Raw genomic sequence first — 57,671 nt, 5'->3', positions numbered from 1 at the left:
TTTCCATGCATGCACATAGCCAGATTCGACTAACATTCAATCAGGATCGCCCGCAATCGCATGAGGACGATGGTGCTGGCCTGGCCGTACAGGAAGCCAAGCCGGCGCTGCAGGCGCCACCGATGTACAAGGTGGTTTTGTTCAACGATGACTACACGCCGATGGATTTCGTCGTCGAAGTGCTCGAGGTGTTTTTTAACCTGAACCGCGAGCTGGCGACCAAGGTCATGCTGGCCGTCCACACCGAGGGACGGGCAGTGTGCGGATTGTTTACCCGTGACATCGCCGAGACCAAGGCCATGCAGGTCAACCAATACGCAAGGGAAAGCCAGCATCCGCTACTCTGTGAAATCGAGAAGGACGGTTAATCGCCGACCACTTGGGTATGAGGTGAAGCTATGTTAAACCGCGAGCTCGAAGTCACCCTCAATCTGGCCTTCAAGGAGGCCCGTTCCAAGCGTCATGAGTTCATGACGGTTGAGCACCTTCTGCTGGCATTGCTGGACAACGAGGCCGCCGCGACTGTTTTGCGCGCGTGCGGTGCGAATATCGACAAACTCAAACACGATCTGCAGGAGTTCATCGACTCCACCACGCCACTGATCCCCGTCCATGACGAGGACCGTGAAACCCAGCCAACCCTGGGCTTCCAGCGTGTGCTGCAGCGTGCCGTCTTCCATGTACAGAGCTCGGGCAAGCGTGAAGTGACCGGCGCCAACGTACTGGTGGCCATTTTCAGCGAGCAGGAAAGCCAGGCTGTATTCCTTCTCAAGCAACAAAGCGTGGCTCGCATCGATGTAGTCAACTACATCGCACACGGCATTTCCAAAGTGCCGGGCCACGGCGAACACCCCGAAGGCGAGCAGGAAATGCAGGACGAAGACGGCGGCGAAACCTCGTCGTCGAGTAATCCCCTGGATGCCTACGCCAGCAACCTCAACGAACTCGCTCGTCAGGGCCGTATCGATCCGCTGGTCGGGCGCGAAAGCGAAGTCGAGCGTGTGGCGCAGATCCTCGCGCGTCGGCGCAAGAACAACCCGCTGTTGGTGGGTGAGGCCGGTGTCGGCAAGACGGCTATCGCCGAAGGCCTGGCCAAGCGCATCGTCGATGGCCAGGTGCCTGATCTGCTGTCCCAGAGCGTGGTCTACTCCCTCGACCTTGGTGCCTTGCTGGCCGGCACCAAGTACCGCGGCGACTTCGAGAAGCGCTTTAAGGCGCTCCTGGGTGAACTGCGCAAGCGTCCGCAGGCGATTCTGTTCATCGATGAAATCCACACCATCATCGGTGCCGGCGCGGCATCCGGCGGTGTGATGGATGCCTCCAACCTGCTCAAGCCGCTGTTGTCCTCTGGCGACATCCGCTGCATCGGTTCCACGACCTTCCAGGAGTTTCGTGGCATCTTCGAGAAGGACCGTGCCTTGGCGCGGCGCTTCCAGAAGGTCGATGTCAGCGAGCCGTCGGTCGAAGACACCGTGGGCATCCTGCGCGGGCTGAAGGGGCGTTTCGAGTCCCACCACAGCATCGAGTACAGCGACGAGGCCCTGCGTGCAGCGGCCGAGTTGGCAGCGCGCTACATCAATGACCGGCACATGCCGGACAAAGCCATCGATGTGATCGACGAGGCGGGCGCCTACCAGCGTCTGCAACCGGTCGAGGCACGGGTCAAGCGCATCGAAGTGCAGCAGGTCGAAGACATTGTGGCGAAAATCGCCCGTATTCCGCCGAAGCACGTCACCAGCTCCGACAAGGAACTGCTGCGCAACCTGGAGCGTGACCTTAAGCTGACCGTGTTCGGTCAGGACGCGGCGATCGACTCACTGGCCACTGCAATCAAGCTCTCGCGTGCCGGTCTGAAAGCGCCGGACAAACCTGTCGGCTCCTTCCTGTTCTCCGGTCCGACCGGCGTGGGCAAGACCGAGGTGGCGCGGCAACTGGCCAAGGCGCTGGGTGTCGAGCTGGTTCGCTTCGACATGTCGGAGTACATGGAACGGCATACCGTATCGCGCCTGATTGGTGCGCCTCCGGGTTATGTCGGTTTCGACCAGGGTGGATTGCTGACCGAAGCCATCACCAAGCAGCCGCACTGCGTGCTGTTGCTCGATGAGATCGAAAAAGCGCATCCGGAAGTCTTCAACCTGCTGTTGCAGGTCATGGACCACGGCACCTTGACGGACAACAACGGGCGCAAGGCGGACTTCCGCAACGTGATCGTGATCATGACCACTAACGCCGGTGCTGAGACTGCGGCGCGTGCTTCTATCGGTTTCACGCATCAGGATCACTCGTCCGATGCGATGGAAGTGATCAAGAAGAGCTTCACGCCGGAGTTCCGCAACCGCCTGGACACCATCATCCAGTTTGGTCGCCTGACTCACGAGACGATCAAGAGCGTGGTGGACAAGTTCCTCACCGAGCTGCAGGCGCAACTGGAGGACAAGCGTGTCCTGCTGGAAGTGTCCGATGCAGCGCGCAGCTGGCTGGCGGTTGGCGGCTACGATGCGCAGATGGGGGCTCGTCCAATGGCCCGGCTTATCCAGGACAAGATCAAGCGGCCGCTGGCCGAGGAAATCCTGTTCGGGGAACTGGCCGACCATGGCGGTGTGGTGCACATCGACATCCGCGACGGCGAACTGGTCTTCGATTTCGAGACCACGGCCGAAATGGCCTGATGGCTTGCTCGCGGGGGTTCGCCCCCGCAGCAGGCTCACTGCTTTCTTCGATACGAAAAAAAGCCCGGCGATTGCCGGGCTTTTTTCGTATCGACTTTAGCGGGCGCGGTAAGTGATGCGGCCTTTGCTGAGGTCGTAAGGCGTCAGCTCGACGCGGACCTTGTCACCAGTAAGGATACGAATGTAGTTCTTGCGCATCTTTCCGGAGATGTGCGCGGTTACGACGTGCCCGTTTTCCAACTCCACGCGGAACATGGTGTTGGGCAGGGTGTCGACGACAGTGCCTTCCATTTCGAAGCTGTCTTCTTTCGACATGCAGTAAAGCCCTCGGTGTTCAGTTATGGCCCGGCACAGAAGTACCCAGCTACAAAAAGTGGCGTGCATTGTGCCCGAAAAATGGAGGTCAAGCCAAGGTTTTCAGTTCAGGGTGACCCAGCGCTGGTTGATCAGCAGTTCAATGGGGCGGTATTGGGTCTTGTAGTTCATTTTTTTGCAGTTCTTGATCCAGTAGCCAAGGTAAACGGCATCGAGACCAAGGCGCAGGGTTTCGCCGATCTGCCACAGGATGGCATAACGGCCGAGGCTGCGGCGTTCTTCTGTAGGTTCGTAGAAGGTGTAGACCGCCGAAAGTCCGTTGGGCAGCAGGTCGGTCACCGCGATAGCGACCAGTTTGCCGTCCAGGCGGAACTCGTAGAAACGGGAGAATGGCAGGTCCCGGACCAGAAAGGTCGAAAACTGGTCGCGACTTGGAGGGTACATGTCACCGTCAGCATGGCGCTGCTCGATGTAGCGTCGGTAGAGGTCGAAGTACTCCTCGTTGAACGAAGGGCGGGCGGGGCTCACCACCAGGTCGGCGTTGCGCTTGATGATGCGTTTCTGCTGGCGATTGGGGGTAAAGCGCGCAGCCGGGATGCGTGCAGGCACGCAGGCATTGCAATTCTGGCAATGGGGTCGGTACAGGTGGTCGCCGCTGCGGCGAAAGCCCATTTCCGACAGGTCCGCGTAGACGTTGGCGTCCATCGGCTGGCTCGGATCGAGAAACAGCGTGGTGGCTTGCTCGTCAGGCAGGTAGCTGCAGGCATGGGGTTGAGTGGCATAGAACTTCAACCGCGCCAACTCAGTCATGATCAACCCCTCGGCAGGTGTTTTTTCTAAGTGTAAGCCAGCTCTGAAAACTCGCCTAGCAAACGGCTCGCTGGCAGATCCAGGTGGCGCGATTGGGCTGGTCCAGGTACTGGCGCAGGTAATCGGCGAAGGTCGCACGGGCGATAGCGCGTGCGCCAAGGCTGTGCAGGTGCTCGGTCGGCATCTGACAGTCAATGAGGACGAATCCCGCCTCACGCAGGTGTTCGACCAGCGTCACGAAGCCGACCTTGGACGCGTTGTCGGCCCGGCTGAACATGGATTCGCCGAAAAACAGCCGGCCCATCGCCAGGCCATAGAGCCCGCCGACCAGTTCGCCGTCCTGGCGCACCTCCACGGAGTGCGCGAGGCCCTGGCGATGCAGCTCGACATAGGCCGCCTGCATGTTGTCGGTGATCCAGGTGCCGTCGGCGTAGCTGCGCGGCGCGGCGCAGGCCTGGATCACTGCGCTGAAGTCCTGATCGAAACTGACCTCATAGCGCGCCTGGCGCATGAACTTGCGCAGCGAGCGGGACACGTGCAACTCGTCGGGAAACAGCACAGTGCGCGGGTCCGGCGACCACCACAGGATCGGCTGGCCATCCTGATACCAGGGAAAGCAGCCGTGGCGATAGGCTTGCACCAGGCGCTCGGGGCGCAGGTCGCCGCCGGCGGCGAGCAGGCCGTTGGGTTCTCGCAGGGCTTTTTCCAGAGGAGGGAAGTCCAGGGTGTTGCGGTTGAGCCAGGTCAGCATCGTTATTCGGTCGCGCCGCCGAGGGAAGGGGAGGGCGCCCAGCATGACCCGAAAAAGCCCCGCGGGACAAGCCCGCCGGCGCCTTCTCGAACAAGCACGGTAGAGGCTTTTGTCCCGTGTAACTGATGGCGAATTGCTTCTTGCGCAACTTAACCAGGGGGCAGTTGTCCCAACTACGCAAAAACCCCGCATAAGCCTTTGTCACAAAAGAAAATGCGTGCTCAAATTGTTGCATGGGAAATTGACCCGCCTGACCGTTCGATCCGCCGAGCCGCGATAGCGATAGGTCGGCAGTAATGTTAAAAGTAGTGATTTGTTGACCGCGCCCGTTGGTCAATCACGGTTGGACGCGCAAAAAGCGCAGGAATAGACCAGTTTTGAAGAAACCCACAGCAACACCCAATCCCGAGCCGCTCTGGCGCCAGCAGTTGCATTACAGGCTCAAGGAAGGTGCCCTGATTGCCATGGGCGCCTTGTGCCTCTACCTGTGGATGGCTTTGCTGACCTACGACCAGGCCGACCCGGGCTTCAGCCATACCAGCAACGTCGACCAGGTGCAGAACGCCGCAGGCCGTGCAGGCGCCTTCTTTGCCGACGTCCTGTTCATGGTGCTGGGTTATTTCGCCTACATCTTCCCGCTGCTGCTGGCGATCAAGACCTGGCAGATCTTCCGCGAGCGCCACCAGCCCTGGCAGTGGAGCGGCTGGCTGTTCTCCTGGCGGCTGATCGGCCTGGTGTTCCTGGTACTGTCCGGCGCCGCGCTGGCGCACATTCATTTCCATTCCGCACCCAGCCTGCCGGCCTCGGCGGGCGGCGCGCTGGGCGAAAGCCTCGGTGACCTGGCCAAGAATGCGCTGAACGTGCAGGGCAGTACCCTGATGTTCATCGCCCTGTTCCTGTTTGGCCTGACAGTGTTCACCGACCTGTCGTGGTTCAAGGTGATGGACATCACCGGCAAGATCACCCTCGATCTCTTCGAATTGATTCAGGGCGCCGCCAACCGCTGGTGGAGCGCACGCAATGAACGCAAGCAACTGGTTGCGCAACTGCGCGAGGTCGACGAGCAGGTCAATGACGTGGTTGCCCCCACCGTCCCCGATCGTCGCGAGCAGGTAAAGGCCCGCGAACGCATCATCGAGCGCGATCAGGCCCTTACCAAGCATGTGGCCGAGCGCGAGCAGAAAGCCCCGCCAGTCATCATGCCTGCGGCAGCTCCGGCGCCGGAACCGAGCAAGCGCGTGCAGAAAGAGAAGCAGGCGCCGCTGTTCGTCGACAGCGCTGTGGAAGGCACGCTGCCGCCGATCTCCATCCTCGATCCCGCCGAGAAGAAGCAGGTCAACCGCTCGCCCGAATCCCTGGCGGCTGTCGGTCATCTGCTGGAAATCAAGCTGAAGGAATTCGGTGTCGAAGTCTCGGTGGATTCGATCCATCCGGGGCCGGTGATCACCCGTTACGAAATCCAGCCGGCGGCCGGGGTCAAGGTCAGCCGTATCGCCAACCTGGCCAAGGACCTTGCGCGCTCGCTGGCGGTAACCAGTGTGCGGGTGGTCGAGGTGATTCCCGGCAAGACCACCGTCGGTATCGAAATCCCCAACGAGGACCGGCAGATCGTGCGCTTCTCCGAAGTGCTGTCGTCGCCGCAGTACGACGAGGCCAAGTCGCCGGTCACCATGGCCCTGGGTCACGACATCGGCGGCAAGCCAGTGATCACGGACCTTGCGAAGATGCCGCACCTGCTGGTGGCCGGTACCACCGGTTCCGGTAAGTCGGTCGGTGTGAACGCGATGATCCTGTCGATCCTGTTCAAGTCGGGCCCGGAAGACGCCAAGCTGATCATGATCGACCCGAAGATGCTCGAACTGTCGATCTACGAAGGCATTCCGCACCTGCTGTGTCCGGTGGTCACCGACATGAAGGACGCCGCCAACGCCCTGCGCTGGAGCGTTGCCGAGATGGAGCGGCGCTACAAGCTGATGGCGGCCATGGGCGTGCGTAACCTCGCAGGCTTCAACCGCAAGGTGAAGGACGCCGAGGAAGCCGGCGAGCCGATCTACGACCCGATGTTCCGCCGCGAGAGCATGGACGACGTGCCACCGCTGCTGAAAACGCTGCCGACCATCGTGGTGGTGGTGGACGAATTCGCCGACATGATGATGATCGTCGGCAAGAAGGTCGAAGAGCTGATCGCCCGGATCGCGCAGAAGGCGCGTGCCGCCGGTATCCACCTGATTCTTGCGACCCAGCGGCCGTCGGTGGACGTGATCACCGGTCTGATCAAGGCCAACATCCCGACCCGCATGGCGTTCCAGGTCTCCAGCAAGATCGACTCGCGGACCATCATCGACCAGGGTGGCGCCGAGCAACTGCTCGGTCACGGTGACATGCTCTACATGCCGCCCGGCACCAGCCTGCCGATCCGCGTGCACGGCGCCTTCGTCTCCGACGACGAGGTGCATCGCGTGGTTGAAGCCTGGAAACTGCGTGGCGCACCGGACTACAACGAAGACATTCTCAGCGGCGTCGAAGAGGCCGGCAGCGGCTTTGATGGCGGCGGTGGCGGTGATGGCGGCGACGACGCCGAGACCGATGCGCTCTACGACGAAGCCGTGCAGTTCGTTCTGGAGAGCCGCCGCGCGTCGATTTCCGCGGTTCAGCGCAAGCTGAAGATCGGCTACAACCGCGCCGCGCGGATGATCGAAGCGATGGAAATGGCCGGTGTGGTCACCGCCATGAACACCAACGGCTCACGTGAAGTCCTGGCACCGGGACCTTCGCGGGACTGATACCCCATTCAGCCGGCGGGCAGCGATGCCCGCCGGTTCATTCATTCTGCAACGAGGATTGCCATGCGCCTGATTCGCATGATGTTGGTTTCCGCTTTGAGCCTGTCCAGCGTTTCGGCCTTTGCCGCCGAAGCAGACGTGGCGCGCCTGAGCCAGTTGTTGAACAACTCGAAGACCATCGAAGCCCGTTTCTCCCAGCTCACCCTCGATGCCGGCGGCACCCAGTTGCAGGAAACCGCCGGGCAGATGGTGGTCCAGCGCCCGGGCCTGTTCTACTGGCACACCGACGCACCGCAGGAGCAGGTGGTGGTGTCCGATGGCCAGAACGTTACCCTGTGGGACCCGGACCTGGAGCAGGCCACCGTCAAGAAACTGGACGTGCGCCTGACCCAGACCCCGGCCCTGTTGCTCTCCGGTGATATTTCCAAGATCAGCCAGAGCTTCGATATCACCTCGAAGGAGCAGGGCGAGGTCATGGATTTCACCCTCAAGCCGAAAACCAAGGACAGTCTGTTCGATTCCCTGCGCCTGTCTTTCCGCCGTGGCCTGGTGAATGACATGCAACTGGTCGACACCACTGGCTCGCGCACCAACATCCTGTTCAACGGCGTCAAGGCCAACGAGCCGGTGCCGGCCAGCAAGTTCAAGTTCGACATCCCCGCTGGCGCGGATGTGATCAAAGAGTAAGAGGTCGTACAGCCGTCCATGGACCTGTTTCGCAGTGAACCGGTATCCCAGCCCTTGGCCGCGCGCATGCGCGCGCTCAACCTGGATGAATACGTCGGCCAGCAGCACCTGCTGGCGCGCGGCAAGCCGCTGCGAGAGGCACTGGAGCAGGGTGCGCTGCATTCGATGATTTTCTGGGGCCCGCCCGGCGTCGGCAAGACGACCCTGGCGCGGCTGCTGGCGCAGTTCTGCGACGCGCATTTCGAAACGGTGTCGGCGGTCCTCGCCGGGGTCAAGGAAATCCGCCATGCGGTGGAAATCGCCAAGCAGCAGGCGGCCCAGTATGGGCGCCGGACCATCCTCTTCGTCGATGAAGTGCACCGCTTCAACAAGTCCCAGCAGGATGCATTCCTGCCCTATGTTGAAGATGGAACGCTGATTTTCATCGGTGCGACCACCGAAAACCCCTCTTTCGAGTTGAACAACGCGCTGCTGTCGCGGGCACGGGTGTATGTGCTCAAAAGCCTTGATGAGGAGGCCTTGCGCCGCCTGGCGCAGCGTGCGCTGACCGAGGAGCGCGGATTGGGCAAGCGCAATCTGAGCCTCGGCGATGAGGCGTTCAAGATGCTGCTGGCCGCCGCCGATGGTGATGGCCGGCGCCTGCTCAACTTCCTCGAAAACGCCTCGGATCTGGCCGAAGACGGCGGCGAGATAGGCGTCGACCTGCTGCAGAGCCTGCTGGGTGACAGCCGTCGGCGTTTCGACAAGGGCGGCGAAGCGTTCTACGACCAGATCTCGGCTTTGCACAAATCCATCCGCGGCTCCAACCCGGACGCTGCGTTGTACTGGTTTGCGCGGATGCTCGACGGCGGTTGCGATCCGCTGTACCTGGCCCGGCGCGTGGTGCGCATGGCCAGCGAAGACATCGGCAACGCTGACCCGCGTGCCCTGAGCCTGTGCCTGTCGGCCTGGGACGTGCAGGAGCGGCTCGGCAGTCCGGAAGGCGAGCTGGCGGTGGCCCAGGCCATCACCTACCTCGCCTGCGCGCCGAAGAGCAACGCCGTGTACATGGGCTTCAAGACCGCGCTGCGCGAAGCCGCCGAGCATGGTTCGCTGGAAGTGCCGCTGCACTTGCGCAACGCGCCGACCAAGCTGATGAAACAACTGGGTTATGGCGAGGAATACCGCTACGCCCATGACGAGCCGGACGCTTATGCCGCTGGCGAAGACTATTTCCCCGATGAACTCGAACCTCGCCAGTATTACCAGCCGGTCCCGCGGGGCCTGGAACTGAAGATTGGCGAGAAGCTCAAGCACCTGGCCGAGCTGGACCGGACCAGTCCACGGCAGCGGAGAAAACCGTGATTGCACTGATTGCCTCCGTGAGCATCGCCGGCGTGGCCGGCACGTTGCTGCGCTTTGCCACCGGCAACTGGGTCAATGCCCACTGGCCACGGCACTTCTATCTCGCTACGCTGGCGGTCAATCTGGTGGGCTGCCTGATCATCGGCGTACTCTATGGCCTGTTTCTGACCCGGCCCGGCGTGCCGATCGAGGTCCGCGCGGGCCTTATCGTCGGTTTTGTCGGCGGCCTGACCACCTTTTCATCTTTTTCACTGGACACACTGCGCCTGCTCGAAAGCGGGCAGGCGCCGTTGGCTTTCGGCTATGCCGCGGCCAGCGTGCTGGGCGGCCTGCTCGCGACATGGGCCGGCCTGGCATTGACCCGAATCTGAACCACACCTACATAACGAGAGAACGATATGCTCGATTCCAAACTGTTACGCGGCCAACTTCAGGAAGTGGCGGACCGCCTGGCCTCCCGTGGCTTCAGCCTGGATGTCGCGCGCATCGAGTCCCTGGAAGAGCGCCGCAAGACGGTGCAGACCCGGACCGAACAGCTGCAGGCCGAGCGTAACGCCCGTTCCAAGTCCATCGGTCAGGCCAAGGCCAAGGGCGAAGACATCGCGCCGTTGATGGCGGACGTTGAACGCATGGCGGGCGAACTGGCCGCTGGCAAGGTCGAGCTGGACGCGATCCAGTCCGAGCTGGACCAGATCCTCCTGACCCTGCCCAACCTGCCGGACGCCAGCGTCCCGGTGGGCGCGGATGAAGACGGCAACGTCGAAGTGCGCCGCTGGGGTACCCCGCGCGCGTTCGATTTCCCGATCCAGGACCACGTCGCCCTCGGCGAGCGCGACGGCTACTTGGACTTCGAGACCGCCGCCAAGCTCTCCGGTGCGCGCTTTGCCCTGCTGCGCGGCCCGATTGCCCGCCTGCACCGCGCCCTCGCGCAGTTCATGATCAACCTGCACATCAACGAGCACGGTTACGAAGAGGCCTACACCCCGTACCTGGTCCAGGCGCCGGCGCTGCAAGGCACCGGCCAGTTGCCGAAGTTCGAGGAAGACCTGTTCAAGATCAGCCGCGAAGGCGAGGCCGATTTCTACCTGATTCCGACCGCCGAAGTGTCGCTGACCAACATCGTCGCCGGCGAAATCGTCGACGCCAAGCAACTGCCGATCAAGTTCGTCGCCCACACCCCGTGCTTCCGCAGCGAAGCCGGCGCGTCGGGCCGTGATACCCGCGGCATGATTCGCCAGCACCAGTTCGACAAGGTCGAGATGGTCCAGATCGTCGAGCCGAGCACGTCGATGGAAGCCCTGGAAGGCCTGACCCGCAACGCCGAGCGCGTGCTGCAGGCGCTGGAGCTGCCGTATCGCGTGCTGGCGCTGTGCACCGGCGACATGGGCTTCAGTGCAGTGAAGACCTACGACCTGGAAGTCTGGGTGCCGAGCCAGGACAAGTACCGCGAGATTTCCTCGTGCTCCAACTGCGGTGATTTCCAGGCGCGCCGCATGCAGGCCCGCTGGCGCAACCCGGAAACCGGCAAGCCGGAGCTGGTCCACACCCTCAACGGCTCGGGCCTGGCGGTCGGCCGTACCCTGGTCGCGGTGCTGGAGAACTACCAGCAGGCCGACGGCACCATCCGTGTGCCGGACGTCCTCAAGCCGTACATGGGTGGCCTCGAGGTCATCGGCTAAATGGAGTTTTTGCCGCTGTTCCACAATTTGCGTGGCAGTCAGGTGCTGGTGGTGGGCGGCGGCGAGATTGCCTTGCGCAAATCTCGCCTGCTGGCCGATGCCGGCGCCAGGCTGCGCGTGGTCGCGCCCGAGATCGAAGGGCAACTGGCCGAGCTTGCTCGGCACAGTGGAGGCCAGACCCTGGACCGCGGCTATCAGGAAAGCGATCTGGATGACTGCCAACTGATCATCGCCGCCACCGACGACCCGGCGCTCAACGCCCAGGTTTCTGCGGACGCGCGGCGGCGTTGCGTACCGGTCAACGTGGTGGACGCGCCGGCGCTGTGCTCGGTGATCTTCCCGGCCATCGTCGACCGGTCGCCACTGGTGGTCGCAGTGTCCAGTGGCGGCGACGCCCCGGTGCTGGCGCGGTTGATCCGCGCCCGTCTGGAGACCTGGATTCCTGCCGCCTATGGTGAGCTTGCCGGTCTGGCCGCGCGTTTTCGCGAGCGGGTCAAGGGGCTCTATCCGGACGTCAATCAGCGTCGCGGCTTCTGGGAAGAAGTGTTCCAGGGCCCGATCGCCGAGCGGCAACTGGCCGGGCAGGGCGCCGAAGCCGAACGCCTGTTGCAGGCCAAGGTGGATGGCGCTACCCAGCAGAATGCTGGCGAGGTCTATCTGGTTGGTGCCGGTCCCGGTGATCCGGACCTGCTGACCTTCCGCGCGCTACGCCTGATGCAGCAAGCCGATGTGGTGCTGTACGACCGTTTGGTCGCTCCGGCGATCATCGAGATGTGCCGGCGTGATGCCGAGCGTATCTATGTTGGCAAGCGCCGCGCCGATCACTCCGTACCGCAGGATCAGATCAACCAGCAACTGGTGGACCTGGCCCGACAGGGCAAGCGGGTGCTGCGCTTGAAAGGCGGCGATCCGTTCATCTTCGGTCGCGGAGGTGAGGAAATCGAGGAGTTGGCGGAGCAGGGCATTCCGTTCCAGGTGGTGCCTGGGATCACGGCGGCCAGTGGTTGCTCGGCGTATGCCGGGATTCCGCTGACCCATCGCGACTATGCCCAATCGGTGCGTTTCGTGACCGGTCACCTCAAGGACGGCACCAGCAATTTGCCTTGGGATGATCTGGTCGCACCGGCCCAGACCCTGGTGTTCTATATGGGGCTGGTGGGGTTGCCGACCATCTGTTCCGAGCTGATCCGCCACGGCCGCGCCGCCGATACCCCGGCGGCGTTGGTTCAGCAGGGCACTACCAAGAACCAGCGGGTCTTCACCGGCACCCTGGCCGACCTGCCGCAACTGGTGGCGGAGCATGAGGTTCATGCGCCGACGCTGGTGATCGTGGGAGAGGTGGTGCAGTTGCGGGAGAAGCTGAAGTGGTTTGAAGGGGCTCAGTAAGACCTTTCAGTTACTGTGGGAGCCGGCTTGCCGGCGATGAGGCCGACACAGGCGATGATGTCGTCTGGTCTGGCGCAATCGCAGGCAAGCCGGCTCCCACAGTTCAATCGCGATGTTTTCAGATACCGGTTCTCTCCCAGATCCCCCGCCCAACCAACCTTTCCCGATCATGCGCCCGCCCGAAGTCCTGCAACGGCCCCTTGGGCACGATGCCGTTCGGGTTAATCGTCTTGTGGCTCATGTAGTAGTGGCGCTGGATATGCTCCATGTCCACCGTCTCGGCCACGCCCGGCCATTGATACAGCTCTCGCAGCCAGTTGCTCAGGTTCGGATAATCCTCGATGCGCCGCAGGTTGCACTTGAAGTGGCCGTGGTACACCGCGTCGAAGCGGACGATGGTGGTGAACAGGCGGACATCGGCCTCGGTCAGGTATTCCCCGGCCAGATAGCGCTGCCCGTCCAATAGCTGCTCCAGCGCATCCAGTTCCGCGAACAATGCATCGAACGCTTCTTCGTAGGCCGCTTGCGAGGTGGCGAAGCCTGCGCGGTAGACGCCGTTGTTCACTGCCGGATAAATGCGCTCGTTGAGGGCGTCGATCTTCGCCCGCAGCGGTTCGGGATAGAGGTCCCGGCGATTGCCGGTCAGTTCATCGAAATCGCTGTTGAAGATGCGGATGATCTGCGACGACTCGTTGTTGACGATGCGCTGCTCCTGCTTGTCCCACAGCACCGGTACGGTCACGCGGCCGGTGTAGTTCGGGTCGTCGCGGGTGTAGCGCTGGTGCAGGAAGTCGAGGCCGTCGAGTTTGTCGCCGGTGGAGCCCTGGCTCTTGTCGAAGGTCCAGCCCTGTTCGCCCATCAGCCAACTGACCACGGACACGTCAATCAGGCTTTCCAGGCCCTTGAGCTTGCGCAGGATCAGGGTGCGATGGGCCCACGGGCAGGCCAGCGACACATAGAGGTGATAACGCCCGGCCTCAGGGGCGGGCAGGGCGTTGCGGCGTTGGGCGTTTTCGCGCTCGAAGGCGCCGTCCTTGCTGCTTTTGTACCACTGGTCGTGCCAGCGTCCGTCGATCAACAGGCCCATGAGGGGGCTCCTTGGTAATTCGTATAGAAGTTGGAGCCCAGTCTACGGACTTCAGTTCGAACAAATAGCGCAAAGATCCCGGGTTTTTGATCGATGGATTCGATGGGTCGTTATCAGGCCAGGCGCGTTGCCCAGTATTCACGGGCTTTGGCGAAGGCGTCGTCCTGGCTGTGGCCCAAGCCACGCAGGGCCAGGGCCATGGTCGCGACCACCGCCATCTCGCCATAACTGTCGCTGGCCTCACCACACCAGACCCTCAACAGATAATCCGGCTCCAGGCTGGCCGGTTTCACATGGCGCTGCTCCGACATCTGCGGCCATTCCTCGTCCCAGTCCGTGCCGTCGGCGGTGCCGTAGAGATGGCTGGTGGCATCCGGGTTGATCTCGATCTCGCCGCCATCACCCTTGACCACGATGGCGCGGTCACCCAGCAAGCGGCTGGCTTCGCGGTGCACCGCCTGGTAACCGGGGTGGAAGATGCTTTGCAGGCCGCAGCGCGCGCCCAGCGGATTGAGCACCCGGGCCAGGGAGTGGATCGGTGAGCGCAGGCCGAGGGTGTTGCGCAGGTCGATCATGCGTTGCAGGCCCGGCGCCCAGTCCTGCAACGGGAAGAAGGCGAGGTTGTGCTGATCAAGGGCCGTTTCGACTTCGCGCCAGTTGCGGCACAACGGAATACCGACCAGATCCAGCACCTGCTCGGTATACAGGCGCCCGGCGGTATGTGCGCCGCCGCCGTGCATCAGAATGCGCACGTCATTGATCGCCAGGCAGCGCGCTGCCAGCAGGTACCAGGGCAGGTGACGCTTCTTGCCGGCGTAGCTTGGCCAGTCGATATCGACGGCAATGGCCGGGGCGTTCAGGCGCTGGCGCAGGGCTTCGGTGAAACCGGCCAGTTCTTCCGGGCTTTCTTCCTTGTGCCGCAGCAGCATCAGGAAGGCGCCGAGCTGGGTGTCCTCGACCTTGCCGTCGAGCAGCAGGCCCATGGCCTCGCGGGCTTCCTCGCGGGTCAGGCCGCGGGCGCCGCGCTTGCCCTTGCCGAGGATGCGCACGAACTGGGCGAAGGGATGTTCTTCCGGGGTTTCGGTAACGAGCGGGAGTGGCGAATTCATATGCAATTGGTCGGCTTGGGCAGGCCCGCCAGCTTGGCGGCGAGTTTGGCGGGAGTGCCGTTGAACAGGCGGTTGAGGTGCAGGCTGTTGCCTTTTTCTACGCCGAGCTTGAGGGCGGTGTACTTGATCAGCGGGCGGGTCGCCGGCGACAGCTCGAACTCCTGGTAGAACTGGCGCAGCAGCGTCAGCACTTCCCAGTGATCGGCGCTCAGCTCCAGCGACTCGCGGGCGGCCAGGGCCTGGGCGACGTCCTCGGACCAGTCGCTCAGCTCGACCAGATAGCCGTCCTTGTCCAGGGCGATATCGCGGCCGTTGACGGTAAGGGTGCTCATAGCCAGCTATTGACCTTGTCGTAGTTCAAAGACAGCGCCACAAAACCCGGGTAGTCGATGGCGGTGGCCGGGCTCTCGGTGATGGCGCGGGCCTGCAGGTCTTCTTCGAGGACGTAGAGGCGCGGGCCGAGAGTGCGCAACCCCGCAAGCGGCGCACTACCGGGTTGCAGCGCGTAGACCGCGTCGCCGCACAGCAGCAGGCCATCGTGCGGGCCGAGCAGGCGCAGGCAACTGTAGAGACGGTTGTCGCTGAAGGGCGAATGGGAAATGACGTGCAGGGTGCTCATCAGAGGGTTACCACCTGGTCAAAACGGTCGATCAGCGCGGCGAGGGCCATGTCATCCAGCACTTCCACCGGCAGGCTCAGGCCTTCGGCGGACAGGCCGCGCTCGCGCAGGCTGCTGGCGGCGGCGAACAGTTCCTCGACGCCGAACATCGGCAGCGCCTGGAGATTGGCCGCCAGGTTCTTCTGTTGCAGCACTGCGGGCTGTTGAGCGGCGGCGAGCTGGAACACACCGTCATCGAGAAACAGCATGCCCAGCGGCAGGTCGAAGGCACCGCCAGCCAGGGCGATATCCAGCGCTTCGCGGGCTGATGGGCCGCTCCACGGCGCCTGGCGGCTGATGATCAGCAGGGACTTGGCCATTTCAATCACCTCCGAAGCAGACCAGGCGGTCGGCGGTTTGCGCGGCTTCATGCAACTGGCCCAGACCAGACAATTCCCAGGGTGCGGGCAGGTTCACCGCCGGGCGCTGGTAGCGCTTGGCTTCTTCTTCATTGAGCACGCCGCGGCGCAGGGCGGCGGCGATGCAGACCACGGCGTCGAGCTGATGGTCGCTGACAAAGGCGCGCCACTGCGCGGGAATATCGGCTTCGTCCTGGGGCGTGACGACGTTGGCCGAGGCGCTGTGCACGCCGTCCTGGTAGAAGAACAACCGGACAATCTCGTGCCCGCCGGCCAGGACCGCCTGGGCGAAGAGCAGGGCCCGGCGCGAGGAGGGCGCGTGGCCTGGGGAAAAAACTGCGATGGCGAACTTCATGGCAGGCTCTGTGGGAAAAAACTGCGGGAATGATAAAACAAAAAGCCCGCAGCAGGCTGCGGGCTTTGGTGGTGCAGACGCGGGCGTCAGTCTTCGCGGCGGGCTTCCGGCAGGAACCAGTTCAGCACCAGGGCGCAGATGCCACCGGTGGCGACGCCGGATTCCAGCACGTTGCGCAGCGCCGACGGCATGTGCGCGAGGAACTCCGGCACCTGCGCCACGCCCAGGCCCAGCGCCAGGGACACGGCGATGATCAGCAGGGCACGACGGTCGAGGCTGGTGCTGGCGAGGATATTGATACCCGACGCTGCGACCGCGCCGAACATCACCATGGCAGCGCCGCCGAGCACTGGCTCCGGCACGGCCTGGATCACTCCGGCGACGGCCGGGAACAGGCCCAGCACCACCAGCATCAGGGCGATCCACACACCGATATGGCGGCTGGCGATGCCGGTGAGCTGAATCACGCCGTTGTTCTGCGCGAAGATCGAACTCGGGAAGGTGTTGAACATGCCTGCCAGCAGCGAGTTGGCGCCGTTGACCAGCACGCCGCCCTTGATCCGCTGCATCCACAGCGGGCCTTCCACCGGCTGGCGCGAGACCTTGCTGGTGGCGGTGACGTCACCGATGGCTTCCAGCGAGGTGACCAGGTAGATCACCAGCATCGGGATAAACAGTGCCCAGGAGAAACCGAGGCCGAAATGCAGCGGGACCGGCACCTGGAACAGCGCCGCCTCGTGCATGCCGGTGAAGTCCAGACGGCCCAGGTAGCCGGCCAGCGCATAGCCCACGGCCAGGGCGATGACGATGGCGCAACTGCGCATCCACACCAGCGGAATACGGTTGAGCACAACGATGATCGCCAGCACCACGCCGGACAGCAGCAGGTTCTCGCCGTTGGCGAAGGTGCCGTTGCCCATCGCGGCGAAACCGCCGCCCATGCTGATCAGGCCGACCTTGATCAGGGTCAGGCCGATCATCAGCACGACGATGCCGGTCACCAGCGGGGTGATCAGGCGTTTGACGAACGGCAGGATGCGCGAGATGCCCATTTCCACGAACGAACCGGCGATGACCACGCCGAAGATCGCCGCCATCACCGCTTCCACCGGCGTGCCTTGCTTGACCATCAACGCACCGCCAGCGATCAGCGGGCCGACGAAGTTGAAGCTGGTGCCCTGGACGATCAGCAGCCCGGCACCGAACGGCCCGAAGCGACGGCACTGGACGAAGGTGGCGATGCCGGAGATCACCAGCGACATGGACACGATCAGGTTGGTATCGCGGGCCGACACGCCCAGCGCCTGACAGATCAGCAGCCCCGGGGTGACGATCGGCACGATGATCGCCAGCAGGTGCTGCAACGCGGCCAGCAGGCCGATCAACAGGCGTGGCCGGTCTTCCAGGCCAAGCACCAGTTCATTGGCCTGCGCCGGTGCGCCGGGACCTTGTTCGATTGAGCTCATGGACGTTCTGCCCCAGGAAAAAAAGGAGCGCATTCTACGGGCGCAGCGCGGTTTGGGGTAGTGCTGTCGGGACTGCACGGCACCACAACCAAGCACCCCGCACCAGCATGCAGCAACGCGGGTGCCTTCGTGACCGCCCATTTCCCTTCAAACCCTTGTCCCGCAAGCCCTTGCGCCAGTTGGCCCGACCCTTGCTCCAGCCGAATCCAAACTTGGATACAAGATGGAGTACCCCCATGCAATCCCTTCCTCTGCGGACCCTCGGCTGGACTCTCGGTGACTGGCAGGACGCCTACCAAAGCGGCGACCTGACCCCGGACTATCTCTTCGAACTGCTGCAACAGTTCCCCGACAGCGACCCGGCGTGGATCACCCGGGTTTCGCCGGAGCAGTTGAGTGCGCGTCTCGCCGGCCTGGCTGCGCAGCGGGCGGCGGTAGACGGTGATCTGGCGAAGTTGCCGCTGTATGGCGTGCCGTTTGCGGTCAAGGACAACATCGATGCCGCCGGCTGGCCGACCACCGCCGCGTGCCCCGAGTTCGCCTATGTCGCCGCCGAGGACGCGACGGTGGTCGCCCGCCTGCAGGCGGCCGGCGCGGTGTTGCTGGGCAAGACCAACCTGGACCAGTTCGCCACCGGCCTGGTAGGCACTCGCTCGCCCTACGGTGCGGTGCCCAACAGCTTCGATCCGGCCTACGTCAGCGGCGGCTCCAGCTCCGGCTCGGCGTCAGTGGTGGCACGCGGGCTGGTGGCGTTCTCGCTGGGCACCGACACTGCGGGCTCGGGCCGGGTGCCGGCCGGGTTCAACAATATCGTCGGCCTTAAGCCAACCAAGGGCCTGCTGTCCAATAAAGGGCTGGTGCCGGCCTGCCGCACCCTGGACTGCATCTCGATCTTCGCCCTGACCGTGGCCGACGCCGAGCGGGTACTCACCCTCGCTGGCGGCTATGACGCAGGTGACGCCTACTCCCGGCGCAACCCCGCCACTGCGCCGGTGGCGATCGGCGCCACGCCACGTTTGGCAGTGCCGGACAGCCTGGAGTTCTTTGGCGACTGCGGCAACGAGGCGGTCTACCAGCAGTCGCTGGCGCGCCTGCGTGAACTCGGCGCGGAGCTGGTAACCGTTGATTTCGCGCCGTTCCGCGAACTGGCCAGCCAGCTTTATCAAGGCCCTTGGGTCGCGGAGCGCACGGTAGCGGTGTCGGCGATGCTGGCGGCGGCGCCGGAGGCGATCAACCCGGTGGTGCGCGGCATTGTCGAGAACGGCTTGGGCTTCAGCGCCTGCGATACCTTCCGCGCCGAATACGCGCGGGCCGAGCTAAGCCGCGCCATCGAACTGGCCCTGGAAGGCTTCGATGCATTGGTGGTGCCGACCTCGCCGACCCTGCGCACGCTGGACGAGATGCAGGCCGAGCCGGTGCTGTTCAACAGCCAGTTCGGCACCTACACCAACTTCACCAACCTCGCTGATCTCAGCGCCCTGGCGCTGCCCGCCGGCCTGCGCGACGACGGCTTGCCGGCCGGCATCACCCTGATCGCCCCGGCCTGGCACGATCACGCCCTGGCCTCACTGGGCAAGCGCTGGCAACAGGCGCAGGCGTTGCCGCTCGGCGCCACCGGTCGTGCGTTGCCGCCCGCTGCGCCGGTGATGCAGGCGCCGGGTTGCGTGCGCCTGGCGGTGGTGGGCGCGCACCTCACCGGCATGCCGCTGAACTTCCAGTTGCTGACCCGCGACGCCGTGCTGGTGGAACAGACCCTGACCAGCGCCGACTACCGCCTCTACGCGTTGCCCGGCACCGTGCCGCCCAAGCCGGGCCTGGCGCGCAGCGCCGATGGCAGCGGCAGTTCGATCATCGTCGAGGTGTGGGATATCCCGCTGGCGCGCTTCGGCGAGTTCGTCGCGGAGATTCCACTACCCTTGGGCATCGGCAATGTGCAGCTGAACGACGGTCGCTGGGTGAAAGGATTCATCTGCGAAGCCTGGGCGCTGGAAAGCGCCGAGGACATCACTGCCTTTGCCGGATGGCGCGCTTTTGTCGCCAGCCGCAAACCCGCTTAAGGAGAGAGCGCAAATGTTCCATACCGTTCTGATCGCCAACCGTGGCGAAATCGCCGTCCGTGCCATTCGCACCTTGAAGACCCTCGGGGTGCGCAGTGTCGCGGTGTATTCCGAGGCCGACCGCAACGCCCAGCATGTCCGCGATGCCGACCTCGCCATCGCCCTGGGCGGCGAGAAAGCCGCCGACAGCTACCTGCGTGCCGAGCGCATTTTGCAGGCCGCTCGGGAAAGCGGTGCCCAGGCCATTTATCCCGGTTACGGCTTCCTTTCGGAAAGCGCCGAGTTTGCCGAAGCCTGCGAGGCCGAGGGCATCGCCTTTATCGGCCCCACCGCGTTGCAGATTCGCGAATTCGGCCTCAAGCACCGCGCCCGCGAGCTGGCAGCGGTGGCCCGCGTGCCGATGGCGCCGGGCACTGGACTGCTCGACAGCCTTGACGACGCCTTGCAGGCCGCGCAGCGCATCGGTTACCCGGTGATGCTGAAAACCACCGCCGGCGGTGGTGGCATTGGCCTGACCCGTTGCGCCGACGCCGCCGCGCTGGCCAGCGCGTACGACAGCGTCAAGCGCATGGGCGAGCAGTTCTTCAGTGATGCCGGGGTGTTTCTGGAGTGCTTTGTCGATCAGGCGCGGCATGTCGAGGTGCAGATTTTCGGTGACGGCCAGGGCCGTGTGGTCGCCCTCGGCGAGCGCGACTGCTCGTTGCAGCGGCGCAACCAGAAGGTGGTGGAAGAAACCCCGGCGCCGAACCTGCCGCAGGCGACCCGCGAGCGCCTGCATGCCGCCGCGGTGAAGCTCGGCGAGTCGGTGGCCTACCGCAGCGCCGGTACGGTCGAGTTCATCTATGACGCTGCCCGCGACGACTTTTACTTTCTGGAGGTCAACACGCGCTTGCAGGTCGAGCATCCGGTGACCGAGATGGTCACTGGCCTGGACCTGATCGAATGCATGCTCCGGGTCGCTGCCGGCGAGGCGCTGGACTGGTCGGCGCTGCAGCGGCCACCGCAAGGCGCGGCGATCGAAGTGCGTCTGTATGCTGAAGATCCGTTGAAGAACTTCCAGCCGAGCCCCGGCGTGTTGACCGACGTGCACTTTCCCGAGGGCGTGCGGGTCGATACCTGGGTCAGCACCGGCAGCGAAGTCTCGGCCTTCTATGACCCGATGATCGCCAAGCTGATCGTCCACGCCGATACCCGCGAGCAGGCGATCGCCGCCATGACCGCAGCGCTGGCCGCCACCCGCCTGCACGGCATCGCCACCAACCTCGACTATTTGCGCCAGGTGGTTGCCGCGCCGCGCTTCCACAGCGGCGAGGTCTGGACCCGCTTGCTCGACAGCTTCGACTACCAGCCCCAGGCCATCGAAGTGCTGGAACCGGGCACTTATTCCAGCGTGCAGGACTTTCCCGGCCGCCTCGGCTACTGGGACATCGGCGTGCCGCCGTCCGGGCCGATGGATGATTTTGCCTTTCGTCTGGCCAACCGCATCGTCGGCAACCACGAGAGTGCCGCTGGCCTGGAGTTCACCTTGCAGGGGCCGACCCTGCGCTTCCACAACGATTGCCTGATCGCCCTGACCGGCGCCGATTGCCCGGCGACCCTCGACGGCGAGACCGTCGCCTACTGGGCGCCAGTCGCGGTCAAGGCCGGGCAGGTGCTCACCCTGGGCCGCGCCGCCAGTGGCTGCCGCACGTACCTGGCGGTGCGCAACGGGCTCGATGTGCCGGTCTATCTCGGCAGTCGCTCGACCTTCGCCCTCGGCCAGTTCGGCGGTCATGCCGGGCGCACTCTGCGCCCCGGCGATATCCTCGCGGTGTCCCGTCCCGAGCTGGCCGCCTGCACCACGCCGGCGCCGGTGAGCCCGCCGCAGACGCTGGATGCCAGTCTGATTCCAGGCTATGGCCGCACCTGGCAGATCGGCGTGCTCTACGGCCCTCATGGCGCGCCGGACTTTTTCACCGAAGAGGCCATCGACGCCTTCTTCGCCGCCGACTGGGAAGTGCACTACAACTCCAATCGCCTTGGCGTACGCCTTTCTGGGCCCAAGCCGGAGTGGGCCCGGGCCGACGGTGGCGAGGCGGGGCTGCACCCGTCCAACGTGCACGATTGCGAATACGCCATCGGCGCCATCAACTTCACCGGCGACTCCCCGGTGATTCTGACCAAGGACGGCCCGAGCCTGGGTGGCTTCGTCTGCCCGGTGACCATCGCCAAAGCCGAGCTGTGGAAAGTCGGTCAGGTCAAACCCGGCGACACCGTGCGTTTCCACCCCATCAGCTTCAAGCAGGCGCAGAGCCTGGAGCAGGCGCAACTGGGCAGCATCGAAGCGCTGGCGGCGATTGCCGCGGTAACGCTGCCGGCGCCCAGCCTGAAGCCGGCCACCACGGTGTCCGCCACGGTGCTCGCCGAACTGCCCGCCAGTGGCAAGCGCCCGCACGTCACCTATCGCCAGGCGGGTGACGCCTATGTGCTGGTGGAATACGGCGACAACGTGCTCGACCTGGCGCTGCGCCTGCGCATTCATCTGTTGATGGAAGCGCTCAAGGCCCGGCCATTGCGCGGCCTCGAAGAGCTGGCGCCGGGCGTGCGCTCGCTGCAACTGCGTTACAACAGCCGGCTGCTGCATCAGTCGGCGCTGATCGAACACTTGCTGGAACTGGAGGCCGGGCTGGCGGATGTCGATGAGGTGAAGATCCCCACGCGGATCATCCACCTGCCGATGGCCTTCGAGGACAGCGCCACCCTCGGCGCCGTGCAGCGCTACAGCGAGACCGTGCGCAGTGAAGCGCCGTGGCTGCCGAACAATGTCGATTTCATCCAGCGCGCCAACGGCCTGGCGACCCGCGAGCAGGTGCGCGATATCCTCTTCGACGCCAGCTACCTGATCCTCGGCCTCGGCGATGTCTACCTGGACGCGCCGTGTGCAGTGCCGCTGGATCCGCGTCATCGCCTGCTCAGTTCCAAATACAACCCGGCGCGGACCTTCACCGCCGAGGGCACCGTGGGTATCGGCGGGATGTACATGTGCATCTACGGCATGGATTCCCCCGGCGGTTATCAACTGGTGGGGCGGACCCTGCCGATCTGGAATCGCTTCTCGCGCAATGCCCAGTTCAAGGACGGCCAGCCGTGGCTGCTGCACTTCTTCGACCAGGTGCGTTTCTATCCGGTCAGCGAGGCGGAACTGGAGACCTTCCGCGATGCCTTCCGCGAAGGGCGGGCGCAGATCCGCATCGAGGACGCCGTGTTCGATTTTGCCGAGTACCAGCGTTTCCTGGCGGCCAACGAAACGGATATCGCCACCTTCCAGGCCCGGCAGAAACAGGCGTTCAATAGCGAAATCGCCCGTTGGCGCGAGCAGGATGAAGACGAGGTTGCCGCAGCGGTGCGGCCACAGCCCGACGCCGATGACTATGGCGATGCCCATGTGGTCAGCGCCGACATGTGCGGCAGCGTCTGGAAGATCCTTGTGCAGCCGGGTCAGGCCGTGGAAGCGGGGGCGCCGTTGATGGTCGTGGAAGCGATGAAAATGGAGCTGTCGGTGTTCGCGCCGGTCAGCGGTACGGTTCGCGCCGTCCGCTGCCAGCCCGGCAAGGCGGTACTGCCCGGCGACGCCTTGCTGTTGCTGGATCCCGTGGCTTGAGGACCTCTGATCATGTTGCCCACCCCTGAAAAAAAGGCCGCCAGGGAGCGGCCGGAAAACCTCGCCGAAGGCATCTATCAGCAGCTCAAGGAGGACATCTTCGAATTCCGCCTGCTGCCGGGTGACCGCTTCAGCGAGGGCGATGTCGCCAAGCGCCTGGCGGTCAGCCGCACGCCGGTGCGTCAGGCGCTCTACCACCTGGAGCGCGAGGGTTATCTGGAGGTGCATTTTCGCAGCGGCTGGCAGGTGCGGCCGTTCGACTTCGCGCGGTTCGAGGAACTGTATGACCTGCGCATCGTTCTGGAACTGGCTTCGGTCCGTCACCTGTGCGGGCTGGAGGTCGAGCTGGCCGGGCACCTGGAACATCTGGTGAGCATCTGGCTGATCGAGGAGGGCCAGCGCTTGCAGGACGGCCGCGCGGTGTCACGCCTGGACGAGGAATTCCACTGCGCGCTGGTGGCCGCCACCGGCAACCGCGAAATGGCCCGGGTGCACCGCGAGGTGACCGAACAGATCCGCATCATCCGCCGCCTGGACTTCACCCAGTCGCCCCGGGTGTCCGCCACCTACGAGGAGCATGCCGACATCCTCGATGCCATCCTCCAGCGCCGCAGCGAACAGGCCTGCCAGTTGCTGCGCGCGCATATCGAAGTGAGCAAGGCGGAAGTGCGCAAGATCACCTTGCACATGCTGCACAGTGCAAGGCAGCGGTTGGCGATGAAAGTGGTGGACGGCGGTTAGGCCGGCTCAGTCCGGGCGCATCCCCTGGAAAATCAACTGCGTGGTCAGTCGCACCTGCCGGGCATGGGCCTCACGGTCCGGCTCGGCGGCGCTGACCAGCCGCAGCAGTTGCAGGTGGGAATAATCGTTGAGCAGGAACGCGGTCAGCTCCACATCCAGCCCGGCGTGCAGCTTGCCGCGGGCTTGCAGGTCGCGCAGGACACTGGCGATCTGCGCTTGCAAGGCCGCGTTCATTTCCCGGTACGCCTGGGGCAGGCCTTCGCGTTCGTTGCTCAGGATCAGCGGCAGCAACTCGCGCCAGAGCGGCGCGGGCAGGACTTCCAGCGAGTAGCTGACCAGCAGTGACTCCAGATGGCAGAGGGTGTCCACCGGATCGTCGAACTCGCGCATCTTGTCGCGCAGGTCGAGCACGGCACGGTTGTCGGCCTCCTTGAGCATTTCCAGGATGATTTCCTGCTTGCTGTTGAAGTACTTGAACACCGTTGGCGCCGACACCCCGGCGTGCCGGGCGATCTGCTCGATGGTGGTGTTCTGGAAACCCTGGCGCTGGAACAGCTCGATCGCCGCGTCGGCGATCGCCTGGCGGCGCATTTCCTTTTGAAGTTCTCGCAGTCCGCTCACGCTGACTCCTTTGCGATGGATCGGTTGCGCAGAGGATAGCGCTCAGTGTTTGCTTGGTAAAATATTTTATTGACTAAAACTTTTGTCAGAGTTAATTCTTTTATGGCATCTGCCTCGACGCAGAGTCATTTCCAGGATCGACCCGATGAGCCACCACGACTTCACGCCCCTTGCCCGGTTGTATGCCGAGGCGCACGAATCCCTGATTGCCGGGGCCGCCCGGCCTGACCTGATGCAAGGCTTTCCCGCAGCGCCTGAGCAGCGGGTGACCTGGGCCAACTGGATGCGTCCGCCGTTCAGCCGTTGGGGCTTTCGCAATCTGGCGCGGTTGCGGCCGAGCATTGATGTACGGGCTGGCAGCGCCGGCGCCAGCACGCTCGACGAGGCGCCGCGGGCGCTGGAAGACTGGACGTTCGAAAGCGTGTGCGGGCTGTCGGTCAGCGTCGCCGAGCATCTGCAGGCGAGCAACACCGACGCCTTGCTGGTGCTGAGCCGTGGCCAGGTGGCATTCGAGCGTTACTTCAACGGCCAGCAGGTCCACGACCGGCACGTCATGTTCTCGGTGACCAAGTCGCTGATCGGCACTCTCGGCGAGCAGCTGATCGCTTCCGGCACGCTGGACCCGAATGCCCTGGCCCGCCATTACGTGCCGGAGTTCGAAGGCAGCGCGTTCGGCGAGGCCACCGTGCGGCAACTGTTCGACATGGCCGTGGGCATCGCCTACAGCGAGGTCTACGACGATCCCGCCTCGGAAAGTTCGCAATACGGCTACGCCTGCGGTTTCCAGCCGGCGCCAGAGGAGTACCGCCAGTACGAATCGCTGTACCAGTACCTGCCTTCGCTGCGCCAGCGCGGCGAGCACGGCGGTTTCTTCCATTACGTCACCGCCACCACCGAAGCGCTGGCCTGGGTCATGGAGCGGGCTTGCGGCACCGCGTGTCCGGCCTTGCTGGAGGCGGTGTGGGGTGAACTGGGCTGCGAGCGCGACGGTTACTTCATGGCCGACCCCTGGGGGCGCGGCGTCGCGGGTGCCGGTTTCAGCGCGACTGCGCGGGACATGGCGCGCTTCGGTCAGTTGCTGCTCGATGGCGGTCGCCACGCAGGCCGGCAACTGATCGCCGCCGGGGCCATCGACGCGATTCGCGCTGGTGCCAACCCGGCGATCTACGCGGCCAACACTGAATTCTCCCACTGGACTCCCGGCGCGTCGTACCGCAGCCAGTGGTACGTGTTCAACGACCACAGCCAGGCGCTGATGGCGGGCGGCATTCACGGCCAGTACCTGTTCGTCGATTTCCCGTCGCAGACGGTGATCGTCAAACAGTCCTCGCTGGCTGAAGCGGTCACCGACCTGGACGCCGACAGCGTGCGCATGCTGCGCGCCATCGCCGCGGGCCTGAATTCCTAATTAGAAAAGTGTTCCCGAGCGCTGGTCCCGCCAGCGTTCTCGCCTGATCCGTCAGGTGTTGGCGGCGTTCTGCGCCGCCGCGACTGCCCTGTAATACAACAACAAATGCACAGGAGCTTTATATGTATCGCACTCCGCGTTTTACCGGCGTGTTGCTGGCGTTCGGCCTTGCGTCGGCCAGCCAGGTGTCACTGGCCGGTTATGTGTTCGAAGAAGGCAACCTCAAGGGGGAGCTGTCCCTGACGGCTGGCGGCGCCAGCCTCAGCGCCCGCAACGTCAACTTCGGCCTGGGCCGCACCGACCTGCGCAACGGTCGCAACGACGGCCAGCGCACCGATTGGCAGGAGTTCTATCTCAAGCCCGGAATCACCCTGGACTACCGGCTCAACCCGGATTTCAGCCTGCTGGCGGGTGGGTCGATGGTGGCGGCGACCACCTTCGGCGACGGCGACCCGGGGGGCAATACCCGTAGTTCCGATGGCCGTGCCACGGTGGAGGAGGCTTACGCGGGTTTCCGCGCGGGTGAGTGGAAGTTCACTGCCGGGCGGCAGAACTACCTGGTTGGTAACGGCTTTATCGTCATGGACGGCAACCTCGACCTGTTCGGCGACGCTGCCTACTGGCTCGGCCCGCGTACCGCCTTCCGCGACTCGGCGTTGCTGGCCTGGGACAAGGGCCCGTTGCAGGTCCAGGCCTTCAGCCTGCGCACCGACGATCACCTCGGCAACTACCGCATGAACGGCGCCAACCTCGACTACGACCTCGACGGCCAGGTGACCCTCGGCGCGATGGCCATGCAGGTCGATGCCCTGGCCAGCAATCGCACGGCCCGCGCTGCTCGCGACGGCATGCAGGTCTATAACCTGCGGGCTCTGCGCGGCAAGGTTCCGGGGTTGCCGGCGCTGACCCTGAACGCCGAATACGCAGTGCAGCGCGGCAGCGGTGACGGGGTCGATTACGACGCCAACGCCTGGTACGCCCAGGCCGACTATGCCTTCGAGCAACTGCCGTTCAGCCCGGTGCTGGGCTATCGCTACGCGCATTTTTCCGGCGACGACGATGCCGGCGATAACACGCAGAAAAGTTGGGATGCCCTGAGCAAAGGCTTTATCGATTGGAGCACCTGGCTGGTCGGCGATATCACCGGCAACTACCTGCTGTTCAACAGCAACGAGAACGTCCATCAGTTCTCGCTCAAGAGCAAAGTCAGCGATACCGTCACCCTCGGCGCCATCCACTACCAGTTCTGGCTCGATGAAAAGAACTACCAGGGCGCACCGGTGGACAGCCGTCGGTTCGCCGACGAATCGGTGATCTACCTGGACTGGACACCGACGCCGCGCCTCTATACATCACTGTCCTACAACTGGGTCAAGGCCAAGTCCGCGGCGCGCCAGGTGTTTGGCGATGACCAGCGCTTCAGTGCCGTCGAACTGTATTTCACCTACCGCTACTGATCCGTGCCGCCCAGGAGAATCCCCATGAACACGCTTTCCCTCCGTGCCCTGCTTGCCGGTTTCACCCTGTTTGCCAGCGGCCTGTGTGCGGCCCAGCCGACGGTGCGCATCTACAACTGGATCGAGTACCTGCCACCGGAAATCCTCCAGGATTTCGAAAAGGACACCGGCATCCGCCCGATCTACGACGTGTTCGACAGCGTCGAAACCCTGGAATCGAAACTGCTCACCGGCAACTCCGGCTACGACGTGGTATTCCCCGGCACGTCGAACATCGGCAAGCTGATCCAGGCGGGCGCCGTGCAACCGCTGGACCGCAACAAGCTGCCCAACTGGAAACACCTCGATCCGGCCTTCATGACCAGCATTGAAACGGTCGGCGACAGCGGCAACCGCTACAGCGTACCGTACCTGTGGGGCACCACGCTGATCGGCTACAACGTCGACAAGGTGCAGAAGGTTCTCGGGCCCGACGCGAAGATGGACAGTTGGGATGTGATCTTCAAACCGGAAAACCTCTCGCGATTGGCCTCGTGCGGCGTGGGCTTCCTCGATGCCGCCGGCGAGATTCTGCCCATCGCCCTGCATTACCAGGGGCTGGACCCCAACAGCAAGAAACCCGACGACTACAAACAGGCGCTGGCGTTGATGCTGCAGGCGCGGCCGAACATCAGCTACTTCAACTCTTCGCGCTACGGCATGGACCTGGCCAACGGCGACATCTGCGCGGCGGTGGGCTGGTCCGGCGGGATCGCCCTGGCGCGGCAACTGGCGAACGCCGCCGGCAAGGGCGTGAAGGTGGAAATGGCCTTGCCGAAAGAGGGCGCGCCAATGTGGGCGGACGTCATGGCGGTGCCGCTCAACGCACCGAACGTCGACCAGGCCCATGCCTTCATCGACTACATCCTGCGGCCTGAGGTGATTGCGCGGATCAGCAACCGGATCGGCTACCCCAACCCCAACAAGGACGCCACTGCGCTGGTGGACGAGGCAATCCGCAACGACCCGAACATGTACATCCCGGACGCGGCACGCCAGACCCTCTTCGCGCTGGAACCACTGCCGGCGTCGATCGAACGGATCCGCACACGCACCTGGACCACCGTCAAGAGCAACCGCTGAAGCGGGCCGGGAGCGTTGATATGAGCGATACATCAGAGTTCGCCGCTCCCGCGCTGGACTGGATCATGAGCCTGTGGGTGCGCATCGCCCCGGGCGAAGACCTGGGCCAGTGCGTGGAGGGGCAGCGCAGCAATTACCCGATTCTCGGCGGGCATTTCGAGGGGCCGGATCTGCGCGGCAAGGTGCTGCCCGGTGGCGCCGACCAGTTCCTCCTGCGCCCGGATGGCGTGGGTGAACTGGACGCCCGCTACAGCCTTTTGAGTGATCGCGGCGAGCGCATCAATATCCACAATCGCGGGTTGTTGCTACTGGACGAGGAGGGGCGACGGCTGGAGGCCGAGGGGATCTGGCCGGTGGCGGCGGAGCACTATCGCTGCACCTGCTCGCCGCAGTTCCAGGTCGCCGAGGGACGACTGGCCTGGTTGCGGGAGGAGGTGTTCATAGGCCGGGTGACGTACCCGAGTGAGGAGGTGGTGCGGATCGAGTGTTATCGCTTGCGGTGAATCGTTGCGGCGACGTGCTTCGGGGGCCTTGTGGGAGCGGACGCATACGCGCCCACAAGGTGTCAGCCTCAGGAGCCCGCGTTCTGCACCGGTACCGCCGACCCGGCGTTGTCTCCCGAGCGGCGCAATACATGCAGCACTGCCAGCGCGGCGACCACCAGGCCCGGCGATGCGGCCAGCAACACCCCGGCAGTGCCGGCGCCGGCCGCAAGGATCTGCCCGGCCGCCAGCGGACCGCTGACCGAGCCGAGACGACCGATGGCGACCGCCGCGCCCACACCGGTGGCGCGCACGGTGGTCGGGTAGAGCGGTGGGGCCAGGGCGTAAAGCACCAGTTGCGCCGCCAGCACGAACAGTCCGGCGGCAAAGCCGGCAATGGCCATGGCCGTTACACCCACCGCCAGGCCCAGGCCAGCCAGTGCCGCCAGCAGTCCGGCGTAGATGCACAGCGTGACCCGTACCGGGTTGCCGCGGTCCAGCAGCACGCCGCCCAGCAGCGAGCCAATCGCCCCGCCAATGTTGAACAGCATCTGTACCAGCCCGGCCTCGGGCTTGCTGAAGCCCTGGCCGATCAGCAGCGACGGCAGCCAGTTGAGCAGCATGTACATCACGGTCAGGGTGAAGAAGTAACTCAGCCACAGCATCAGCGTGGCACTGCCGCGACCGTCGCCGAACAGCGCGGATGAGGTGGAGGGCCGTTGCACCGGGCCGACGGAACGCTGGAACGCGCTCGATTCCGGCAGCAACGCCAGCATCAGCGGCACGGCGGCCAGGGGCGCCAGGCCGCCAATGATGAAGGTCATCTGCCAGTGGTCGTGGGCGAACATTGCCACCACTGCGGCCAGTGCGCCGCCCAGGGGGACACCGGAATACATGATGCTGATGGCGGTGCTGCGGCGTTTTTCACCCACCGCCTCGGCGCACAGCGCGATGAGGTTGGGCAGGGCGGCGCCGAGGCCCAGACCGGTCATCAGGCGCGCCAGCAGCAGTTGGCTGTAGTCGCCGACATAGGCCGTCCACAGGGAAAACACGCCGAACAGAATGACCGCGGCCACCAGTACTTTCTTGCGTCCGATACGGTCGGCCAGCCAGCCGCCGAAGAAGGCGCCTGGCAACAGGCCGATGATGCTCGCGCTGAACACCCAGCCGAGCATCTTCGGATCGAGTTCGAAACTCTGGCGCAGACCAGCGGCTGCGGTGCCGGCCGATTGCAGGTCGAAACCTTCGATCAGCGCGACGATGAAACACAAAGCGATTGTCAGCGTCGGACGACGCGATGAAGTGTCCATGGCATGGCCTCATTTCTTGTTGTTGTTTTGCTGCGCCGGTGATGTCCAACGCGAAAATAAGATTAACAAATATAACTAAATTTACAGCGGTTTTTTTTGCTGAGCTTTGGGCATCTGAAAGCGTTGTGCTAGACGCGCCGGGTAGGGGAAAGCAGCAGGCTCTGTACTAGATAGTTAATAAAATTAATGTTCGATTATCGATCATTGACCGTTGACGAGGCCTCAAGGGCTTTCCATTCTCCGCTGCGAGACGGCGCCTGACACGTTGTCTCGATGCCAAAAAAACAACAACAAGAGTGGACAACCCAACATGCATGAATGCGTTCGTGACACCCGCGCTACGCCCGGCTTCCGTGCCTCCGGCTGCCTCGCTCTGGCCGTCGCACTGGCCAGCGGCCAAACCATGGCCGCCGGCTTTTTCGAAGACAGCCACGCCACCCTCGGCCTGAAAAACTACTACCTGGATCGCGACTACAAGGACGGCGGCGCGAAGAGCGCGGCCCGCGAATGGGCGCAGGGGTTCAACCTGAATATCGAGTCGGGCTTTACCGAAGGGCCGCTGGGCTTTGGCCTGGATGCCCGTGGCCTGTTGGGGGTGAAACTGGATTCGGCGCCATCGCGCAGTGGCACCGAACTGCTGCCGGTGTCGAAAAGCGACGGCGTGGCCGCCGATGACTATTCGCGGCTGGCGCTGACCGCCAAGCTGCGTTTGAGCCAGAGCACGGTGAAGAGCGGCGACGTGATGATCTTCCTGCCGTTCGCCTTTGCCAGCCCTTCGCGCCTGCTGCCGCAGACCTTTCGTGGTACCACCCTGGTGTCGAAGGAAATCGACGGCCTGACGCTCAACGCCGGTTACCTCGATCGGATCAACAAGCGTGATTCCACCAGCTATGAGCGCATGGCGATCGCCTCGCCCAACGGCCGCTTCAAGGGCGCGCAAACCTCATCGCACATGGCCTATGCCGGTGCCGACTACCAGCTCAACAAGGCCTTGGGCGTGCGCTTGTATCATGCCGAGCTTGAAGACCTGTACCAACAGGACACCCTGGCCGCGCTTTACGAACAGGCCATTGGCGACGGCACGTTCAGCGCCGACCTGCGCAGTTTCTTCAGCCGTGAAGACGGCCAGGCGCGGGCCGGCGCGGTGGACAACCGCAACCTCTCGGCGCTGCTCAGTTATCGTCTGGGCGGGCACAAGCTGGGGATTGGCTACATGCATTCCACGGGCGACACGGCCACGCCTTATGTCTCGGGCACCGAGTTGATGGGCATGAGTGAACTGACCATGAGTTCGGATTTTCTCAACGCCAAGGAACGCACCTGGCAGGCGATCTACGACTACGACTTTGTCGCGGTCGGCGTGCCGGGGCTGAAAGGGCGGCTGCGCTATGTGCGCGGGGACAATATCGAACTGACGTCGCTCAATGCTGATGATCGCAAAGAGCGCGAGTTCCAGATGGAGCTGGGTTATGTGATCCAGAGCGGGCCGTTGAAGAACGTCGGGTTGCTGGCGCGCAAGTCGATCTACCGCAACGACTTCCCCACGGGTGCGGCGTTCCGCGATGAGAACCAGAGCCGCTTCCTGGTCACCTATACGTTGCCGATCTGGTAAGTGCTCGATGATCCGGGCTGGCCAGGATCTCTGTAGGAGCGGCTTTAGCCGCGATTGGCCGCAAAGCGGCCACAAAACCTGAGTCCCCGGTGAATCAGGCTGACCGAGGACTCAGGCTCTGCGACGGCTCTGCCGTCGATCGCGGCTGAAGCCGCTCCTACACAGTCCTCGCTCGCCAGTGGATTCTTGCTACTGATAAACCTTCTTCAACAGCCGCAACAGCTCCGCGCGCTCGGCATCGTCGAGCGCCGCAGTGGCGTCGTGGTCGCTGTCGGAGGCGATCTGCTTGAGGTCCTTGAGCAGGGTTTCACCGCTCTTGCTGAGGAAGATGCCGTAGGAGCGCTTGTCCGGCTTGCAACGGATACGCACCGCCAGCGCGCGTTCTTCCAGCTTGTTCAGCAGCGGCACCACCTGCGGCGGTTCGATGGCCAGGGCGCGGGCCAGGTCGGCCTGCATCAGCCCGGGATTCTGCTCGATGATCGCCAGCGCGGAAAACTGCGCCGGGCGCAAATCATGCACCGCCAGGCGGCTGATCAGGTTCTGGAACAGCTTCAACTGGGCTCGGCGCAGGGCATAACCGATCAGGTCTTCGAGGGACGCATCCAGCGCCGCAGCGGGGGCATCGGACTCGGGGAGGGTATCGGTTTTGCGGGCGGACCTTGCCATCGGGAAGCAGACTCCTTGAACCATGGATAAGAAAATTACCTAGTCTGCCTGTATGAGCCAGATCTGGCTAGCCAGGATTCATCGAAGACTGAACCCAAGGCGCCAGCAAGAAAGATAATTTTCATAATAGTTAATTGACATAACTAATTTGCTCGATTAGCTTGCTGAACATCGCCCACGAACAACAAGAGTGCAAACACATGAGCAACTACGAAGGCCGCTGGACCACCGTCAAGGTCGAACTGGAATCCGGTATCGCCTGGGTCACCCTGAACCGTCCGGAAAAACGCAACGCCATGAGTCCGACCCTCAACCGCGAGATGGTCGACGTGCTGGAAACCCTGGAGCAGGATCCTGAAGCCGGCGTGCTGGTGCTGACCGGTGCCGGCGAAGCCTGGACTGCGGGCATGGACCTCAAGGAATACTTCCGCGAAGTGGACGCCGGCCCGGAAATCCTCCAGGAAAAAATCCGCCGCGAAGCCTCGCAATGGCAATGGAAACTGCTGCGCATGTACACCAAGCCGACCATCGCCATGGTCAACGGCTGGTGCTTCGGTGGCGGCTTCAGCCCGCTGGTGGCCTGTGACCTGGCGATCTGCGCCGACGAAGCCACCTTCGGCCTGTCGGAAATCAACTGGGGCATCCCGCCGGGCAACCTGGTGAGCAAGGCCATGGCCGACACCGTGGGCCATCGCCAGTCGCTGTACTACATCATGACCGGCAAGACCTTCGGCGGGCCGAAAGCCGCCGAGATGGGCCTGGTCAACGAAAGCGTGCCGCTGGCGCAACTGCGCGAAACCACCCGCGAACTGGCGCTGAACCTGCTGGAGAAAAACCCGGTGGTCCTGCGTGCCGCCAAGCATGGCTTCAAGCGCTGCCGCGAACTGACCTGGGAGCAGAACGAAGATTACCTGTACGCCAAGCTCGACCAGTCCCGTCTGCTGGACACCGAAGGCGGCCGCGAGCAGGGCATGAAGCAGTTCCTCGACGACAAGAGCATCAAGCCGGGCCTGCAAGCCTACAAGCGTTGATGCCGATGGGCGGCGTTTGTGCGACGCCGCCCGTTTCTGCCAGCCTTCGATGATTCCCGATAACGACAAGAAAGAGGAATGAGCATGTTGCAGGTGCCTTTACTGATAGGCGGGCGGTCGTGCCCCGCCAGTGATGGACGGACGTTCGAGCGACGCAATCCGGTGACCGGCGAGCTGGTGTCGCAGGTTGCTGCCGCCACCCTCGAGGACGCCGACGCCGCGGTCGCCGCTGCCCACGCTGCATTCCCGGCCTGGTCGCAACTGGCGCCCAACGAACGGCGCAGCCGTCTGCTGGCCGCCGCTGACGCCTTGCAGGCGCGGACCGGCGAATTCATCGCTGCCGCCGGCGAGACCGGCGCCATGGCCAACTGGTACGGTTTCAACGTCAAGCTGGCCGCCGGCATGCTGCGCGAAGCCGCGTCCATGACCACCCAGATCACCGGCGAGGTGATTCCCTCCGATGTGCCTGGCAGCTTCGCCATGGCGGTGCGTGCGCCGTGCGGCGTGGTGCTGGGTATCGCGCCGTGGAACGCTCCGGTGATTCTCGCCACCCGCGCCATCGCCATGCCGCTGGCCTGCGGCAATACCGTGGTGCTCAAGGCGTCGGAACTCAGCCCCGCAGTACACCGGCTGATTGGCCAGGTGCTGCAGGATGCCGGCCTTGGCGATGGCGTGGTCAACGTCATCAGCAACGCCCCGGCTGACGCGCCGGCGATTGTCGAGCGGCTGATCGCCAACCCTGCCGTGCGCCGGATCAACTTCACCGGTTCGACCCATGTCGGGCGCATCGTTGGCGAACTGGCGGCGCGGCACCTGAAACCGGCGCTGCTGGAACTGGGCGGCAAGGCCCCGTTTCTGGTGCTGGACGACGCCGACCTGGACGCCGCCGTCGAAGCGGCCGCCTTCGGTGCCTACTTCAACCAGGGCCAGATCTGCATGTCCACCGAGCGCCTGGTGCTGGACGAAGCCATCGCCGATGCCTTTGTCGACAAGCTCGCGGCCAAGGTCGCCAGGCTGCGTGCCGGTGATCCGCAAGACCCGGCTTCGGTGCTCGGTTCGCTGGTGGACAGCGGTGCCGGTGAACGCATCAAGGCGCTGATCGATGACGCCGTGCAGAAGGGCGCGCGGCTGGTCTGCGGCGGCCAACTGGACGGCAGCATCCTGCAGCCGACCCTGCTGGACAAAGTGGACGCCAGCATGCGCCTGTACCGCGAAGAATCCTTCGGCCCGGTGGCTGTGGTGGTGCGCGGCAAGGGCGACGAGGCGCTGCTTGCGCTGGCCAATGATTCGGAGTTCGGTCTGTCTTCGGCGATTTTCAGCCGCGACACCGGCCGCGCCCTGGCCTTGGCCCAGCGCGTTGAGTCGGGCATCTGCCATATCAACGGTCCGACGGTGCACGACGAGGCGCAGATGCCCTTCGGCGGCGTGAAATCCAGCGGTTACGGCAGCTTCGGCAGCCGCACGGCCATCGACCAGTTCACCCAGTTGCGCTGGATCACCTTGCAGCATGGCCCGCGGCACTACCCGATCTGACCCGTCGAGCAACACCCGCCGCCTGGCGCATCCGGGCGGCGGCACGACAGACAACAAGAACAAGGAGCAACCTGCGTGAATTCCGAAGCCAGCCCACGGACGAACGCCCGTGCCGAAATGCCGCGCTACCGGCAGGTGTCCATCGGTCATCCCGAAGTGGCGGTGAGCGAGGTGGACGGCGTCCTGCGCATGCGTGCCATCGAACCCCTCGCGCCGCTGCCCGCGCGCCTGCTGGACCGTCTGTTGCACTGGGCCGAGGTGCGCCCGCAACAGACCTTTATCGCCGCCCGCCAGGGCGACGGCGCCTGGCGTGAAATCAGCTACGCCGAAATGCTCGGGCAGGTGCGGGCAATTGCCGCTGGCCTGCTGGACTTCGGCCTGTCCGCCGAGCGGCCGCTGGCGATCCTCTCGGGCAACGATATCGAACACCTGCAGATTGCCCTCGGCGCCATGTACGCCGGCATTCCGTACTGCCCGGTGTCGCCGGCCTACGCCTTGCTTTCCCAGGATTTCGCCAAGCTGCGGCATGTCTGCGACGTGCTGACGCCGGGCCTGGTGTTCGTCACCGACAGCCAACCGTTCCAGCGCGCCATCGACGCAGTGCTGGACGAGTCCGTCGCAGTGATCAGCGTGCGCGGCACGGTGCCGGGCCGGCGCACGGTGGATTTCGCCAACCTGTTGCAAGGCGGTGACCTGACCAAAGCCGATGCCGCCTTCGCCGCCACCGGTCCCGATACCATCGCCAAATTCCTCTTCACCTCCGGCTCGACCAAACTGCCGAAGGCGGTGATCACCACCCAGCGCATGCTTTGCGCCAACCAGCAGATGCTGTTGCAGACCTTTCCGGTGTTTGCCGAAGAGCCGCCGGTGCTGGTGGACTGGCTGCCGTGGAACCACACCTTCGGTGGCAGCCACAACCTCGGCATCGTTCTCTATAACGGCGGCAGCTTCTACCTCGACGGCGGCAAGCCGACGCCCCAGGGCTTCGCCGAAACCCTGCGCAATCTGCGCGAAATTTCCCCCACGGCCTACCTCACCGTGCCCAAGGGCTGGGAAGAACTGGTCAAGGCGCTGGAGCAGGATCGTGAGTTGCGCGACTGTTTCTTCGCCCGCATGAAGCTGTTCTTCTTCGCCGCCGCGGGCCTGTCGCAAAGTGTCTGGGACCGCCTCGACCGGGTCGCCGAAGCACATTGCGGCGAACGCATCCGCATGATGGCCGGCCTCGGCATGACCGAAGCCTCACCGTCCTGCACCTTCACCACCGGACCGCTGTCCATGGCCGGCTACATCGGCCTGCCGGCGCCGGGTTGCGAAGTGAAACTGGTACCGCTGGGCGACAAGCTGGAAGGGCGCTTCCGCGGCCCGCACATCATGCCCGGCTACTGGCGCGCGGCGCAGCAGACCGCCGAGGTGTTCGACGAAGAAGGTTTCTATTGCTCGGGCGACGCCCTGAAGCTTGCCGATCCACGCCAGAGCCAGCTTGGTCTGATGTTCGACGGGCGCATCGCCGAAGACTTCAAGCTGTCTTCCGGGGTCTTCGTCAGCGTCGGCCCGTTGCGCAACCGCGCGGTGCTGGAAGGCTCGCCTTATGTGCAAGACATCGTGGTCGCCGCGCCGGACCGTGAGTGCCTGGGCATTCTGGTGTTCGCGCGGTTGCCGGAGTGTCGGCAACTGGCCGGGCTGGGGGAGGGTGCGAGCGACGCCGAGGTGCTCGGCAGCGCGGTGGTGCGCACCTGGTTTGGCGGCTGGCTGGAGCGTTTGAACCGCGACGCGCAAGGCAATGCCAGCCGCATCGAATGGCTGGCGCTGATGGACGAAGCGCCGTCGATCGACCTCGGTGAAATCACCGACAAGGGCTCGATCAACCAGCGCGCCGTGTTGCAGCGCCGGGCGGTGCAGGTCGAAGCGCTGTACCGCGGCGAGGACGCGAGCATGCTCCGCGCCCAGGTGCGGCCATGAAGGGCGGCGGGCTGTGCAGCCGCTTCGACGACGCGGCAATTGTCGAGATCGTGCGCACGCCGTGGACCGATCTTGGTGGCGCGCTGGCGCAGGTGTCGCCCATCGACCTGGGTATCAAGGCCGGGCGTGAAGTGCTGGCCCGCGCCGGGGTCGATCCGGCCACGGTGGACAGCGTGCTCGGCGGCAGCATGGCCCAGGCCAGCTTCGACGCCTACATGCTGCCGCGGCATATCGGTCTCTACAGCGGCGTGCCGCAAAGCGTACCGGCGCTGGCCGTGCAACGTATCTGCGGCACCGGGCTGGAGCTGCTGCGCCAGGCCGGCGAGCAACTACACAGCGGCGTGGAGCAGGTGCTGTGTGTGGGCGCCGAATCGATGTCGCGCAATCCGATTGCCGCCTACGAGCACCGCGGCGGTTTCCGTCTCGGCGCGCCCGTGGGCTTCAAGGATTTTCTCTGGGAAGCGCTGTACGACCCGGCGGCAGGCGTGGACATGATCGGCACCGCCGAGAACCTCGCCCGCGAGTACGGCCTGAGCCGCGACGCAGTGGATGCATGGGCGCTGCGCAGCCACCGGCGCGCGCTGGAAGCCCAGACGGCGGGCTGGTTCGACGAGGAAATCGTCAGCGTCCGTAGCGAAACGTTCGAAGCCGAAGAGTGCCTGCCGCGCAGCATCGAGCTGCCGCGCGGTGTCAGTGTGGTGGATCGCGACAGCCATCCACGGCCCACCGACAGCGCCGCCCTGGCTCGCCTTCGCGCAGTACACAGCGGTGGCGTGCAGACCGCCGGCAACAGTTGCGCGGTGGTGGACGGCGCGGCGGCGGCGCTGGTCTGTCGTTATTCCGCCTGTTCCACTCCACCGCTGGCCCGGCTGCTGATGGTCACGGCGGTGGGCGTTGCGCCAGGCACCATGGGCATCGGCCCGGCGCCGGCGATTCGTCTGCTGCTGGAGCGCAGTGGTTTGCGCCTGGAGCAGATCGACCGCTTCGAAATCAACGAGGCCCAGGCCGCCCAGGTGCTGGCCGTGGTTCAGGCGTTGGAGCTGGATCCGCAGCGGCTGAACGTGCACGGCGGCTCCATCGCCCTCGGCCACCCGCTGGCGGCCACCGGCCTGCGCCTGGTGCAGACCCTGGCCCGGCAACTGCGCCGCGACAACCTGCGCTATGGCATCGCCGCCGCCTGTATCGGCGGCGGACAGGGCATGGCGCTGCTGATCGAAAACCCGCACTTCCAAGGATGAGGTCACGCATGGCCTACAAGGCGCCGTTGGGCGATATGCAATTCGTGCTGCAACACTGGCTGCGGGTTGAGCAAGACTGGCAGTTGCTGCCGGCCTACGCCGAGGTCGATCTGGATCTGGCGATGCAGGTGCTGGAAGAAGCCGCGCGTTTCACTGGCGAGGTGCTGGCGCCGTTGAACGGGCCGGGTGATCGCCAGGGCTGCCGCTTCAGCGACGGTGAAGTACATACGCCCGAGGGCTTTGCCGCAGCGTATCGCGCCTATGTCGACGGCGGCTGGCCGGCGCTGGCCTGCGATCCGCAGTTGGACGGGCAAGGCCTGCCGCAGGTGCTCGATGCGGCCCTGCAGGAAATGCTCTACGCCAGCAACCACGCCTGGGCCATGTACACCGGCATCGCCCATGGTGCCTACCTGTGTCTCAAGACCCATGCCTCGGCGTCGCTTCAGCAGCGCTACCTGCCGGGCATCATCAGCGGCGAAACGCTGCCGACCATGTGCCTGACCGAGCCCCAGGCCGGCAGCGATATCGGCCTGCTGCGCAGCCGCGCCGAACCCTTGGCCGATGGCAGCTACAGCGTCAGCGGCAACAAGCTGTTCATCTCCGGCGGCGAGCACGACCTGACCCGCGACATCCTGCATCTGGTGCTGGCGCGTTTGCCGGATGCACCGCAAGGCAGCCGTGGGCTGTCATTACTGCTGGTGCCGAAATGGCTCGATGACGGTCAGCGCAACGCTGTCTATTGCGATGGCCTGGAACACAAACTGGGCATCCGCGGTAGCGCCACCTGTGCGCTGCGTTTCGAACAGGCCAAGGGCTGGCTGGTAGGCGAGGCCCACGGCGGACTGGCGGCGATGTTCGTGATGATGAATTCGGCGCGGCTGCATGTCGGCCTGCAAGGGCTCGGGCATACCGAAGCGGCCTGGCAGAGCGCCCGCGACTACGCCTTGGAGCGCCGGCAGATGCGTGCGCCGCGTCGTCCCGAACAGGTGCCGGCCGCCGCGGCCGACCCGATCCACCTGCACCCGGCGATGCGCCGCATCCTGCTGGAACTGCGGGTGCGCAGCGAAGGCATGCGCGCCCTCGGCTACTGGGCCGCGCACTGGCTGGATATCGCCAGCGAATCCGCCGACCCGGCGCAGCGCGCCAAGGCCGGACAACTGGCGGCGCTGCTTACCCCGATCGTCAAAGCCAGCTTTACCGAACAGGGCTTCAGCCTCGCGAGCAAGGCGCTGCAGGTGTTTGGCGGTTATGGCTACACCGGAGAATTCCCGATTGAGCAGACCTTGCGCGACAGCCGCATTGCGATGATCTACGAGGGCAGCAACGAGATTCAGGCCAACGACCTGCTGCTGCGCAAAGTGCTGGGGGATGGGGGGGAAGCGTTTGGCGTGCTGCTGGGTGAGTTGCGGGCCGAGGTTGCGGCGGGGCGGGGAACCCGCGCGGCGTTTGCTGATGCGTTGGGGGAAGTCTGCGAGCGGCTAGAAAACCTTTTGCCCGAAGTGCGCGCGTTCAGCGCAGAAGACAGTGAGTATCCGTACCGTGCCGCCGGTGAATTTCTCCAGCTCTGCGCCACCAGCCTGTTGGCGTTCGCCTGGGCGCGCAGTGCTCGCTGCGTGGCGGGGTTGGCGGAGGATGATCCGTTGCGCCGGGAAAAACTGGAGAGCGCGGGGTTCTGTTTTGATTATCTGTTGCCGGATTTTGATCGGCAGCTCGCTGGGGTGAGGGCGGCGCGGTTGCCGTTGCCGTTTGTTGGAGGGGTGTGAGTGTTCAGCGTCCTTGAGATCGAGCACCGCCTCTGCGGTGCATCGCGAGCGAGCTCGCTCCTACAACACGCCTTGACCACACTGTAGGAGCGAGCTTGCTCGCGATGCGCCGCACAAGCGGTGCTCGATTTTGAAAACGCTGAAAAAACGCGCGCCTGGCACAACCAACTATCCAAAACCCGCATGGCAACCTTGCAGAAATCGGTGAGCTCCCAGCTTCAGGCCCGGTGCTATAGTCTGCCACCCGGCTTGGCCAAGCTGCCCGAACCCGCATTCCAGAGGAGCGCCTGTGAGCACCTTTACCTATACGGTCAGCCCCGATGTCTTTGACGATCACCCCGACTACCGCCGCGGCGTGGTGGTCTTCCGCAACCTCGACAACACCCGCCCCGACGCCGAGCTGACCGCGCTGCTGCGCGCCACCGAGCAAGCACTGCGCGAGCGGGTCACCGGCAATCCCGCCGACTACCCGCAGATCGCCGCCTGGCGCGACGCGTATCGCCGTTTCGGCGCAAAGCCCTCGGAGCATCGCAGCGCCATCGAAGCCCTCACTCGCCGGGTGCTCAAGCCCGACAACCTGCCGGACATCAACCCGCTGGTGGATATCGGCAACCTGCTGTCCCTGCGCTATCTGCTCCCCGCCGGCGTACACCCGATCGGCCCGCAATCGAAGGCGATCGAACTGCGCAAGACCCTGACAGACGACCGCTTTCTGCTGGACGCCGCCGCCGATCCGGAAACCATCGCTGCCGGTGAAATCGTCCTGGCCGCCGGCACGCGTGTGCTGACCCGGCGCTGGACCTGGCGCCAGGCCGCCGATACCCGCACCCTGGCCGACACCCGCTGCGTCTTCTTCGATATCGACGGCTTGCCGCCAACCACTCCCGACGACGTGCGCTCGGCCATGGCCGACCTGGTCGAACTGGTGGCGCGCTACTGCGGTGGCGAGTGCGTCGGCCACGCCGTACTGCACGCCGGCCAGCCGACCCTGACCCTAGGCCTCGACTGAGGCCCTTGGCATGAATCCCGCCTTCAACAACCTGAGCGTGACCCAGTTGCGCGTGCTGGCGACCCTGCTGGACGTGCGCAATCTGAGCCACGCGGCAACCCGCCTGGGCGCCAGCCAATCGGCGCTGAGCCGGCATCTGGCGCACTTTCGCGAAGCCTTTGGCGATCCGCTGCTGGTGCGCCAGGGGCGTCAGTACATCCTCAGTGAGCGCGGGGTGGAACTGCTGGAGCCGTTGAAGCAGGTGCTCGAACAGTTGCAGGCGCTGGGTACGCCCTCGCGGTTCTCGCCGGCCACCTGCGAACGGCGTTTCGCCATGGCCGGCTCCGATCACGTCGCCGAACATATCCTCCCGCAACTGCTCGCCGACCTGGCGCGGGTGGCGCCGAACGTCAGCATCGATTTCCGCCCGTGGGAGGCCAACCGTTTCGACTGGCTGGCCAGCGGCAAGGTCGATCTGGCCACCAGCATGATCGAAGACACACCCGCCGAGTTTCATGGCCGGGTGATCGGCGAGGACGTCGCCGTGTGCTGCATGCGCAGCGATCATCCGCTGGCAGCGCAGGCACAATTGACCCAGGAGCAGTTCCTGAACTGGCCGCATTTGAAGATCAGCACCGGTGGCGACAAGGACAGCTTCGTCGATGCCTACCTGCGCAAGCACAACCTGCACCGCGACCTGAAACTCACCGTGCCGTATTACTCGGCTGCGCTGGCGGTGCTCCAGCGCAGCGACATGCTGCTGATGCTGCCCGAGCATATCGCCCGCAAATGGGCCGAGCGGGCCGACGTTTGCTGGCGCCCGCTGGCATTCGTCCGCCATCCGTTCCGTTATTGGGTGGTCTGGCACAGCCGCACCCACAGCTCGGCGGAACAGCAATGGTTCCGTACCTTCGTTTATGAACATTGCCGTGGCTCGCAGTTTCTCAGCCCCGGTGAGCAACTTCCGGTGTATCCGCAGTGAACAATCCGGCATCCGCATAGTTGCCATTCACTCTGGCGGGATGTTCATTTCCGGCATTGCTGTTAACGTGAACGCCATCGAAGTATCCACATAACTTCGAACACAAAAACACAACATCAACTTTCAGTTTCACCTGCCGAACTATCGTCGGGCGCCGGGTCGTGCCGTGTCCGAAAAACAATATGGATAATAAAACGATGAGCAGAGTTACTCCTACGGATCACGCGTTATCGCGGGGTTTGTCCAATCGTCATATTCAAATGATCGGACTCGGCGGTGCCATTGGCACTGGATTGTTTCTTGGCAGTGCCGGCGTAATGAAACTGGCGGGCCCTGGTTTGTTGCTGGGGTATGCCGTAGCCGGGCTGATCGCCTTTCTGATCATGCGCCAACTGGGGGAAATGCTCGTGGACGAGCCGGTGTCCGGTTCGTTGAGCCATTTCTCCAACAAATACTGTTCGCCCTTCATCGGCTACCTCGCCGGCTGGAACTACACCGCCGGCTATATCCTGGTGGGCATGGCGGAACTGACCGCCGTCGGCAAGTACGTGCAGTTCTGGTGGCCGGATGTGCCGACCTGGGCCTGCGCCGCGTTCTTCTTCGTGCTGATCAACGGTCTCAACCTGCTGGCGGTGAAGGTCTACGGCGAGGCGGAATTCTGGTTCGCGGTGATCAAGGTAACGGCGGTGCTGATGATGATCGCCCTGGGCGGCTGGCTGCTGTTCGGCCCGACACCGCCGCCGACCGCCGCAGTCAGCAACCTGTGGAGCCATGGCGGTTTCCTGCCCAACGGTATCAGCGGGCTGATCCTCGCCTTGCCGCTGATCATGTTCGCCTTTGGCGGGCTGGAGTTCATCGGCTTTACCGCTGGCGAAGCACGCGACCCGTCGAAGACCATTCCCAGCGCGATCAACAAGGTGCTGCACCGCATCGGCCTGTTTTACATCGCCGCCCTGGCGGTGCTGCTGGCGCTGACGCCGTGGGACGACCTCGTGGCTTCGCTGTCCGCCGGCGGTGATCCGTACAGCGCCAGCCCGTTCGTGAAGATCCTCGACCTGCTGGGCATCGGCGCGGCGGCCCACGTCCTCAACCTGGTGGTGCTGACCGCCGCGTTGTCGGTCTACAACGCCGTGGTCTATTGCACCGTACGCCAGTTGCACGCCATGGCCGGGCAGGGCCATGCGCCACGGCAACTGCTCAAGCTCAATCGCAACAATGTGCCGGTCAACGCGCTGATCGTGACGGCGGCGATTACAGCCCTGGCGGTGCTGCTCAACTGGCTGTCGCCCAACGGCACGCTGGAAGCCCTGATGGCACTGGTGGTTGCCACCACCATCATGAACTGGATGCTCACCAGTTATACCCACCTGAAGTTCCGCCGCGCCAAACAGGCAGCGGGACAACAGACTCACTATCGTTCGCCATTGTTCCCCTTCGGCAACTATCTGTGCATCGCGTTTATTGTGTCGATCATGCTGATCATGGCGTTCATTCCGGCAATGCGTATATCGGTCTGGTTGATTCCTTTGTGGTTGATCGTTGTTTACGCCAGTTTCCGTAAATACCAATCCATCAAACCCGCCGCGCTCAACTTCGAATAATCCGTAACAGGTAACTCATGATGAAAACCGAACTTCCCGCTGTTCAACAGCTCACGGGCGGCGATGCCCTGGTCGAGAGTTTGAAAGTGCAGGGCGTCGATACTGTCTTCGCACTGCCCGGCGCTCAGATCTATGGCCTGACCGACGCCTTGGCACGTAATGCCGACAGCATCCGCACCCTGGGCGCACGGCATGAACAGACCAGCGCCTACATGGCGTTCGGCTACGCCCGCTCCAGCGGTCGCCCCGGTGTGTTCAGCGTGGTGCCGGGCCCCGGCATCCTCAATGCCAGCGCTGCCATGCTCACCGCCCACGGCTGCAACGCGCCGGTGCTGGCGCTGACCGGCGACGTGATGAGCGGCTTCAAGGACCGCGGCCGTGGTCAATTGCACGAACTGCCGAAGCAACTGGAAATCCTCCAGGGCATTGGCAAATGGGCGGCGCATATCGAACAGCCGGCCGATGCGCCGTGGCAGGTGGCCCAGGCGTTTCAGGTCATGCAGTCCGGGCGCCCCGGCGTGGTGTCGCTGCAAGCTTCCTGGGACTTCTTCACCCGCAGCGCGGCGGTGCGCATGCAGGCGCCGCTGGCGCTGCAACCGACGCCTCCGGTGGACAGCGATGCCGTGGAGCGCGCGGCAAAACTGCTGAGCGCGGCCAAGGCGCCGATGATCTTTGTCGGTTCCGGGGCGCTGGAAGCCAGCGCCGAAGTCGGCCAACTGGCAGAGGTGCTCGGTGCGCCGGTGGTGAGCTTTCGCGGGGGGCGCGGCGTTGTGCCGGATGATCACCCGCTGGGCTTCACCGTTGCCGCCGGAGCCCGGCTCTGGCCGCAGACCGATGTCGCCGTGGTGATCGGCTCGCGCTTCGAGTTGCTGGACATTCGCTGGCGCCATCGTCCGGCCGGCCTGAAGCTGATCCGCATCGATATCGACCCGGCCGAGGTGCGGCGCATGCCGGCCGAGGTCAACCTGCTGGCCGATGCCGGGGAGGGTGCCAGCGCCCTGGCGGAGGCTGTGCTTCGCGCCGGCCCGCCGAAGCGCCGCGACGCCGGGATTGCCGAAGCTAAGGCAGCGGCGGAACAGGCGATCCAGTGCGTGCAACCGCAACTCGACTACCTGCGGGTGATTCGCGACGTGCTGCCGCGTGACGGCTTCTTCGTCGAGGAAATCTCCCAGGTCGGCTTCACCTCGATCTTCGGTTTCCCGGTGTACAAGCCCCGCACCCTGGTCACCTCGGGGCACCAGGGCACCCTCGGTTTCGGCTTCCCCACTGCGCTCGGGGTCAAGGCCGCGCACCCGGACAAAGCGGTGGTGTCGATCTGCGGCGACGGCGGCTTCATGTTCGCCGCCCAGGAACTGGCCACGGCGGTGCAGTACCGGCTCAACCTGGTGACCATCGTGTTCAACAACAGCGCCTTCGGCAACGTCTACCGCGACCAGCAAGAGAGCTTCGCCGGCCGCCTGCTCGGCTCGGAACTGGTGAACCCGGACTTTGTGCGCTTTGCCGAATCCTTCGGCGTGCAGGCGTTTCGGGTCGGCTCGCCGGCACAACTGCGCCCGGTGCTGGAGCAGGCTTTCGCCGCTGACCGCCCGGTGCTGATCGAGGTCAGCGTGCCGCGTGGCGGTGACAGCAGCCCGTGGCCCTTCCTTCACCCCACTTTCGCTCACTGAGGAGCCCCTGATGTTCGAACATGTCGAAACCTACCCCGGTGACCCGATCCTGTCGTTGATGGACGACTACCAGCGCGATCCGCGGGCCGGAAAGGTCAACCTGAGCATCGGCTTCTACTACGACGAGCACGGCCAGGTGCCGGTTCTGCCGTCGGTACGTCGGGCCAAGGCGTTGCTCGATGCAAGGGCGGAAAGCGCCAACCTGTACCTGCCCATGGACGGCCATCCGGGGTTTCGCGAGGCAGTGCAGGGCTACCTGTTCGGCGAGCTTGATGGTGCCGACAGCGAGCGCATCGTCACCCTGCAAAGTGTCGGCGGTTCGGGGGCATTACGGGTCGGCGCGGACTTCCTCAAGCGCTATTACCCGCAGTCGCAGGTCTGGGTCAGCGACCCGACCTGGGACAACCACCTGGCGATTTTCCAGGGCGCCGGTTTCGCGGTAAACCGCTACCCGTACCTGGACGCCAGCGGCAAGGCGATCGACTTCGCCGCGATGCTGGACCTGTTCGGCGAACTGCCGGCTCACAGCATCGTGTTGTTGCACGCCTGCTGTCACAACCCCACCGGCGTCGACCTCACGCCAGAGCAGTGGGAGCGCTTGTACGCGCTGTTCCGCGAGCGGTCGCTGATCCCGTTTCTCGACGCCGCCTATCTGGGGTTGGGGGAAGGGCTGGATGCGGACACCTACGCGATCCGCGCGCTGGCCCGCAGTGGCATCACCGGGCTGGTGAGCAATTCGTTTTCCAAGGTGTTCTCGCTGTATGGCGAGCGGGTCGGTTCGCTGTCGGTGGTGTGCCAGGACGGTGATATCGCCCGGCGCGTGGCCGGGCAGTTGAAGGGCACGGTGCGCACCAACTACTCCAACCCGCCGCGGCATGGCGCGGAACTGGTGGCGACCATCTTCGGTGATACCGAACTGACGGCGCTGTGGCGGCAGGAACTGGAAGCCATGCGTGCGCGGATGGTGGGCATGCGTCAGGCGCTGTTCGATGAAGTACGACGTATCGATGTGCGGCGGGAGGTGGATTATCTGCTGTGTCAGAAGGGCATGTTCAGTTACACCGGGCTGAGCGCCGATGCCGTCGATCGCATTCGCGAACAGCATGGGGTGTACCTGATTCGCAGTGGGCGGATGTGTGTCGCGGGCCTCAACGAATCCAACCTGGCGCTGGTGGCCAGGGCGCTTTCGGACCATTGAGAGGACTATTGTTGTTCAGTGGCCTCTGAAGCCATAGGCGCGAGCTTGTCGGGTCGCCCCGACAAGCCACACACAGCGGGCTGTGTTGCGGGAGCCTTCGGCGTGATCGACGACGCGAAGACTTGCTCAGCGAGCAGGCTGCATGGCTCTCGCGAGACACTGGTGGAAGGGGCCGGCCGCGTCGCCACATGGAGAGGATAAGCCCGCAACATGACTAGCCAGGCCAACCCCTTCACCCCGTGAAGAACTTTTTATGCCTGTTTTCATACCCGCCGCGCGGCGGGTTGACGTCGGCGGTACATGGCCCAGTAGCTGCCGATGGCAGTCATCAGGCCAACCAGCAGCAGCGACGGCGCAATGGCCAGGCTGTTTTCCATTAACTGGCTTGCGGTGTGGCCCGGTTGATAGCCCACATGCAGGGCGTAACCGTACATCGGCGAAACCAGGCTCGCGTACTGCTCCATTTCCGCTATATCAGCGATGTCTTGCACCTCGCCGCTGGGACCGATCGATGCCGGGCCGAACTGCAGGACCACGTTGACCGGCTCGCGGATACCGTGCAGCAGGCGCTGGAGGATCGCGCCATCCGCTACAGCCAGGACGCCGTAGGGATATTCCTGCAGGCGGTAGTAGAGAATTGCCGAGTCGGGGGTGTTGTCGTTGCCCGGCTCCAGGCGCAGCCGGTGGTTGAAGTAGTCGCCGGGATCCACCAGCAGCCCGGACTCTCCACGCAGGGTACTGCAGTAAGCACGATTCTCCCGGACCAGTGTCAGAGAACGCAGTTCGGGATTTGCCACCACCTCGCTGTACAGTGTGGGCAGGGCTTTGCTGCAAGGTAACTCAGCGAGGTTGAGCACCTTGTTGCTGGCCCCGTGGAGGGATTCGATCAGCCCGTCAACGCGGCTCAAGGCTTCGCGTTGGACAAAACCGACGGACTCGTCGAGCTTCTTGTCCACCTGCCAGGCCATCACCAGCAAGCCGCAGGCGACAGGTGCCAGACCGATCAACAGCGTGGTGAGCAGTTCGAGCAGCGCCCGACCGGAATCAAAAGTACGAGGGGGCATGTTTCACCTATGTTGGAGGAGCAAGGCCCGGCATGGGAAAGGCGCCGGGCCGAAGCCGATCAGCATAAGTGAGCGCTATAGACGACTCCTGTACGAGAGTCAGACATGGCGTGTGTGAATGCTCGCTTCGTCGCGGCCTAACGGCCGGCTTTTGCTGCCAGTGCGGCCACTACCAGGCGGCCCACCGCGGCGCCGGAGGCCGGGTTCTGCCCGGTGATGAGCCGACCTTCCTTCTGATCGACAATGGCGAAGGCTTGCCAAGGCTCCTCGGCCTTGCAGTAGAGACCGCCACGGGCGCTCAGCTCGGTTTCGGTCAGGTATGGCACGACCTTGTCCAGCTCGGCCAGTTGTTCCTCTATGTTGGAGAAACCGGTCACTTCGCGGTCCTTGACCAGCAAGCTGTTGTCGCTGAGCTTGATGTTCAGCAAGCCCACTGCGCCGTGACAGACCGAGGAGACGACACCGCCATTCTCGAAAATCTGCCGGGCGATTTCTTGCAGGTCGTGGTTGTCGGGAAAGTCCCAGATCACACCATGGCCACCGGCGTAATAGATGGCTTGATAGTCCCGGGCCTTCACCTGACCCGGTGCCAGGGTGGTGCCGAGGCGGTTCATGAAGGCTTTGTCGTCGTACCATTGCCAGTCGATGTCCTGGGCCATACTCAGGCTGTGCGGGTCGACCGGCACGTAGCCGCCCGCAGGGCTGACGTAGTCGACGTGATAGCCGGCCTTTTGCAGCACATCGGCGAAATGCACCGCTTCGCCCAGCCACAGGCCGGTGGCGCGTTTCAGGTTGGGGTATTTGGCTGTATTGGTCAGCACCACCAGAACTTGCTTGCTCATTGCGGCGATCCTTTTGAAGAGGTTGCACAGGCGGCAATTCGTGGACAGCAAAACGTATACAGCATAGCCGTCCGGCAAAAGCCCGCCATCCGCTATGGCGATGTGCTAGCGTTTAACCTTGATGCCTTGAATCAGGAGAGCCGGACATGGCAGATGCCCAGGAGCAATCACAGCTTTTCATGCAGGCGGCCATCGACGAGGCGCGCAAGGGGCTGGAAGAAGGTGGCATTCCCATCGGTTCGGTGATTGTCCACAAGGGCCGGATCATCGGCCGTGGTCACAACCGCCGGGTGCAGCAGGGGAGTGTGGTGTTGCACGGCGAGATGGACGCTTTCGAGAACGCCGGCCGGCAGAACGCCAGCGTTTATGCCGAGGCCACGCTGTATACCACGCTGTCGCCCTGTTCGATGTGCAGCGGCGCAATCCTGCTCTACGGCATCCGTGAAGTGGTGGTTGGCGAGAACCAGACGTTCCTCGGCGAAGAAGCCTTGCTGAGGGAGCGTGGAGTGCAGGTCACAGTGCTACAGGACGAGCACTGCATCGGGCTGATGCGCCAGTTCATTCAGGCGCAACCCGCCCTCTGGAACGAAGACATCGGGCAGGAGTCCGAAGCCTGAGAACCTGTAAGGAAGCGACTCGAGCATGCACATCATTCATGTCGAATCCCGTCCGCTTCAGCAAGGCGGAATGAGCGAAGCGGTCCGTCAGTTCGACTGGAGCAAGACCTCCCTTGGGCCGATGCATCGCTGGCCGGCCTCGCTGCGTATTGCCGTCGATCTGTTGCTGGCGTCCAAGTTCCCCGGCTGCCTAGTCTGGGGCCGCGACATGGTCAGTATCCACAACGATGCCTTCGTGCCCATTCTCGGCACCAAGCCTGCGCCCTTGGGTCGTGGTTTCCACGAAGTCTGGAGCGATGTCTGGGACGGGGTTGGCGCATTGGCGTTCCGGGCCCTGCAGGGCGAGGCGGTGTTCCAGGAGAACCTGCCGCTGGTGACCAGCCGCAACGGCGTGCTGGAGCAGGTCTACTTCACGTTTTCCTACAGTCCGGTACGGGACGAGAACGGCAATGTGGTCGGTTTTCTCGATACCGTGCTGGAGACCACCAGCAACGTCGAATCGGAACGGCAATGGCGCGATCTCGCCTGTTCGTTCGAAAAACAGGTGCAGGACCGCTCCGCCGAGCATCAGCGGCTGTGGGAGCTGTCCAGCGACCTGATGCTGGTGGTGCAGGATGATTTCAGTCTGCGCTCTTGCAACCCGGCGTGCCGGCAACAGCTTGGCTGGGACCAAAGCGTTGTCGGGCAGATGCTGCTCGACATCGTTCACCCGGATGACGCCGGTAATCTCGCCCAACTGCTCGATGGCACCCAGCCTGGCGGTGAAGGGCGCTTGCGCCATATAGACGGGCACTACCGCTGGTTCAACTTTGGCGTCATGCCTGCCGCCGGCAGCGTAACCCTGGTGGGCCGCGACATTACCCAGGAACGCGAGCGCGAAATGGCCTTGCACCAGGCCGAGGAATTGCTACGCCACGGTCAGAAAATGGAAGCCGTCGGGCAACTGACCGGCGGCATGGCCCACGACTTCAACAACCTGCTGGCGGGCATCAGCGCCAGCCTGGAAATGCTCGAACGGCGCATCGCCAAAGGCCAGACCCAAGACCTCGGCAAATACCTCCTCGCCGCCCGCCAAGCCTCCGAACGTGCCGCGCAACTCACCCACCGCCTGCTCGCCTTCGCTCGCCGTCAACCACTGGCGCCGCGCCCCACCGACCTGAACGACCTGCTCAATGGCATTCAGCCGCTGATCCTTCAGGTGATCGGCCCGGACGTGGACCTGCAACTCCAGGTCGACCCGCAGCCCTGGTTGTTGCTGGTGGATATCAGCCAGATGGAAAACGCCCTGATCAACCTCTGCGCGAACGCCCGCGATGCGATGAACCGCCACGGCAGCCTGAAGATCAGCACCAGCAACGAACGGCATGAGAGCACCCCTCCTGGCAGCGACGTGCCGCCCGGTGACTATTGCTGCTTGCGGGTGGAGGACGATGGTTGCGGCATGGCCGCGGAGATCGTGCAGCGCGCCTTCGATCCGTTCTTCACCACCAAGGCCGCAGGCGAGGGCACTGGCCTGGGGTTATCGATGGTCTACGGGTTCGTCCGCCAGTCCGGTGGGCGTGTGTGGATCACCTCCGAGGAAGGTCGCGGCACCCGAGTCGAATTGTTGCTGCCGCGTTACGTCGGCCCGTCGATCCCTCTGCCACAACCCCTTAAAGCACTGCCGGCGAGCCCGACGCAATTGCGTAACGAGCGTATCTTGCTGATCGACGACGAGCCCAACCTGCGCATGTTGATCAAGGAAGCGCTGATGGATCAGGGGCTGGAGGTTCTGGACGCCGCGGATGCCACCAGCGGCCTGGCGTTGTACGACAGCGCCGGTCCGATCGATCTTGTGGTTTCCGATATCGGCCTGCCGGGCGGGATCAGCGGTATTCAGGTAGCCCAGCGCTTGCGAAGCCGTTCACCGGATTTACCAGTGTTGTTCATCACCGGCTTCACCGAAGAGGCGATCAACCCCTGCGACGTGCTCGCACCGGGCCTGGAGCTGATGACCAAGCCGTTCGGCCTCGACGCCCTGGTGCACAAGGTGACCGCGATGCTTCACCCGGCCCGGCCACTGCTGGCCGAAGGCGAGGCGGGCTCGGTTTGACCGGCCCGGCTGGCCAGACGCTCCAGCACCAGGTACACCGCCAGCGCCAGCAGTAACGGCAGCAGGAAATACACCGCCCGATAGCCGATCAGGGCCGCCAGCAGCGTGCCCTGGCTGTATTGCCCTTGCAGTAGGGTGATGAACACACTCTCCAGCACCCCCAGCCCCGCCGGAATATGGGTGATGACCCCGGCGATGCTGCTGACCATCAGGATGGCGAGGATGGTCGGATAACCGGCTTTGTCCGGCAGCAGCGTGTACACCACCAGCCCCATCAGCGCCCAGTTGCCGGCGCCCATCAGCGCTTGCAGCAGTGCCAGGCGCCAGGACGGCAGGCGGATTTCCTGGCCGCGTACCTGCCATTCCCGGCGCCGGGAAAAGCGGCATGCCAGCAAGTAAGCCAGCGCTGCCAGCAGCATGCCGATGCCGATCAGGCGCAGTCCGGTGCTGCCGATTTCCAGCCCCGCCGGCAAGCGCGGGAACCCCAGGGTGAAAAGGCTGCCGGCCACCAGCAGATAGCCCAGCCAGTTGGTGACCAGACCAAGGCCAAGAATCCGGGTGATAGTCGGCGTGTCCAGCCCCAACCGTGAATACAACCGATAGCGCAGCGCCACGCCGCCGACCCAGGCGCTCAGGTTGAGATTGAAGGCGTAGCAGACGAACGCCAGCGGCAGCACCCGGCGCACCGGCAGGGTGTGCCCGGTATAGCGTCGTCCCAGCAGGTCGTAGCTGGCAAACAGGGTGAAACTGCAGGCTACCAACCCCAGGGCGGTTAGCAGAACGGCGGGGCGATAGGAGGTCAGCGCCTGCCACACCTCGCCCCAGTCCTGATTGCGCAGCAACATGAACAGCAGCGCCGGAATGAGGATGAAGAACGCCACGGTCAGCACCTGCCGTGCGCGTTTCCACAGCGAATGACGGCCGCTCATGACAACCGCTCCTGGCCGATATCGGCCTGGTACAGCGGCTTGAGCCGCGGCTTGTGCGCCGGCAACCAGCCGACCAGTGCGGGGAAGTAGCGGGTGAAGTGGAAGGTCAGAAAGATCAACGGCGCCCGCCACCAGTAGCCGCGCAGCACCCGTTGCAGGGTCACCCGCTTGCAGCGTTTGTGCATCAGTTCATCGAGGTGCTCGTACAGGCGCTGGTTGAAGGCTTCGTCGCGGATCACCAGATTTGCCTCCAGGTTCAACGACAGGCTCAACGGGTCAAGGTTGCTCGAGCCCACGGTCGACCAGTGGCGATCCACCAGCGCCACCTTGCCGTGCAGCGGGCGTTCGCAATATTCGTGGATCTTCACTCCGTCGCGCAGCAGGTAGTTGTAGAGCAGCCGCGAACACAGGCGCACCCACGGCATGTCGGGCATGCCCTGCAATACCAGCGTCACGTCCACCCCGCGCCGGGCGGCATTGCGCAAGGCCCGCAGCAAGCGGTAGCCGGGGAAGAAATAGGCGTTGGCGATGATGATCCGCTCATGGGCGCTGACGATGGCGCGCAGGTAATGCTGCTCGATGTCAGTGGGATGTTCGTCGTTGTCGCGGATGCACAGGCACATCCGCGCCTGCTCGCTGTCAGGTTGCAGGACCGGCGCGCGGCGCCACCAGGCGCGGTGGCGGCCGCCGAGCCGGGCGCGGCTGTCGAGCAGTTTGAGGGTGGCCTGGCGCAGGTCATCGACGATCGGGCCGCGCACCTGCACGGCATAGTCCTGCTTGGCCATGTCGCCGAAATCGCCCAGGTGATCCGCTGAATAATTGATCCCGCCAACGAAGCCCAGTGTGCCGTCGATCACCAGGATCTTGCGGTGCAGGCGGCGGAACAGGTTGGTGCGTACGCCCAGACGCATCGGGCTGGGATCGAACGCCTGCAGCTCGACGCCGGCATCGAACAGCGCCTGCAGGTAGTCGCGGCTCAGCTCGGCGGTGCCGTAGCCGTCCACCAGCACCTTGACCCGCACACCGCGCCGGGCGGCTTCGATCAGCACCTGTTGCAGTTCGAGGCCGACCTTGTCTTCGTAAATGATGAAGGTTTCCAGCAGCACTTCTTCATGGGCCTGACGGATCGCCTCGAACGCCGAGGGGTAATACTCCTCGCCGTTGATCAGCAGTTGCACATGGTTTTCGTCGCGCCATTCGGTGTTCATAGCAGTACCTCGACACAGAGTGGCAGGTGATCGGACAGGTGTGACCAGGGCTTGCGCGCCATCACCCGCGGCGCGCGGGCCCGGGCGTTGCGCAGGTAGATACGGTCCAGGCGCAGCAGCGGCCAGCGCGCCGGAAAACTGCGGGCCGGCGCGCCAAATGCCTGGCTGAACACTTCGACCAGACCGCTGGCGGACAGCGTCTGGTCGGCGCGCTGGCGCCAGTCGTTGAAGTCGCCGGCCACCACCACCGGGGCGTCCGCTGGCAGGCTGTCGAGCAGGCGACAAAGCAGCGTCAATTGTTGGTTGCGTTGCTTTTCGTCCAGGCCCAGGTGTACGCAGATGGCATGCAGCTGCTGGCCCGCCGGCAGCGACAGCACCGAATGCAGCAGGCCGCGCTGCTCGCTGCCGCCGACGCTGACGTCGAGGTTCTGGTGTTCGAGGATCGGAAATTTCGACAGCAACGCGTTGCCGTGCTCGCCCTCCGGGTACACCGCGTTGCGCCCGTAGGCGAACACCGGCCAGAGGCTGTCGGCGAGAAACTCGTATTGCGGCTGTGGCGACCAGCCGGGGTAGCGCTCGCCGTGGCGACTGTGGCTGCCAAGGACTTCCTGGAGAAACACCAGATCGGCGTGATGGCTGCGCACCGCCTCGCGCAGTTCCGGCAACACGTAGCGGCGGTTCAGCGGACTGAAACCCTTGTGCACGTTCACCGTCAGCACCCGCAGCACCTCCAGCGGCGCCACATCGGTCAGATCCACCGGGCGTTGCGCCTGGCTCATGAAGTGCCCTCGCTGGCCAGCATCTGCGCCACCTTGTCTTGCAACTGACCAAAGCTGAAGGGCTTGTTCAACACCTGCATGCCCGGGTCGAGGCGGCCCAGATGGGCCGTCGCCTGCTCGGCATAGCCGGTGATGAACAGCACCCGCAGGCCGGTGCGCAGCTTGCGCGCCACCTCGGCCAGTTGCCGCCCGCTCATGCCCGGCAGGCCGACATTGCAGATCAGCAAGTCATAGGGACGGCCGGAGCGCAGCAGGGTCAGGGCCAGGTTGCCGTCGGAGACGTCCTGGCACTGGTAGCCCTGTTCGGCGAGGGTGTTGCGCACCAGTTGGCGCACGGTGTTGTCGGACTCGACGATCAGCACCCGGCGCTCGTTGCTGCCGTGCGCCCGGATGGCTTCGGCGAGTACCGGGTCGGGGCTTTCCGGATGGTGCCGCGGCAGCAGCAGTTCGACCTCGGTGCCGTGGCCGACTCGGCTGTGCAGGATGACGTGGCCATGGGACTGGCGGCTGAAGCCATAGACCATCGACAGGCCGAGGCCGGTGCCCTGGCCGATTGACTTGGTTGTAAAGAAAGGATCGAAGGCCCGGTCCATTGTGCTTTGCGGCATGCCGCAGCCATTGTCGCTGACGCTGATCCGGACAAAATCGGAGCCCGCCAGCGGATGGGCTTCGGGCAGCGGGCGGGGCAGGTGGCGATTGCCCACTTCGATGCGCACCTCGCCGCCTTCGGGCAGGGCGTCGCGGGCATTGACCAGCAGGTTGTCGAGGGCCTCCTGCAATTGCCGGGCATCGGCCTTGGCCGGCCACACCTGATCGTCAATCTGCACCTGCAGGCGTACGCCCGGGCCCAGCAGGCTGCCCAGTCGTTTGCGCTCCAGTAGCGCGGCGAGCTGCACCGGGCGGTCGTCCAGCGATTGCCGGCTGGAAAATGCCAGCAGCCGGTGGGTGATGCTGGCCGCGCGCTGTACCGCAGCCAAGCCGATGTCTATCAGTTTGGGAATGTCATCGGGGCGATTCTGGTTCAGGCGTTGGCGGATCAGTTCGAGGCTGCCGCCGATGCCGGTGAGCAGGTTGTTGAAGTCATGGGCGACACCACCCGCCAACTGACCGATGGCTTCCATCTTCTGGTTCTGGCGCAGGCGCTGTTCTTCCTCGCGCAGGTGGCGCACCCGTTCTTCGGTCTGTTGTTGCAGGCTGGCCAGCTCCATGCCCTGCTGGCAGGTGTAGTACTGGCGGCGACGCGCGCGCAGCGAGGAGTGGGTGAGGTCGAGCAGGTCCTGGTCGGGAAAGGGGAACGGCAGCACGAACAGATTGCCCAGGCCCAGGCACAGCTCGGGGCTGCTGCTGACATGGCGCTCGCCGTCGCCGAGCAACACCACGGGCAGGTCCGACCAGGGGGGCTGATTGCCCAGGTACTGTTGCAGCGTCGAATGATTGAAACCGTCGAGGCAGGTATGGGCGATGATCGCCACGCCGGCGCCGTGGTCCAGCGCGCCGCCCAGTTCCTCCAGAGTCTCGATGGCCAACGCACTGACACCGGCCTGGTCCAGCAGGCCCAGCGCCAGGCCACTGATCGCTGGCGGGGCCAGGATCAGCGCTCGTTCGCTGTTGGCTAACGAATCGTTCACGGTCGATCTCCTTTGATAGCACGCAAGCGGCAGGCCGCCTGCACTGTCGCACTATCTCTGGACCACACCGTTCACGGCGGGGTTCAACCCGTGTTGCCAGACGGTCCGGCTGCGGCTCAGAGGCCTTGCTGGACCAGGGGATCGTCAGGGTTTTGCTGCTCCAGTTGGGCCAGCAGCACCTGCACATTCTGCAACTGCCCGCTCTCTTTCCAGTACTCGATCAGCAAGACTCGCGCCTTGCGGTTCGCCGGCTGGCGGGACAGTATCGTTTCCAACTGCTTTTGCGCTGCATCGAGCTGGTCGAGGCTGTGCAGGCTGGTGGCCAGGGTGTAGCGGTAATCGTTGTTGTCCGGCTCCAGCTCCAGCGCCCGGGAGAACGCCAGCAGGGCGTACTCGTTCTGGCTGTGGCGCAGCAACCACAGGCCCAGTTCGTGCTGCAGAAACGCCGATTCCGGGTGGCGTTGCAGCGCCGACGCCAGCACCTCGCGGGAGGTGTCGCCCTGGCCCTGGCTGTCCAGCAGGCGCACCTTGGCGGCGAGGGCGTCGAGGTTGTCCGGTTCCAGCGCCAGCGCGCGGTCCAGCGCCGCGTTGGCCGCCGGGAAATCCCGCTCGTGGATATACAGCCGCGCCAGATGCACCTGATCCTGCGCATACTCGGTGCGCAGCAACAGCGCCTGCTGGTACTGCTCAAGCATCTCCTGCAACGGCCCGAAGTACAGGCCCACCTCATCCGGCGTCAGCCCCAGCAGCGCGTCCACTGCGGCAAAGCGCACGCTTTCTTCCTCGTCATCCAGCATCGGCCCCAGCACCAGGCTGCGCTGCGGTGCCGGCACCAGCGCGGCGATGCTCTCGATGGCGGCACGGCGGACCAGCGGGTCTTCGTGTTGCAGGTCCTTGCGCGCCAGCTTCAGCGCCAGCGGCGAGGGGTAATTGGGCAGCTCGGCATACAGGCTGGCGCGGCGAATCGCCGACAGATCATCGCGCCCCAACTGCTGATACAGCACGCGCGCCGCACCCGGCAGCCCGTTATGGGCCTGGGCCAGCGCCTTGGCGTAGGACTGCTGCAGCGCCGGAGAGGGAGCGGGGGTGTTGTTGCGCAAAAAGAACGCGGCCAAGGCGACAAACAACAGCACGACAAGGCCGGCCAACAGATAGACACGCGGTCTGGACATGCAGAATCCGGGTAAATGGCTTACGGAAAAGGGGTCAAGCTTGGGTCAGACAAATGGTTGAGTCAATGTGTGGGGTATTGGCTGCGGTGTTTTGGCGATATTGACGCCAGATTTCCCACTCTTTAATATCGCGCCGCCAATGATGGCGTAGTGATATCGGAAGGAAGCCGATGCTGTTCACCCACCACTTTCTGCCGAGAGTGCTTCTCTTTCTCGTGGCATCGGGATTGAACGCCTTCGCGCCCGTATTTGCGGCCACGCCTGGCGAACAGGATCTTATCCGCGACCGCCAGGACCGCCTGTTGCAGGAGCAGCAACGGCGTCTTGAAGAACTGCGCGAACTGCCCGGCAACCAAGCCCCATCGGCTGCTCCCGAATCCGCGCCCGACACCCGCTGCTTCCCCATCGACAGCATCGAGATAAAAGGTGCCGACCGCCTTTCCCAGGCCGATCGCGAGCGCCTGGCCCAGCCTTATATCGGTCAGTGCCTCGGCGTGCAGCAACTTAACGAACTGCTCAAGGCCATCACTGATCACTACCTCGCCATGGGCCTGGTCACCAGCCGCGCGTACCTGCCGCAGCAGGACCTGAGCAGCCGGCACCTGGAAGTGCAGGTGGTGGAAGGGCGCCTGGAAGGCATCAAGAGTGGCGCCGACAGCGGGCTGTCGCCCAGGGAGCTGGCAATGACCTTCCCCGGCGCGGTCGGCGAACTGCTCAACCTGCGGGATATCGAGCAGATGGTCGACCAGCTCAACCGCCTGCCGTCCAACCAGGCCAAGATGGAGCTTGTGCCCGGCACGACGGTA

The 57,671-nt window shown here is 64.2% G+C and carries 49 protein-coding genes; 29 read left to right on the top strand and 20 right to left on the bottom strand.

Annotation, left to right across the window (positions count from 1 at the left end; genetic code table 11):
* The first annotated feature begins 5 nt into the window (after nt 1-5).
* On the top strand, nt 6-368 hold the full coding sequence (gene clpS, locus DM374_RS25880; protein WP_045188377.1) for an ATP-dependent Clp protease adapter ClpS: 363 nt from the start codon (nt 6-8) through the stop codon (nt 366-368).
* A 30-nt stretch (nt 369-398) separates the two neighbouring features.
* Nucleotides 399-2,669, top strand: a complete 2,271-nt coding sequence (gene clpA, locus DM374_RS25875) for an ATP-dependent Clp protease ATP-binding subunit ClpA (RefSeq protein WP_110972432.1) — start codon at nt 399-401, stop codon at nt 2,667-2,669.
* A gap of 96 nt (nt 2,670-2,765) precedes the next feature.
* On the opposite strand, the gene infA is transcribed toward clpA, so the two are convergent.
* From infA to aat, 3 genes are all read right to left on the bottom strand, one after another.
* Nucleotides 2,766-2,984 (bottom strand): translation initiation factor IF-1, encoded by a 219-nt coding sequence (infA, locus tag DM374_RS25870; RefSeq protein WP_002553999.1) that lies wholly within the window; start codon nt 2,982-2,984, stop codon nt 2,766-2,768.
* A 102-nt stretch (nt 2,985-3,086) separates the two neighbouring features.
* On the bottom strand, nt 3,087-3,794 hold the full coding sequence (locus tag DM374_RS25865) for an arginyltransferase (protein ID WP_110972431.1): 708 nt from the start codon (nt 3,792-3,794) through the stop codon (nt 3,087-3,089).
* Between the two features lie 55 nt (nt 3,795-3,849).
* Nucleotides 3,850-4,545 carry a leucyl/phenylalanyl-tRNA--protein transferase gene (gene aat, locus DM374_RS25860; RefSeq protein ID WP_110972430.1) on the bottom strand — a complete coding sequence of 232 codons (696 nt, stop codon included), beginning with the start codon at nt 4,543-4,545 and terminating at the stop codon, nt 3,850-3,852.
* Between the two features lie 377 nt (nt 4,546-4,922).
* Between aat and ftsK the strand changes: the two genes are divergently transcribed.
* The 6 genes from ftsK (at nt 4,923) to cysG (ending at nt 12,424) form a co-directional block, all read left to right on the top strand.
* The gene (ftsK, locus tag DM374_RS25855) at nt 4,923-7,328 is read left to right on the top strand and encodes a DNA translocase FtsK (protein ID WP_110972429.1); all 2,406 of its coding nucleotides are present in this window, start codon (nt 4,923-4,925) and stop codon (nt 7,326-7,328) included.
* Nucleotides 7,329-7,391: 63 nt separating this feature from the next.
* Nucleotides 7,392-8,015 carry an outer membrane lipoprotein chaperone LolA gene (gene lolA, locus DM374_RS25850; protein ID WP_110972428.1) on the top strand — a complete coding sequence of 208 codons (624 nt, stop codon included), beginning with the start codon at nt 7,392-7,394 and terminating at the stop codon, nt 8,013-8,015.
* An 18-nt stretch (nt 8,016-8,033) separates the two neighbouring features.
* Complete coding sequence (locus DM374_RS25845; protein WP_095157300.1) at nt 8,034-9,359, top strand: replication-associated recombination protein A; 1,326 nt, start codon at nt 8,034-8,036, stop codon at nt 9,357-9,359.
* A complete protein-coding gene (crcB, locus tag DM374_RS25840; protein ID WP_110972427.1) occupies nt 9,356-9,730 on the top strand; it encodes a fluoride efflux transporter CrcB in 375 nt (124 codons plus the stop codon). The genes DM374_RS25845 and crcB overlap by 4 nt, the downstream gene beginning before the upstream one ends.
* A gap of 27 nt (nt 9,731-9,757) precedes the next feature.
* On the top strand, nt 9,758-11,038 hold the full coding sequence (serS, locus tag DM374_RS25835) for a serine--tRNA ligase (RefSeq protein WP_110972426.1): 1,281 nt from the start codon (nt 9,758-9,760) through the stop codon (nt 11,036-11,038).
* Complete coding sequence (gene cysG, locus DM374_RS25830) at nt 11,039-12,424, top strand: siroheme synthase CysG (RefSeq protein WP_110972425.1); 1,386 nt, start codon at nt 11,039-11,041, stop codon at nt 12,422-12,424.
* Nucleotides 12,425-12,542: 118 nt separating this feature from the next.
* Here cysG and DM374_RS25825 read toward each other — a convergent pair whose 3' ends face one another.
* The 7 genes from DM374_RS25825 to DM374_RS25795 all read right to left on the bottom strand — a co-directional run bounded on the left by DM374_RS25825 (nt 12,543) and on the right by DM374_RS25795 (nt 17,458).
* Entirely contained in the window at nt 12,543-13,511 is a 969-nt protein-coding gene (locus DM374_RS25825) for a glutathione S-transferase family protein (RefSeq protein WP_110972424.1), read from the bottom strand.
* A 113-nt stretch (nt 13,512-13,624) separates the two neighbouring features.
* Entirely contained in the window at nt 13,625-14,620 is a 996-nt protein-coding gene (locus DM374_RS25820) for a glycosyl transferase family protein (RefSeq protein WP_110972423.1), read from the bottom strand.
* Nucleotides 14,617-14,952: a TusE/DsrC/DsvC family sulfur relay protein gene (locus DM374_RS25815; RefSeq protein WP_110972422.1), complete on the bottom strand. Its 336-nt coding sequence runs from the start codon at nt 14,950-14,952 to the stop codon at nt 14,617-14,619. The genes DM374_RS25820 and DM374_RS25815 overlap by 4 nt, the downstream gene beginning before the upstream one ends.
* Nucleotides 14,949-15,239, bottom strand: coding sequence for a sulfurtransferase complex subunit TusB (gene tusB, locus DM374_RS25810; RefSeq protein ID WP_110972421.1), 291 nt, complete (start codon nt 15,237-15,239; stop codon nt 14,949-14,951). The genes DM374_RS25815 and tusB overlap by 4 nt, the downstream gene beginning before the upstream one ends.
* A complete protein-coding gene (tusC, locus tag DM374_RS25805) occupies nt 15,239-15,598 on the bottom strand; it encodes a sulfurtransferase complex subunit TusC (RefSeq protein WP_110972420.1) in 360 nt (119 codons plus the stop codon). The genes tusB and tusC overlap by 1 nt, the downstream gene beginning before the upstream one ends.
* 1 nt (nt 15,599) lies before the next feature.
* Nucleotides 15,600-15,992, bottom strand: a complete 393-nt coding sequence (gene tusD / locus DM374_RS25800) for a sulfurtransferase complex subunit TusD (protein WP_110972419.1) — start codon at nt 15,990-15,992, stop codon at nt 15,600-15,602.
* Between the two features lie 86 nt (nt 15,993-16,078).
* Entirely contained in the window at nt 16,079-17,458 is a 1,380-nt protein-coding gene (locus tag DM374_RS25795) for a nucleobase:cation symporter-2 family protein (RefSeq protein WP_110972418.1), read from the bottom strand.
* 236 nt (nt 17,459-17,694) lie between these two features.
* Here DM374_RS25795 and atzF point away from each other — a divergent pair, with 236 nt between their 5' ends.
* From atzF to DM374_RS25780, 3 genes are read left to right on the top strand one after another with little or no spacing between them, the layout of a single operon-like run.
* The gene (gene atzF / locus DM374_RS25790; RefSeq protein ID WP_110972417.1) at nt 17,695-19,515 is read left to right on the top strand and encodes an allophanate hydrolase; all 1,821 of its coding nucleotides are present in this window, start codon (nt 17,695-17,697) and stop codon (nt 19,513-19,515) included.
* Between the two features lie 13 nt (nt 19,516-19,528).
* Nucleotides 19,529-23,155, top strand: coding sequence for an urea carboxylase (gene uca, locus DM374_RS25785; RefSeq protein ID WP_110972416.1), 3,627 nt, complete (start codon nt 19,529-19,531; stop codon nt 23,153-23,155).
* A gap of 12 nt (nt 23,156-23,167) precedes the next feature.
* Nucleotides 23,168-23,896: a GntR family transcriptional regulator gene (locus DM374_RS25780; protein ID WP_177431607.1), complete on the top strand. Its 729-nt coding sequence runs from the start codon at nt 23,168-23,170 to the stop codon at nt 23,894-23,896.
* 6 nt (nt 23,897-23,902) lie between these two features.
* Here DM374_RS25780 and DM374_RS25775 read toward each other — a convergent pair whose 3' ends face one another.
* Entirely contained in the window at nt 23,903-24,517 is a 615-nt protein-coding gene (locus DM374_RS25775) for a TetR/AcrR family transcriptional regulator (protein WP_110972414.1), read from the bottom strand.
* 145 nt (nt 24,518-24,662) lie between these two features.
* On the opposite strand from DM374_RS25775, the gene DM374_RS25770 reads away from it, so the two are divergent.
* The 4 genes from DM374_RS25770 (at nt 24,663) to DM374_RS25755 (ending at nt 29,007) form a co-directional block, all read left to right on the top strand.
* Nucleotides 24,663-25,925 (top strand): serine hydrolase domain-containing protein, encoded by a 1,263-nt coding sequence (locus DM374_RS25770; RefSeq protein WP_110972413.1) that lies wholly within the window; start codon nt 24,663-24,665, stop codon nt 25,923-25,925.
* A gap of 122 nt (nt 25,926-26,047) precedes the next feature.
* Nucleotides 26,048-27,382 (top strand): alginate export family protein, encoded by a 1,335-nt coding sequence (locus DM374_RS25765; RefSeq protein ID WP_110972412.1) that lies wholly within the window; start codon nt 26,048-26,050, stop codon nt 27,380-27,382.
* Nucleotides 27,383-27,406: 24 nt separating this feature from the next.
* Entirely contained in the window at nt 27,407-28,504 is a 1,098-nt protein-coding gene (locus DM374_RS25760; RefSeq protein WP_110972411.1) for a polyamine ABC transporter substrate-binding protein, read from the top strand.
* Between the two features lie 20 nt (nt 28,505-28,524).
* Nucleotides 28,525-29,007, top strand: coding sequence for a DUF3237 domain-containing protein (locus tag DM374_RS25755; protein ID WP_110972410.1), 483 nt, complete (start codon nt 28,525-28,527; stop codon nt 29,005-29,007).
* A 68-nt stretch (nt 29,008-29,075) separates the two neighbouring features.
* On the opposite strand, the gene mhpT is transcribed toward DM374_RS25755, so the two are convergent.
* Nucleotides 29,076-30,296, bottom strand: coding sequence for a 3-(3-hydroxy-phenyl)propionate transporter MhpT (gene mhpT / locus DM374_RS25750; RefSeq protein WP_110972409.1), 1,221 nt, complete (start codon nt 30,294-30,296; stop codon nt 29,076-29,078).
* Between the two features lie 310 nt (nt 30,297-30,606).
* Between mhpT and DM374_RS25745 the strand changes: the two genes are divergently transcribed.
* On the top strand, nt 30,607-31,908 hold the full coding sequence (locus DM374_RS25745; RefSeq protein ID WP_110972408.1) for an OprD family porin: 1,302 nt from the start codon (nt 30,607-30,609) through the stop codon (nt 31,906-31,908).
* A gap of 189 nt (nt 31,909-32,097) precedes the next feature.
* Here the strand turns inward: DM374_RS25745 and DM374_RS25740 are convergent, their stop codons facing one another.
* The gene (locus DM374_RS25740; protein WP_095157330.1) at nt 32,098-32,574 is read right to left on the bottom strand and encodes a MarR family winged helix-turn-helix transcriptional regulator; all 477 of its coding nucleotides are present in this window, start codon (nt 32,572-32,574) and stop codon (nt 32,098-32,100) included.
* A 200-nt stretch (nt 32,575-32,774) separates the two neighbouring features.
* Between DM374_RS25740 and DM374_RS25735 the strand changes: the two genes are divergently transcribed.
* From DM374_RS25735 to DM374_RS25690, 10 genes are all read left to right on the top strand, one after another.
* Complete coding sequence (locus DM374_RS25735) at nt 32,775-33,605, top strand: p-hydroxycinnamoyl CoA hydratase/lyase (RefSeq protein WP_095157332.1); 831 nt, start codon at nt 32,775-32,777, stop codon at nt 33,603-33,605.
* Nucleotides 33,606-33,689: 84 nt separating this feature from the next.
* Nucleotides 33,690-35,138 carry an aldehyde dehydrogenase gene (locus DM374_RS25730; protein WP_110972436.1) on the top strand — a complete coding sequence of 483 codons (1,449 nt, stop codon included), beginning with the start codon at nt 33,690-33,692 and terminating at the stop codon, nt 35,136-35,138.
* Between the two features lie 117 nt (nt 35,139-35,255).
* Complete coding sequence (locus DM374_RS25725) at nt 35,256-37,097, top strand: feruloyl-CoA synthase (RefSeq protein ID WP_110972435.1); 1,842 nt, start codon at nt 35,256-35,258, stop codon at nt 37,095-37,097.
* Entirely contained in the window at nt 37,094-38,335 is a 1,242-nt protein-coding gene (locus DM374_RS25720) for a thiolase family protein (RefSeq protein ID WP_110972407.1), read from the top strand. The genes DM374_RS25725 and DM374_RS25720 overlap by 4 nt, the downstream gene beginning before the upstream one ends.
* Nucleotides 38,336-38,343: 8 nt before the next feature.
* A complete protein-coding gene (locus DM374_RS25715; RefSeq protein WP_110972406.1) occupies nt 38,344-40,098 on the top strand; it encodes an acyl-CoA dehydrogenase in 1,755 nt (584 codons plus the stop codon).
* 289 nt (nt 40,099-40,387) lie between these two features.
* Complete coding sequence (locus tag DM374_RS25710; RefSeq protein WP_157969747.1) at nt 40,388-41,107, top strand: B3/B4 domain-containing protein; 720 nt, start codon at nt 40,388-40,390, stop codon at nt 41,105-41,107.
* Nucleotides 41,108-41,117: 10 nt separating this feature from the next.
* Nucleotides 41,118-42,068 (top strand): LysR family transcriptional regulator, encoded by a 951-nt coding sequence (locus tag DM374_RS25705; RefSeq protein WP_110972404.1) that lies wholly within the window; start codon nt 41,118-41,120, stop codon nt 42,066-42,068.
* 197 nt (nt 42,069-42,265) lie between these two features.
* A complete protein-coding gene (locus DM374_RS25700; RefSeq protein WP_110972403.1) occupies nt 42,266-43,669 on the top strand; it encodes an amino acid permease in 1,404 nt (467 codons plus the stop codon).
* 20 nt (nt 43,670-43,689) lie between these two features.
* On the top strand, nt 43,690-45,336 hold the full coding sequence (locus DM374_RS25695) for a thiamine pyrophosphate-dependent enzyme (RefSeq protein ID WP_110972402.1): 1,647 nt from the start codon (nt 43,690-43,692) through the stop codon (nt 45,334-45,336).
* 10 nt (nt 45,337-45,346) lie between these two features.
* On the top strand, nt 45,347-46,534 hold the full coding sequence (locus DM374_RS25690; RefSeq protein ID WP_110972401.1) for an amino acid aminotransferase: 1,188 nt from the start codon (nt 45,347-45,349) through the stop codon (nt 46,532-46,534).
* A 263-nt stretch (nt 46,535-46,797) separates the two neighbouring features.
* On the opposite strand, the gene DM374_RS25685 is transcribed toward DM374_RS25690, so the two are convergent.
* Complete coding sequence (locus tag DM374_RS25685; protein WP_110972400.1) at nt 46,798-47,598, bottom strand: CSS-motif domain-containing protein; 801 nt, start codon at nt 47,596-47,598, stop codon at nt 46,798-46,800.
* Nucleotides 47,599-47,735: 137 nt separating this feature from the next.
* Nucleotides 47,736-48,440, bottom strand: a complete 705-nt coding sequence (locus tag DM374_RS25680; RefSeq protein ID WP_110972399.1) for a type 1 glutamine amidotransferase domain-containing protein — start codon at nt 48,438-48,440, stop codon at nt 47,736-47,738.
* Nucleotides 48,441-48,586: 146 nt separating this feature from the next.
* Between DM374_RS25680 and DM374_RS25675 the strand changes: the two genes are divergently transcribed.
* Together DM374_RS25675 and DM374_RS25670 are read left to right on the top strand one after the other, a co-directional pair.
* Nucleotides 48,587-49,057 carry a nucleoside deaminase gene (locus DM374_RS25675; protein WP_110972398.1) on the top strand — a complete coding sequence of 157 codons (471 nt, stop codon included), beginning with the start codon at nt 48,587-48,589 and terminating at the stop codon, nt 49,055-49,057.
* 25 nt (nt 49,058-49,082) lie between these two features.
* Nucleotides 49,083-51,149 (top strand): hybrid sensor histidine kinase/response regulator, encoded by a 2,067-nt coding sequence (locus DM374_RS25670; RefSeq protein WP_110972397.1) that lies wholly within the window; start codon nt 49,083-49,085, stop codon nt 51,147-51,149.
* On the opposite strand, the gene DM374_RS25665 is transcribed toward DM374_RS25670, so the two are convergent.
* From DM374_RS25665 to DM374_RS25645, 5 genes are all read right to left on the bottom strand, one after another.
* Entirely contained in the window at nt 51,101-52,078 is a 978-nt protein-coding gene (locus DM374_RS25665) for a lysylphosphatidylglycerol synthase domain-containing protein (RefSeq protein ID WP_110972396.1), read from the bottom strand. The two genes, DM374_RS25670 and DM374_RS25665, sit on opposite strands and share 49 nt — an antisense overlap.
* Nucleotides 52,075-53,286 (bottom strand): cardiolipin synthase ClsB, encoded by a 1,212-nt coding sequence (gene clsB, locus DM374_RS25660; protein WP_110972395.1) that lies wholly within the window; start codon nt 53,284-53,286, stop codon nt 52,075-52,077. Before clsB ends, DM374_RS25665 begins: the two co-directional genes overlap by 4 nt.
* Entirely contained in the window at nt 53,283-54,065 is a 783-nt protein-coding gene (locus DM374_RS25655; protein WP_110972394.1) for an endonuclease/exonuclease/phosphatase family protein, read from the bottom strand. Before DM374_RS25655 ends, clsB begins: the two co-directional genes overlap by 4 nt.
* A complete protein-coding gene (locus DM374_RS25650) occupies nt 54,062-55,693 on the bottom strand; it encodes an ATP-binding protein (protein ID WP_110972393.1) in 1,632 nt (543 codons plus the stop codon). Before DM374_RS25650 ends, DM374_RS25655 begins: the two co-directional genes overlap by 4 nt.
* Before the next feature lie 116 nt (nt 55,694-55,809).
* Entirely contained in the window at nt 55,810-56,865 is a 1,056-nt protein-coding gene (locus DM374_RS25645; protein ID WP_110972392.1) for a tetratricopeptide repeat protein, read from the bottom strand.
* A gap of 170 nt (nt 56,866-57,035) precedes the next feature.
* Between DM374_RS25645 and DM374_RS25640 the strand changes: the two genes are divergently transcribed.
* Nucleotides 57,036-57,671: ShlB/FhaC/HecB family hemolysin secretion/activation protein (locus DM374_RS25640; protein WP_177431606.1), on the top strand; the 636-nt coding region annotated here is incomplete at its 3' end.

This window comes from Pseudomonas huaxiensis (genome assembly GCF_003231275.1).
Lineage (GTDB): Bacteria > Pseudomonadota > Gammaproteobacteria > Pseudomonadales > Pseudomonadaceae > Aquipseudomonas > Aquipseudomonas huaxiensis.
Note: the sequence above shows the minus strand (reverse complement) of the source record. Positions and strands in the feature narration are given on the sequence as shown.

Excerpts from the sequence above, each read along its gene's own strand:
- cysG (WP_110972425.1), top strand. The coding sequence starts at position 11,039 with ATGGAGTTTTTGCCGCTGTTCCACAATTTGCGTGGCAGTCAGGTGCTG.
- tusB (WP_110972421.1), bottom strand. The coding sequence starts at position 15,239 with ATGAGCACCCTGCACGTCATTTCCCATTCGCCCTTCAGCGACAACCGT.
- DM374_RS25735 (WP_095157332.1), top strand. The coding sequence starts at position 32,775 with ATGAGCAACTACGAAGGCCGCTGGACCACCGTCAAGGTCGAACTGGAA.
- clsB (WP_110972395.1), bottom strand. The coding sequence starts at position 53,286 with ATGAACACCGAATGGCGCGACGAAAACCATGTGCAACTGCTGATCAAC.
- DM374_RS25705 (WP_110972404.1), top strand. The coding sequence starts at position 41,118 with ATGAATCCCGCCTTCAACAACCTGAGCGTGACCCAGTTGCGCGTGCTG.
- DM374_RS25755 (WP_110972410.1), top strand. The coding sequence starts at position 28,525 with ATGAGCGATACATCAGAGTTCGCCGCTCCCGCGCTGGACTGGATCATG.
- DM374_RS25685 (WP_110972400.1), bottom strand. The coding sequence starts at position 47,598 with ATGCCCCCTCGTACTTTTGATTCCGGTCGGGCGCTGCTCGAACTGCTC.
- DM374_RS25715 (WP_110972406.1), top strand. The coding sequence starts at position 38,344 with ATGGCCTACAAGGCGCCGTTGGGCGATATGCAATTCGTGCTGCAACAC.
- DM374_RS25730 (WP_110972436.1), top strand. The coding sequence starts at position 33,690 with ATGTTGCAGGTGCCTTTACTGATAGGCGGGCGGTCGTGCCCCGCCAGT.
- DM374_RS25745 (WP_110972408.1), top strand. The coding sequence starts at position 30,607 with ATGCATGAATGCGTTCGTGACACCCGCGCTACGCCCGGCTTCCGTGCC.
- infA (WP_002553999.1), bottom strand. The coding sequence starts at position 2,984 with ATGTCGAAAGAAGACAGCTTCGAAATGGAAGGCACTGTCGTCGACACC.
- tusD (WP_110972419.1), bottom strand. The coding sequence starts at position 15,992 with ATGAAGTTCGCCATCGCAGTTTTTTCCCCAGGCCACGCGCCCTCCTCG.
- DM374_RS25675 (WP_110972398.1), top strand. The coding sequence starts at position 48,587 with ATGGCAGATGCCCAGGAGCAATCACAGCTTTTCATGCAGGCGGCCATC.
- DM374_RS25820 (WP_110972423.1), bottom strand. The coding sequence starts at position 14,620 with ATGAATTCGCCACTCCCGCTCGTTACCGAAACCCCGGAAGAACATCCC.
- DM374_RS25690 (WP_110972401.1), top strand. The coding sequence starts at position 45,347 with ATGTTCGAACATGTCGAAACCTACCCCGGTGACCCGATCCTGTCGTTG.
- tusC (WP_110972420.1), bottom strand. The coding sequence starts at position 15,598 with ATGGCCAAGTCCCTGCTGATCATCAGCCGCCAGGCGCCGTGGAGCGGC.
- mhpT (WP_110972409.1), bottom strand. The coding sequence starts at position 30,296 with ATGGACACTTCATCGCGTCGTCCGACGCTGACAATCGCTTTGTGTTTC.
- DM374_RS25645 (WP_110972392.1), bottom strand. The coding sequence starts at position 56,865 with ATGTCCAGACCGCGTGTCTATCTGTTGGCCGGCCTTGTCGTGCTGTTG.
- DM374_RS25780 (WP_177431607.1), top strand. The coding sequence starts at position 23,168 with ATGTTGCCCACCCCTGAAAAAAAGGCCGCCAGGGAGCGGCCGGAAAAC.
- clpA (WP_110972432.1), top strand. The coding sequence starts at position 399 with ATGTTAAACCGCGAGCTCGAAGTCACCCTCAATCTGGCCTTCAAGGAG.
- DM374_RS25845 (WP_095157300.1), top strand. The coding sequence starts at position 8,034 with ATGGACCTGTTTCGCAGTGAACCGGTATCCCAGCCCTTGGCCGCGCGC.
- DM374_RS25865 (WP_110972431.1), bottom strand. The coding sequence starts at position 3,794 with ATGACTGAGTTGGCGCGGTTGAAGTTCTATGCCACTCAACCCCATGCC.
- serS (WP_110972426.1), top strand. The coding sequence starts at position 9,758 with ATGCTCGATTCCAAACTGTTACGCGGCCAACTTCAGGAAGTGGCGGAC.
- DM374_RS25825 (WP_110972424.1), bottom strand. The coding sequence starts at position 13,511 with ATGGGCCTGTTGATCGACGGACGCTGGCACGACCAGTGGTACAAAAGC.
- DM374_RS25665 (WP_110972396.1), bottom strand. The coding sequence starts at position 52,078 with ATGAGCGGCCGTCATTCGCTGTGGAAACGCGCACGGCAGGTGCTGACC.
- uca (WP_110972416.1), top strand. The coding sequence starts at position 19,529 with ATGTTCCATACCGTTCTGATCGCCAACCGTGGCGAAATCGCCGTCCGT.
- DM374_RS25815 (WP_110972422.1), bottom strand. The coding sequence starts at position 14,952 with ATGAGCACCCTTACCGTCAACGGCCGCGATATCGCCCTGGACAAGGAC.
- DM374_RS25720 (WP_110972407.1), top strand. The coding sequence starts at position 37,094 with ATGAAGGGCGGCGGGCTGTGCAGCCGCTTCGACGACGCGGCAATTGTC.
- DM374_RS25655 (WP_110972394.1), bottom strand. The coding sequence starts at position 54,065 with ATGAGCCAGGCGCAACGCCCGGTGGATCTGACCGATGTGGCGCCGCTG.
- DM374_RS25670 (WP_110972397.1), top strand. The coding sequence starts at position 49,083 with ATGCACATCATTCATGTCGAATCCCGTCCGCTTCAGCAAGGCGGAATG.
- DM374_RS25770 (WP_110972413.1), top strand. The coding sequence starts at position 24,663 with ATGAGCCACCACGACTTCACGCCCCTTGCCCGGTTGTATGCCGAGGCG.
- DM374_RS25725 (WP_110972435.1), top strand. The coding sequence starts at position 35,256 with ATGCCGCGCTACCGGCAGGTGTCCATCGGTCATCCCGAAGTGGCGGTG.
- aat (WP_110972430.1), bottom strand. The coding sequence starts at position 4,545 with ATGCTGACCTGGCTCAACCGCAACACCCTGGACTTCCCTCCTCTGGAA.
- DM374_RS25795 (WP_110972418.1), bottom strand. The coding sequence starts at position 17,458 with ATGAGCTCAATCGAACAAGGTCCCGGCGCACCGGCGCAGGCCAATGAA.
- DM374_RS25765 (WP_110972412.1), top strand. The coding sequence starts at position 26,048 with ATGTATCGCACTCCGCGTTTTACCGGCGTGTTGCTGGCGTTCGGCCTT.
- DM374_RS25700 (WP_110972403.1), top strand. The coding sequence starts at position 42,266 with ATGAGCAGAGTTACTCCTACGGATCACGCGTTATCGCGGGGTTTGTCC.
- DM374_RS25740 (WP_095157330.1), bottom strand. The coding sequence starts at position 32,574 with ATGGCAAGGTCCGCCCGCAAAACCGATACCCTCCCCGAGTCCGATGCC.
- atzF (WP_110972417.1), top strand. The coding sequence starts at position 17,695 with ATGCAATCCCTTCCTCTGCGGACCCTCGGCTGGACTCTCGGTGACTGG.
- DM374_RS25760 (WP_110972411.1), top strand. The coding sequence starts at position 27,407 with ATGAACACGCTTTCCCTCCGTGCCCTGCTTGCCGGTTTCACCCTGTTT.
- clpS (WP_045188377.1), top strand. The coding sequence starts at position 6 with ATGCATGCACATAGCCAGATTCGACTAACATTCAATCAGGATCGCCCG.
- DM374_RS25680 (WP_110972399.1), bottom strand. The coding sequence starts at position 48,440 with ATGAGCAAGCAAGTTCTGGTGGTGCTGACCAATACAGCCAAATACCCC.
- lolA (WP_110972428.1), top strand. The coding sequence starts at position 7,392 with ATGCGCCTGATTCGCATGATGTTGGTTTCCGCTTTGAGCCTGTCCAGC.
- DM374_RS25695 (WP_110972402.1), top strand. The coding sequence starts at position 43,690 with ATGAAAACCGAACTTCCCGCTGTTCAACAGCTCACGGGCGGCGATGCC.